The sequence below is a fragment of the Antribacter sp. NEAU-D49 genome (assembly GCF_057158775.1).
Genome location: NZ_JBXTSN010000001.1, coordinates 1 through 57,671, shown reverse-complemented (window position 1 = coordinate 57,671; position 57,671 = coordinate 1). Strand labels below are relative to the sequence as shown.

The following is a 57,671-nucleotide window of genomic DNA, read 5'->3' as shown; positions in this document are numbered from 1 at the left end:
ACGCGCGAACCGGTCGAGCAGGCAACCGAGGAGATCGCCCGGATCGTCGCGCGCCTCCTCGAGGACCTGCCTGCCCGGCGCCAGCCACCGGCCACCGTGCCGCCGCTGCGCCGCGAAGAGGTCAAGGCCCGCATCGCCGCGCGGCAGGCCGCGCGCGAGGAGCACGAACGGATGCACGAGCTCGGCATCGAGCACACGCACTGAACGCGCCGGGTTCAACCGGCCGGGCCCAGCCCTGGAGCACCGTCAGGATCAGTGCGGGATCCGCCGCGCGTCCACCGCGATCAGGCGCGGCATGCCCGCCGGCGCCACGGCGCTCAGCGCCAGGTAGCGGGCCTCGGCCCGGTGGAGGCGGATGTGCTCGTCGAGCGACCAGTCGGGCCCGTTGGTCAGCACCATGCCGCAGGAGCAGTCGATCTCGACCCGGTCGTCGGGCTGGTGCCGCACCTGGCCCACGGTGACGTGCGACGCGCGCGCGTCGGCCTTGGCGCGGTGCATCGCAGCGCTGACGGGGAGGTGCTCCTGACTCACGCGGACAAGGCTACGCGTCGCCCGCCCGCGGGACAGGCGCGGGCCGGCGAGTCCGCCGGCCCTCAGAGCTCGTCGGGGTCGTCCCAGGACACTCCGCTCGACGCGCCCTCGATCGGGTCGAGCTGGTGCTCGGACAGCCGGCGCGGCGCCTTGGTCGCGTCGCCACCGCCCAGCACTGCTCCGCGGGCGCCGTCGGCCCGGGTCACGCGCGGGGGTGCGAGGCGCGCGTAGGAGGCGATCGACTCGTCGACCCGGTCGGTCGGCGGTCGGGTGGTGGTCGTACTCGCGGGGGTGTCCGCTTCTTCGGTGCTCATGTCCTAGATCTACCAGCCCTTCCTGAGGCTCGCCGGTGCATGCCACGCCGATCGCGCCAGGATCGCGTGGCGATCGGGTGAAGGGCTCTCGGCACGCCGCGCCGCCGCCGCGCACCGGGCGCCCACCGATGTGATGATGCACGGCATGCAGACGTGGCCCGGCCGTTCCTACCCGCTCGGTGCGACCTTCGACGGAGCGGGCACCAACTTCGCCCTCTACTCGAGCGTCGCCGAACGCGTCGAGCTGTGCCTCATCGGTGGCGACGGCACCGAGAAGCGCGTCGACCTCGGTGAGACCGACGCGGACGTGTGGCACGTATACCTTCCCGGCGTCGGCCCCGGCACCCGGTACGGCTACCGGGTGCACGGGCCCTACGACCCGGCGTCGGGCCACCGCTGCAACCCGGCCAAGCTCCTGCTCGACCCGTACGCGAAGGCGCTGGACGGCGACATCGACGGTGACGAGTCGCTGTTCTCCTACCGCTTCGACGACCCGTCCGCGGCGACGAAGTCGACCACCCCGAGCGACCTCGACTCCGCGGGGCACACGCTGACGTCCGTGGTGGTCAACCCGTTCTTCGACTGGGGGCACGACCGCCCGCCCGCCACGCCGTACCACGAGTCCGTGATCTACGAGGCGCACGTGAAGGGCATGACGATGCGGCACCCGGGAGTACCGGAGGAGCTGCGCGGCACGTATGCGGGGCTGGGGCACCCCGCTGTCATCGATCACCTGCAGTCGCTCGGCGTGACGGCGCTGGAGCTGATGCCGGTGCACCAGTTCGTCACGGACCCGAGCCTGCTGCCGCGCAACCTGACGAACTACTGGGGCTACAACACGATCGGGTTCTTCGCGCCGCACAACGGCTACGCGGGCTACGGCCGGCGCGGCGAGCAGGTGATGGAGTTCAAGGCGATGGTCAAGGCCCTGCACGAGGCGGGGATCGAGGTCATCCTCGACGTGGTCTACAACCACACCGCCGAGGGCAACCACATGGGCCCGACGCTGAGCTTCCGCGGCATCGACAACGCCGCCTACTACCGGCTCGTGGACGGCGACGAGGCGCACTACTTCGACACCACGGGTACCGGGAACTCGCTCCTCATGCGCTCCCCCGCCGTGCTGCAGCTCATCATGGACTCGCTGCGCTACTGGGTCGAGGAGATGCACGTCGACGGGTTCCGGTTCGACCTCGCGGCCACCCTCGCCCGCCAGTTTCACGAGGTGGACCGCCTGTCGGCGTTCTTCGACATCGTCCACCAGGACCCGGTGGTCTCCCAGGTCAAGCTGATCGCCGAGCCGTGGGACCTCGGCGACGGCGGCTACCAGGTCGGCGGCTTCCCCTCGCTCTGGACCGAGTGGAACGGCCGCTACCGCGACACCGTGCGCGACTTCTGGCGCGGCGAGCCGGCGACCCTGCCGGAGTTCGCCTCCCGGCTCACCGGGTCGAGCGACCTGTACGAGCACTCGGGCCGCAAGCCGATCGCGTCAATCAACTTCGTCACGGCCCACGACGGGTTCACCCTGGCCGACCTCACGTCGTACAACCAGAAGCACAACGACGCCAACGGCGAGGGCAACAAGGACGGCGAGAGCCACAACCGGTCCTGGAACTGCGGCGTGGAGGGCCCCACGGACGACGCGGAGATCAACCGCCTGCGCGCCCGCCAGCGGCGCAACCTCCTCGTCACGCTGCTGCTGTCGCAGGGCGTGCCGATGCTGTCGCACGGCGACGAGCTGGGCCGCACGCAGGAAGGCAACAACAACGCGTACTGCCAGGACAACGAGCTCACGTGGATGGACTGGGACCTGGACGACGAGCGCGCCGCGCTCCTCGACTTCGCCCGCCGGGCGGTGCGGCTGCGCCGCGACCACCCGATCCTGCACCGCCGCCGCTTCTTCGAGGGCCGGGTGGTGTCCGACGGCGGTGGCGCCGGCACTGCGGCCTGCACGCTGCCCGACATCGAGTGGCTGGACCTGACCGGCTCGCGGATGGATGCGACGGACTGGCAGCAGTCGTACGCGCGGACGGTGGCCGTGTTCCTCAACGGGGACGCGATCCCCGAGAAGGACAGCCGCGGCGAGCCCATCGTGGACGACTCGTTCCTCCTCCTGCTCAACGCCCACTCGGAGCACCTGGACTTCACCCTCCCGCCCGAGACGTACGGCGAGCAGTGGACCGTGGTGCTGGACACGGACGGCAACGCGGAGCCCGGTTCCCACCTCGACGCCGGGGCGGTGCTGAGCGTGTGCGGGCGGAGCGTCGTCGTGCTGACTCGCCCTTCCGGCGTTCGCCGCTAGGCTGTCCGGCGTGACCGGACCGAGGAACGGCGCCGGAGGACCCACGAGCGGGGCGGGAACGCGCCCGCGCACGGCCGGGTCGACGCCACCGCCAGTGCCGGGACCCGACATCCCCGTGCCAGGTCCCCGGCCTGTCGTGTGGGCCCCACGGGCCAGGATCATCGAGGTGGTCCTCCCCCAGCCCGACGGCGGCGAGGAGCGGCTCCCCCTGCGCCTCGTCGGCGCCTCCCTGCCCGGCTACTGGGGGGCCGACGGCGAGCTCGCCGCCGGCACCGAGTACGGCTACTCGATCGACGGCGGCGACCTGCTCACCGACCCGCGCGGTGTCTGGCTGCCGGACGGCATCCACGGCCCGACGCGCGTGTTCGACCCGACCTTCGACTGGTCCGACGACGAGTGGATCCCGCCCGACCTCGGCTCCGGCGTGATCCTCCGGCTCGACGTGCCGACCTTCACGCGCGAGGGCACCCTCGACGCGGCGACCCGGCACCTGCGCTCCGTCGCCGACCTGGGCATCCAGGGGGTCGAGCTGTCCCCCGTGTGCGCGTTCGACCCCGACGAGGGCGCCGCCAAGGGTGTGCGCCTGTACTCGGTGCACGAGCCCTACGGCGGGCCGCGCGCCCTGCAGCGGTTCGTCGACACCGCGCACGCCGCGGGCCTCGCCGTCGTCCTCGACGTGCCCTACCGGTGGGCGGTCGCCGAGGGGGCCGGCCTCGACGCGTTCGGCCCGTACGCGGTCGGCTCCCCCGCGCCCGTCCGGTCCCGCTCCCGGGGCGGGACGTACCGCCCGGGCGCGGGACCGGCGTCGGACCGGGTGGCCGCGATGCGGCCCCGTACCGGGCAGATACCACTGGTACGCCCGCGCACCGGGCAGATCCCCGTGGTGAACAGCCGGGGCGCCACCCCGTCCGCCCCGACCTTCCGGACCGACGGCGGGGGCGCCGCCGCACCGCGCTTCAACCTCGACGGCAGCGGCAGCCGCGGCGTGCGCGACTTCCTGCTGGACGACGCCAAGCACTGGTTCCGCGAGTATCACGTGGACGGCCTGGTCCTCGACGTCGAGGCGCTGACCGACCGCGCTCAGGTCCCGTTCCTCGGCGAGCTCGCCGACACGGTGGTGTCCGTGGGCGAAGAACGACGGCGTCGGTTCGCGCTGCTCGTCGACGGCCCCGGCCGGAGCGACCGACTGGCGACGGTGGTGCACCGCATGCTCTCCGCCCCCGGCGACCCGCGCGACGTCGACGACCTCCGCCTGCTCGCCGACCAGGTCCACCCGTCGGTGCGGCGGGCAGTCCGCCAGGCCCCTCCGGCACGCCGGACCCAGCGGAACGACCGCCGGGCGGGGGCCACGGTGGTCGAGAACATCACCCGGCTGCCCGGTGCGACGCACACCACCCCCTGGTTCGACCCGGAGAGCCCCCGGCTCGAGCTGGAGGACCTGGACTCCCGGGCGAGCCTGCTCGCGTGCTCCGTGCTCGCGGGGACGCCGCTGGTGCTCGACACCGTGCACGTGCCGGTCGTGGCCCGCACGGACCGTGACCGGCGCCTGGCCGCCTGGGCCCACCACCTCATCAAGCTGCGCCACGACACGGCCGACGAGATGGACCTGCCCATGGAGATCCGGACGACCCCCGACCACACCGTCGTGGCAGCCCTGCGCGGCAACGGCGCCCTGGTGGTCAACGCCGGTGGCGGGCTCGCCGCCGTCCGCCTGCGCACCCTGCTGCGCCCGGCCGAGAACGACCCGCAGGCCCCGGCCCCTGCCTCGTTCCGCCTGATCGCGGCCTGGGAACCCGGCGCCACCCGGCTCGTGGGCGACACGCTGACGATCCCGCCGCGCATGGCCGCTGTCCTCCGCGCGGACTGAGCCCTCTGTCAGTAGGCTCTCGGTCCATGGCCGACACCGCCGAGGGACTCGCAGAGCACTGGGACACCGCCCCGCAGGACGCCCTGCGCTGGGCGCCCGGCACCTCGCTCGCCGTACTGGACTGCGGCGCCGCGCCGGGGTGGTCCGCCGGCAAGACTGAGGCCAAGGCGCTGGTGTCGGCACGCGCCGACGAGCTCGCGGACCTGCAGGAGCGGCTCTTCGCCCACGGGCGGTCCGGCGGCGACCGGTCGGTGCTGCTCGTGCTGCAGGGGCTGGACACGTCGGGCAAGGGCGGGATCGTGCGCCACGTCGTCGGGCTGGTGGACCCGCAGGGCGTGGAGCACCGAGGCTTCGGCGTGCCGACGGAGGAGGAACGCGCCCACGGCTACCTCTGGCGCATCCGGAACGCGCTGCCCCGTCCCGGCTACCTGGGAGTCTTCGACCGGTCGCACCACGAGCAGGTGCTCGTCGTACGGGTGGACGGCCTTGAGCCGGAAGAGCAGTGGCGCGCCCACTACGACGAGCTCGTCGGCTTCGAGAAGGAGGTCACCGAGCGCGGCACGTCCCTCGTCAAGGTGGCGCTCATGGTGTCGGCCGCCGAGCAGAAGGCACGCCTCACCGAACGGCTGGAACGGCCCGACAAGCACTGGAAGTACAACCCGGGAGACGTGGACGTGCACCGGCGCTACGGCGAGTACATCGCCGCGTACCAGGAGATGCTCGACCGCACCTCCACCGGCGAGGCACCGTGGTACGTGGTGCCCGCCGACAAGAAGTGGTACGCCCGCCTGGCCGTCACCGAGCTCCTGCTCGGTGCCCTGCGCGGCCTGGACCTCGGCTGGCCGCCCGCCGACTTCGACGTGGAGGCGGAGAAGGCGCGCCTCGCGGCGGCGTGACCCGCGGCGGCGTGGCTCGCGGCGGCGTGAGCCCGCGTCTCGCGGCCGTGTGATCAGGCCGGGACGAGCCGGCGACCGTCCTCCGCAAGGGCGCCGAGGCGTGAGAGCGCCCGGTAGTACTTCTTGCGGTAGCCGCCGCGCAGCATCTCGTCCGTGAAGACGCCGGCCGAGCCCTGGCCCGCGAGCAGGACGGGCACGTCCCGGTCGTACAGCCGGTCCACGAGCACCACGAGCCGCAGCGCGACCTCCTGGCGCGTCACTGGGTGCACGTCGGTGAGCGCGACCAGCCCGATGCCGTCGAGCATGGCGCCGTAGCGGCTCGGGTGCACCGTCGCGAGGTGGGCCAGCAGGTCGTCGAACCGGTCGAGGGTGGCGTCAGGGCGAGCGGTCGCCGCCGCGGTGACCGCCTTCTCGTCGAGCGGCTCCGCGTCCGTCACGACGGCCCGGTGCCGGTAGTCCTCGCCGTCCACGCGCATGACCTCGAACCGGTCCGCGAGCGCCGTGATCTCCCGCTGGAAGTCCTGGGCAGCGAAGCGGCCCTCGCCGAGCGCGTCGGGGAGCGTGTTCGAGGTGGCGGCGAGCGCCACGCCGCGGTCCGCGAGCTCGCGCAGGAGCCGCGACATCAGGGTGGTGTCCCCCGCGTCGTCGAGCTCGAACTCGTCGATGCAGACCAGCTTCTTGGCGGCGAGCGCCTCGACGGTGGGGAGGAAGCCGAGCGCGCCCACGAGGTTGGTGTACTCGACGAAGGTGCCGTACGCGGCGGCGTCGGGGCCCAGGCTCGCGCCGACGGCGTGCGCGAGCGAGGTCAGGAGGTGGGTCTTGCCCACGCCGAACCCGCCGTCCAGGTACACGGCGGGGGCCGCCTTGCGCCGCCCGAACAGGCCGCGGCGGGGCGCCGAGATCTCCGCTGCGACCTGCCCCAGCCGCGCGAGGGTGCTCGCCTGGCTCGGGTAGGCGGGGTTCGCCCGGTAGGTGGCGAAGCGCGCGTCGGCGAAGTGGGGCGGCGGGACGAGGTCGGCCACGAGCCGGTCGGCAGGCACGACGGGCCGGACTCCCGCGAGGGTGCGGGTGGCGACGTCGTTCTCAGCGAGGGTCACGGTCACCCAGATTACCGGCGGCCCGGCGCGGGCCGGGCCCTCAGAGAGCAAGGTCACACGTCCGGGCTCAGGAGCCACCCAGGTGCACGACGGCGTCCGCGCCGGGCCGGTCGAGCACGTCGCCGACGGCGTGGGCGACCCGGGCGGGGTCCACCGTCCGTTCGGGCGACTCGTTCCGGTCGTCCTCGGCGACGGCGTCGTCGATGACGAGCTCGTGGAAGCGGACCCCGCGCGCCGTGCCGAGCTCGTCCTGCTCCAGGCGCAGCACGCGCACCAGCATCGAGAGCCCGGCGCCCGTGACGCTGACGGCGCCCGACCCGGCCATCGCCTGGTAGGACGCCGCGCCGTTCAGGACCACGTAGGGCGCGCCGCCGGGCACGTCGGCTGTCGCCAGGAGCGGCACGACGACGCGGGCGGCGTCGAGGTGCGCCGTGAGGTGGCTGGTGAGCGTCTCCCGCCACACCACGGGGTCGAGCTCGAGCAGCGCGGCGCCCTTCTGCCAGCCGCCGATCGAGACGACGGCCGCTCCGGGGAGGTCCGCGCCCGCGCTCGCGCACGTGCGGCGGACAGCCTCGGGCAGGTTCGGCAGCTCGCCGTAGGCGACGTGGTGCACCCGCGGTCCCCGGACGTCGTCCGGCAGCCGGCGCCGGGAGGCCGCCAGGACGACGCGGCCGCTCGCGGCGAGGCCGCGCACCAGGTGGCCGCCGACAAACCCGCCGGCGCCGACGACGAGCACAGGGCCGATGCCCTCAGGTCCAGTAGGGCGGTCTGGCATAGAGGGTTCCACTCTCCCGGTCCTTCACTACAGAGGGAAGCTGAGCCTGGGCGATTCGTGGCAGGTGGATCCCGAACGACGCGGGCATGAGGCGCTTCAGGTCGTTCGAGTGCCGCCCCGGCGGGAACGCGGCAACGGCAAAATAGCCGGGAATTCTCTGCGCCATTGTCACAGCCGGCACCAGGTCACTGTCGGCGCTAATGATCAGCGCGTCCTGACACCGTCCCGCGAGGGCATCAGCCACGGTCTCCGTCGCGATATTGACGTCAGTCTGCTTTTCCTCGTAATGGGGCCGAACGTGTCCGCACGACCGGCACGTGACCATTCGCTTCTGGTAGCGGCCGAGAGTGATGGTGAGAAGCTCGGGGTTCTGCGCCCGAAGCGCATTGAGGTAGTTCTCCTGGCGCGACAGCGCGGCTGGCTGATCCAGGACGTGCGCGGTGAAGTACTTCACCTGGACGAGCCGGCTACGGGGTCGGAGCCGACGCGTGAGGTCCACGACGTCCAACCACAGCTTGCTGCGCCGGGTGACCTCGTGCAGGCCGTGGTAGAGGTTGAAGCCATCGATGTACGCGATGAGGTTCCGGCCGGTCACTCGCCCCACACTCTCGTTCGAGTCCTCGGCGATCAGCCTGTTGGCCAGCCGCCCCGAGCAGGCTATAGGAGGCGCACCCACGCCGCCTGCCCTAGACATCCCGGCCCGCCGCGACTATCGTGGGTGCATACCACCCCAGGGAGTAACGGCCCTGGACCCAGCGGCCTCCTCCGGGAGGCCGCTTTTGTTTGCCGTGTCTCAGCGCGATCCCCCGGACCGCAGCCGTACGGGCATGAGCAGGTTGCGGTCGTCGGGGCGGTCCGGCGGCACCACGGCGAGCGTGCCGCGCACCGCGTCGAGCGACAGCGCCACCTCGTCACCGCCCGCCGCGGCGAGCGCCTGGAGGAGGTAGGTGCGGTCGAACACGACCGCGCCGGGCGTGGCCGGTCGGACGACGTCGACGCCGTGGTCGCTCAGGCGCACCGCCACGAGATGGGCGTCGGGTCCGATTACTCCCCCAGCGAGCCGCTCCTGCAGGTCGGCCGTCGGCGCGCAGGCCCCGTGCTCGCCGCCCGCCTCCAGCAACGCCCGGTAGTCGGGATAGTCCCCGGCGAGCGGCTCGGTCACGACGGGCCGACCCGCCCCGGCCGCCAGGACCAGCCGGTCGATCCGGAGCTCGACGGTGAGGTCGTCCGCGTCATCAGGCAGAGCCTCCAACGCAGCTGGCGGGACGACGACCTGCACCTCCGGGCCGGTCAGCCCCCGCACCGCCACGGACGTCACGGCCAGCCGCGCGCGGTCGCAGGCGACGAGACGGAGCAGGCCGCCGGCGCAGTGCAGCAATACGCCGGAGAGGGCCGGCCACACGGGATCGGCGGCCGCGACCGCGTAGCGCACGGCGCCCACGGCCCGGGCGAGCTCGGCGCGGTCCACCTCGAAGCGGGTCGCCGGCGGATCGGCGAGCAGGCCGTCCGCCGCCTCGATCAGCGCGCTGGACCTCGCGAGCCGCTCCTGCAGGGCGCTGAGGTGCTCGGACAGCACGGCACGCGCGGTCCCCGGACGATGGCGGTTCACCAGGACCTCGATGATGCTCGCGACCGGCAGCTCGGCCTCGCGCAGCAGCACCACGAGGCGCGCCTGCTCCACCTGGTCGCTCGTGTACCACCGGTAGCCCGTCCCAGGGTCCGACCATGCCGGGCGCAGCACCCCGGCGGCGTCGTAGTACCGCAGCGCGCTGACGGGCAGGCCGCTCGCCCGCGCGACTGCACCGATGCCGTACAGGAGCTCAGACATGGACCCGATTCTGCGCCCTCGACCTGGTCGAGGGTCACACCGGTCGTGTCGTCCCCGGCCCGGTCAGGGAGCCCAGGGCCCTCGCCCCCACCGCCGCGCACCCCAGCACGCCCACCAGGCAGACGCTCGCAGCGAACCCGGCGGACGTCGCCGAGGCCAGCACTCCCAGCGCCGCGTTCGTGAGGGTGGCGGCCAGGATCTGGACCAAGGAGACGAGCGCCTGCACGCGGGCGAGATGAGTTCGCGGGGCCCCGCCGAGCACCAAGGGGGCGAGGTGGGCCGAGAAGATGCCCGCCCCCACCCCGACGAGGGCGGCGCCGCCGACGGCGAGCACCGGCGTCCCTCCCACCGCGGAGAAGACCAGTCCCGCCTGGCCGGCCGCCGCGACGACGAGCCCGGCCGACGTCGCCGCGCCTGCCCTCCGTCGTCCGCCGGTCCGCGCGATCACGAGCGTGGTGACGACAGTGCCCGTCGCCTGGGCCCCGGCGACGAGGCCCGTGACCTGCGCAGTCCACCCCGCCTCGCGGGCGAGGAGCGGGAGCAGGAGTGAGACGGTCGGCAGGACGAAGGCAGCGGCGCCCGCGAGGAGCAGCAGCGCCGCGGGCAGGCCTGGCGTGCGCCGCACCACGAGGACGCCGTCCCACGCCGCTCGGCGGAGGCTGTCCGGCCGCTGGCCGGCGCCCGGCGGCGCTGGCTCGTCGGGCCCCGCGCCCGGTCGGACCCGCACCAGCACCACCAGCACGAGGGCGAAGGTCGCGGCATCGAGGGCGGCGACCGGGGCCAGTCCGCCCGCCCCGACGAGGAGACCCGCGAACGGGGCCCCGACAAGGCCGGCCGCCCGGCTCGCGCCCTGGTTCAGCGCCAGCGCCGACGGGAGCTGCCTGTCGGGGACAAGACGGCGTGGCATCGACCCGGCGGCCGGGCGGTAGAACGCGGCCACCGTGCCGCGGACCACGCTCACCGCGAGCAGGAGCCACAACGGCGAACCGACCGCGAGCACGGCAGCCGCGAGGCACGCCGAGACGGCGATCATCGTCGCGTCCCCCAGGATCATGACCCGTCGGGCGCCGAACCGGTCCGCCACAGTGCCACCGAGGAGGAGCAGGACGACGGTCGGCACGCTGCCGGCGGCGAGCGCCAGGCCCGCGGCCGCTCCACCGTACCCGGCAGCAACCCAGCCGATCGCGAAGCCGATGACCACGTCACCGAGCTGGGAGACGGTGGCGGCACCCAGCCACGCGAGGTAGGCCGCCGGGAGACGTTCGCGCGTGCCGGGCGGGCGCGTCCGGCGTCGGGCAGCGAGGAAGGTCGTCATGGGGGCGAGCCTGGAGCCTCGACCCGGTCGAGGGTCCAGCCGGACCGCGCTCGAGAACAACCTTGCGCAGGCAACGTGCCCCCGGAGCGGGCGGAATGTTGTTCTCGCGGCCCGGCCCGGCGTGGCACGCCCGACGGCGGGCCGGTCACCTCACGGGGAGGCGGCCGGCACGCCGTCGGGCAGCGGCGTCAGTGACCCGTCGCCGTGGGTGCCGGGTAGTACTGCGCGTACTTGCGCCGGTAGTTCTGCGTGATGCCCTCGACGATGAGGCGACGCTTGAGCCCGCCGTCACCGTCGTACTTGAGGGGGTTCACCACGCGGCCGTTCGCCTTGAGGTCCTTCAGGCGCTCGCGGAGCTGCGGGTCCAGCACGTACCGCAGCAGCAGGCCGAACGGCACCACCGAGTACAGGACCTCCTGCACGGCGCGCACCGGCAGGATCGGCCGGCCCAGCACCTGGTCCTCCACGAGCACCCGGGCCACGTTGGCCCCGCCCGCGGTGACGTAGTAGTTGTTCCGGCCGATGCGCGGGTTCACCTCGAAGTACACGTGCCGGCCCGTGCGCGGGTCCAGCTTGTAGTCGAAGTTCGCGAAGCCCACGTAGCCCGTCGCGTCGAGGAACCGCGTGGCGGCCTCCATCGCGTCGTCGTACGGCTCCACCAGGATCGCCGCGGGGATGCCGAGCGTGCCCGGCGTGTGCTCCTCGAGCAGCACGCGGCCGGTGGCGAGCAGCGTGACCGTGCCCGTGGTGTCGCGGTACGCGGTCAGGGACCGCATCTGCGTCTCGTCGCCCGGGATGAACTCCTGGACCAGCAGCGTCGAGGGGTAGCCGGCGTCGACCAGGTGGCCCACCAGCTTCTCGAGCTCGGCCCGGCTCTCCACGTGGTGGATCTTCGCCTTGCCCGGGAAGTCGACGTAGTGCCAGGCCGCCGAGTCGGACGGCTTGGCCACGACCGGGAACTCCAGGTCCACCTGCAGCGCGGGGATCGCCGCGCGGCCCCCGGCCGCCACCAGCGTCGGGACGTCCACCACGACGGTGCGCGGCGTCGGGATCCCGAGCTGGTCGCAGACCTGCGCGAAGCCCTCCTTGGTGCTCACCACGTCGAGCACCTCGCGCGACGGGTACGGCGTGAGGTAGCCCGCCGCCTCCAGCCGCTCGCGGTTCTCGACGACGGTCCGTACGAACCAGTCGGCGTTGGTCAGCAGGATCTTGCGGCGCGTCGGGTGCTCGGCAGCCACGCCCTCGAGCGACCGGAGGAACGTCTCCGTGTCGTCGAGGCCCGGGTCCACCAGGTTGGTCACGATGGCCGACTCCTGCATGGCGCGGGTGGCGACCGTCGAGAGGACGACAGCCGGGGCCCCGTACTGCTCGTGGAAGGCACGGCACAGCGCGTACATGCCGATGTCCCCGCCGACCCCCACGACCATCAGGTCGTCGACCCGCCCGGGCTCGTGGCCGTGGCCGGCCCCTCCGCCGCCGGGACCGGCGCCGCCGGGGAGACCCCTCACGCGTCGACCTCCGTGCGGTCGCCCGACCACTGGGTGTGGAACGTGCCGTCGCGGTCCACGCGGCGGTAGGTGTGCGCGCCGAAGAAGTCGCGCTGCGCCTGGATCAGCGCGGCCGGCAGGCGCTCGGCCCGCACACCGTCGTAGTACGCGAGCGACGAGGAGAACGCGGGCGTGGGCACGCCGTTCTGCGCGGCCCCGGCCACGATGCGGCGCCAGGCCGCGAGGCCGTTGCCGACCGCGTCGGTGAAGTACGGGTCGGCGAGGAGCAGCGGCAGGGCCGCGTCACGCTCGTACGCCTCGGTGATGCGGTTGAGGAAGCGGGCGCGGATGATGCAGCCGCCGCGCCAGATGCGGGCCATGGCACCGCGGTCGATGTCCCAGCCGTTCTCGAGCGACGCCGCCGCGATCTGGTCGAAGCCCTGCGAGTACGCCACCACCTTCGAGGCGTAGAGCGCGAGGCGCACGTCCTCGACGAACGCGTCGCGGTCCTTGACCTCCCACGCCTGCGCGTGGGCCGGGAGGGCGGCACGTCCCGCCTCACGCTGCGGCACCGAGCCGGACAGCGCACGGGCGAACGTGGCCTCGGCGATGCCCGTGATCGGCACGCCCAGGTCCAGGCCGTTCTGCACGGTCCAGCGGCCGGTGCCCTTCTGCTCCGCCTGGTCGAGCACGACGTCGACGAACGCCTGGCCCGTCTCGGCGTCGACGTGACGCAGCACGTCGGCGGTGATCTCGATGAGGAACGACTCGAGGTCGCCGGTGTTCCACTGCGCGAAGATCTCGCCGATCTCCGCGGCCGAGGCACCGAGACCCTGCTTGAGCAGGTCGTACGCCTCGGCGATGAGCTGCATGTCGGCGTACTCGATGCCGTTGTGCACCATCTTGACGAAGTGCCCGGCGCCGTCGGGACCCACGTAGGTGCAGCACGGCGTGCCGTCGACCTTCGCGGAGATGTCCTCGAGGATGGGGCCCAGGGACTCGTACGACTCGCGCGTGCCGCCCGGCATGATCGACGGGCCGAGCAGCGCGCCCTCCTCGCCACCGGACACGCCCGTGCCCACGAAGTGGAGGCCGTGCTCCTTGAGCGCCGCCTCGCGGCGGATGGTGTCGGGGAAGTGCGCGTTGCCGGCGTCCACCACGATGTCGCCCTCCTCCAGGAGGGGCACCAGCTCGTCGATCACGGCGTCGGTGGCCGCACCGGCCTTGACCATGATGACGACCTTGCGGGGGCGCTCGAGCGACGCCACGAAGTCGGCCATGGACTCGGACGGCACGAAGTCGCCCTCGTGGCCCGCCTCGGCGATCAGGGACTCGGTCTTCGCGTACGAGCGGTTGTGCACCGCGACCGTGTACCCATGGCGCGCGAAGTTCCGGGCGAGGTTGCGGCCCATGACCGCAAGTCCGGTGACGCCGATCTGTGCGCGTGCTGACATGACTTGCCTGCTCCTTCGGTCGGGACGGGAACCGGGCGCGGCCGCGCCCGTGGCCCGCCGCCAGCCTAGTGCGCAGGACGCACGTCCCGCCCGGGACGTCCAAGGTCAGCGTGCCGGCGGCAGGTCCCGCCCGATCAGGCCGACGACGGCCGCCTCGGTGGCGGCGGCCAGGTCCACGGTGTGCGGCTCGAGCAGCCACTGGACCTGCAGCCCGTCCATGGTGGCGATGATGACCGTCGCGACGGTGCGGCAGTCGAGGTCCGCAGCGACCTCGCCGAGCTCGCGCGCCTCCTCCAGGGCCTCGACCAGGATGGCCCGCAGGCCCTGGTACCGGTCCCGGAAGTAGTCCTGGGCGGGGTGCCCGGCCGTGACGCTCTCCGCGGCGAGGACCGTGTAGAGCCGCACGATGCCCTCGCGGCCGGCGTTGCGCCGCGCCGTCTCGACGAGGTGCCGCAGGAACGCCAGCCCGTGGGGCCGCTCGGTGCCGAGCTCCTCGATGTCCGTGGAGTCCCGGAGGTCGAGCACGCCCGTGAGCAGCCCGGCCTTGGACGGGAAGTAGTGCAGCACCCCCGCCTGCGTGAGCCCCACCCGGTCGGCGATCTCGGCGAGGGAGGCGTTGTGGTAGCCGCGGGTCGCGAACGTCTCCATGGCGATGCGCAGGATCTCGGCCCGCCGCTCCGCCGGTGGCCGCCGCACACGGACCCCGCCACCTTCTGCCTGTCGTGTCATCCGGCCGAGTCTAGAGGCTCGGTACCTACCAAGTACTCGGTAGGTATGGAAGGATCGTCCCTCGACAGCACACCTCCACCGAGGGAGTCGCAATGACGCGTACCACTCGTTCCCTGTCCGTCCGCGCGGCGCTCGCCGCGCTGAGCGTCCTGGCCGCCGGAGCCACCGGGATCGGCCTCGCGGCCGGCCCGGCCGAGGCCGCCCCGACCACCGCCCAGGTCTGGGTCACCACGGCCGACGGCGCCCGCAGGCTCTCCGCGGGCACCGACGTACCGTTCGGGTCCAGCCCCCAGGCCATCGACATCCGGGTCGACCCCGGCCAGACCGCCCAGCGCTACTCGGGCGCGGGCGCCTCCGTCACCGAGGCCTCCGCCTCGCTGATCAGCAGCCTGCCCGCCGCGCAGCGCACCGCCCTGCTGCAGTCGCTCTTCTCGCGCTCCGGCGACGGGATCGGGCTGAGCTACCTGCGACAGCCGCTGGGCAGCAGCGACTTCAACTCCGGCGGCTTCTACACCTACGAGGACACTCCCGGGCAGTTCAGCATCGCCCGCGACCAGCAGCAGATCCTCCCCGTCCTGCGGCAGGCCCTGGCCGTGAACCCCGGCATCCGGTTCATGGGAACGCCGTGGTCGCCGCCCGCGTGGATGAAGACCGGAGGCTCCCTGAACGGCGGCAGCCTCCGCACCGAGAACTACGACGAGTACGCCGACTACCTCGTGCGCACCATCCAGGCGTACGAGCAGCAGGGCGTCCGTCTCAGCGACCTCACGGTCCAGAACGAGCCCCTCTTCGCGACGAGCTACCCGTCCATGAGCATGTCGCCGTCCGAGCAGGCGGCCTTCGTCCGGGTGCTCGACGGCGCCCTGACCCGCGCCGGCCTCGGCACCCAGCTCTTCGCCTACGACCACAACTGGGACCGGCCCGACTACGCCCTCGACGTGTTCGCCGGGACCAGCGGGATCTCCCGCGTCGTCGGCGCGGCGTTCCACTGCTATGGCGGGTCCCCGGAGGCGCAGGCGCAGGTCGTGAGTGCCGGCAAGCGCGTGTACTTCACGGAGTGCTCCGGCACGGACAGCGCGAACCCCGCCGCCACGTTCGGCGACACCCTCGTCTGGCACGCGGAGAACCTCGTGGTGCGCAACATGCGCAACGGCGGCGAGACCGTGCTGACGTGGAACCTCGCGCTCGACCAGAACGGCGGCCCGCACCAGGGTCACTGCGGCACCCGCTGCAACGGGGTGGTCGAGATCGCGGGCAGCACCGTGACGCGCGGAGGCGAGTTCTACGTGCTGGGCCACCTCAGCAAGTTCGTCGACGTCGGCGCCCGGCGCATCGGCTCCACCAGCCAGGGCCCCGGCGGCGTCCAGAACGTCGTCTTCCAGAACCCGGACGGGACCCGGGTCGCGTTCGTCGTGAACGCGTCGTCGGCCGCACAGACCTTCTCGATCACCGACGAGGGCCGGTCCCTGGCGTACTCCCTCCCGGGCCGTGCCGTGGCGACGTTCCGCTGGGACCCGCGGGCGACGTCGGCCGTGGACCCGAACGCCTGGTACCAGGTCTCCCCCGCGGCGAGCGGCAAGTGCCTCGACGCCGCAGACTGGGGCACCGCCGACGGCACCGGGCTGCAGCAGTGGGCGTGCGGCGGCGGCGACCAGGCGAACCAGCGCTGGCGCCTGACCCCCACCGGCGACGGCCACTACCAGGTGCTCAACCAGCACGCCGGCAAGGTCTGGGACGTCTCCGGAGGCACCGGAGCGACGGGCGACGGCACCCGGGTCCACCTCTGGACGTACGTGGGCGGTACCAACCAGCAGTGGCGGCCGGTCGCGTCCGGCGGCGGCCTGACGTTCGTCGCGCGCCACAGCGGCAAGTGCCTCACGCTGGACAGCCCCACCGCCGACGACGGACGCCGGCTCTCCCAGCAGCCCTGCACCGGCAGCGCGGCGCAGGTCTTCCGGCTCACGCGGGTGGGGTGACGGACGGCCGACGGTGCCGGGGTGCACCCGGGTGTGCCCCGGCGCCGTCGGGCGCAAAATCACAATCCGGCGACACCGGCGCGTGGTGTGTCGTCGCGACGCGCCGCACGCGTAAGTTTCTGGACGTGACCAGTGGCCCGCCCACAGGCGTCCCCCCCGACTTCGCAGCCGCGCTCGACGCGCTGCGAGGCCAGGCGCTGCGCCCCGAGGTACACCTCACCGAGATCCCCGCGCCGGTGCGGGTGGCGCCCTGGAGCGTCGCCCTCAGCGCCGACGTGATCCCGGGGGCGCCCCCGGGCACCCACGGCCATGACGACGACGCGCTGGCCACCGGCCGGTTCGTGCTCCTGCACGACCCCGCGGGCCAGGAGGCCTGGCACGGCACCTTCCGCGTGGTCACGCTCGTGCGGGGCACGACCGACCCGGAGATGGCGGCGGACCCGGTCCTCGCGGACGTCGCCTGGTCCTGGGTCCGGGAGAGCCTGTCCGACGCCGGGCTCGAGCCGGGCGTCGACCTGCTGGCCGAAGGGGGCACCATCACGCGGGTGCTCTCGCACTCCTACGGTGCCCTCTCGGGCACCCCGGACGCGGTGGACCTGGAGATCCGCGCCTCGTGGACGCCCACCGACCTGAACCTGGGCCCCCACCTCGCGGCCTGGGGCGCGCTGCTGGCCACCGCCGCGGGGCTGCCGCCCGCCTGGTCGGGCGTCGCGTCCCTGACCAGGCGTTTTACAAGCCGTTCCCCGAGGCACCCTACGGTGGGCCCATGAGCACCACCCCACCCGCCGTGTCCGAGCCCGCCGAGTCCGCGGGCGACGTGGAGGCCGGGACGCTGGGTGACGTCGTCCCGCTGACCGAACCGTCCGAGGGGCTGCCGCCCGTCGTCGACACCCCCGCCGCCTTCCAGAAGGTGGTCGACGCCTTCGCCGCGGGGACCGGTCCCGTCGCGGCCGACGCCGAGCGGGCGTCCGGTTACCGCTACGGCCAGTCCACCTATCTGGTGCAGGTACGCCGGGCGGGTGCGGGCACCGCGCTGATCGACCCGGTGGCGATCCCGGACCTGGCCCCCCTGGGGGAGGCCGTCGGCGACGCCGAGCACGTGCTGCACGCCGCCTCCCAGGACCTGCCCGGGCTCGCCGAGCACGGCCTGCGGCCCGCGCGGGTCTTCGACACGGAGCTCGCGGCCCGGCTGCTCGGCATGGAGCGGGTGGGGCTCGCCGCCGTCGTCGCGGAGGTGCTGGGCCTCGGCCTCGCCAAGGAGCACTCCGCCGTCGACTGGTCCACGCGGCCGCTGCCCGAGGACTGGCTGCGCTACGCGGCGCTCGACGTCGAGGTGCTCGTCGAGCTCCGCGACCGGCTGGCCGAGCGGCTCGAGGCCGCGGGCAAGACGGAGTGGGCCGCGCAGGAGTTCGAGGCGGTCCGCCTCGCCCCCCTGCCCGCGCCGCGCATCGACCCGTGGCGCCGCACCTCGGGCATGCACGTGCTGCGCGAGGCACGCCAGATGGCCGTGGTCCGCAGCCTCTGGCAGGCGCGCGACGCCAACGCCCGCGCGCGGGACGTGTCGCCCGGCCGGGTGCTCCCCGACCGCGCGATCGTCGCCGCGGCGAAGGCGCTCCCCCGGACGGTGCCACAGCTTGTGACGATCCCGGAGTTCGCCGGGAAGGGCACGCGCCGTCGGGCGCCCTACTGGCAGCACGCCATCGACCAGGCGCTCGCCCTGCCCGCCTCCGCGCTGCCGTCGGTCCGGGGGCCGCGCACGGACGGTCCGCCGCCGCCCCGCAGCTGGGGCGACCGCGACCCCCACGCGGCCCGGCGCCTGGTCCTCGCCCGCGAGGTGATCACCGCGCTCTCCGAGGAGCACGCGGTGCCCGCCGAGAACCTGCTCCAGCCGGACGCGCTGCGCCGCCTCTGCTGGACCCCGCCCGAGCCGGCCGACGAGGCGGCCGTGGCGGAGTTCCTCCGCGGCCGCGGGGCGCGCGAGTGGCAGGTGAGCCTCGTCTCGGCCCGCCTCGCGGAGGCGTTCACCCACTCCCGATAGAGTCTTCCCATGTCCGTTCTGCCCCCTGTGCTGCCCTCCGGCCCCCTGGCCGGGCCCCTCACCGTCGACGTGGTGACCGACCCCGCCGCCTGGGACCGTGAGGTCCTCGCGCTGGGTGGGCACCCTCTCCAGCTCTGGGGCTGGGGCGAGGTCAAGGCTGCCGGGGCGTGGCGGGCGCACCGGCTGCGCCTCACGGCCGCCGACGGCCGGGCGGCCGGGCTGGCGCAGGTGCTCGTACGCCCGCTCCCCGCGCAGTTCAAGGCGCTCTCGTACGTGCCGCGCGGCCCGGTCGTCGCCCACCGGCACTCCGACGACACGCGGTCCGTGGTCTACGGGGTGGGCGACGACGAGACGCGGGCGGCCGTGACGCAGGCGGTCACCGAGTGGTGCCGCACCCACGTGGGCGGCGTCGGCCTCACGCTCGAGCCCGACTGGCCGGCCGGGACCCGGATCGACCTGCCGGGCCGCCGGTACGCGCCGAACACGATCCTGTACCCCTCCACGCTGATCCTGGACCTGACGAAGACGCCCGACCAGCTCCAGGCCGCGATGGGCAAGTCCACCCGCTACGACATCCGCAAGGCGGGGCGCAGCGGGCTCGAGGTGCGCCGGGTCACCACGGAGGACGAGGTGCGGGCGGTGCTGGAGGTCTACAAGGAGACCGCCGACCGAGCGGGCTTCGCGCTGCACTCCGACAAGTACTACCTGGACATCCACCGCGAGCTGGGCGAGCACTCGGTGCTCGTCGCCGCGTTCGCCGACGGCGCCCCGTGCGCGTTCGTGTGGTGCGTCTCGTCGGCGTCGACCTCGTTCGAGCTCTACGGGGGCATCAACGACGCCGGGCGCAAGGCGCGCGCCAACGCGCCCGTCAAGTGGCACGCGATCGAGCTGGCCCAGCAGGCGGGTCTGGTCCGCTACGACATGAACGGGCTGCTCAACGACGGGATCAGCGAGTTCAAGAAGAGCTTCGCCCAGCACACGGACGAGCTCGTGGGCTCCATCGACGTGCCGTTCTCGCGGTGGTACACCACCTGGAACAGCGCGCTGCCGACGGCCAAGAAGGTGGTCCGCAAGCTGCGGGGCCGCTGAGCCGCACACCCCTCGCACGGCGTGAGACGGAGTATCTGACGGCGGGACGAATGTCACGAACTCGGTCTCACGTCGTGCGTGCTTTTTACCGGTACTCAGGGTAGCGTGTAACGCGTTCAGAGCGGTGTCGCTCACGACGGACGCCGCCGTCCCGACCCAGGAGCTGCCATGACCGTGGCCACGGAAACCCCTGCGCCCACGCCCCGGGCGCCGAAGCGCCGTACCCTGCGCGACGTCGTCTTCGTCGAGGGCGTCCGCACCCCCTTCGGCAAGGCGCGGCCCGACGGCCTGTACGCCGAGACGCGCGCCGACGACCTGATGGTCAAGGTGGTGCGCGAGCTGCTGCGCCGCCACCCCGAGCTGCCGCCCGAGCGCATCGACGAGGTGGCGATCGCGGCCACCACGCAGCAGCGCGACCAGGGCCTCACGCTCGGCCGCACCGTCGGCGTGCTCGCGGGGCTCCCCCAGTCCGTGCCGGGCTTCGCCATCGACCGCATGTGCGCCGGGGCCATGACCGCCGTGACCACGACCGCCGCGGGCATCGCCACCGGCACCGCCGACGTCACGATCGCGGGCGGCGTGGAGCACATGGGCCGCCACCCGATGGGCTTCGACGCCGACGTGAACCCCCGCTTCGTCTCCGAGCGGCTCGTGGACGCGCAGGCCCTGAACATGGGCGTCACGGCCGAGAACCTCCACGACAAGTTCCCGCACCTGACCAAGGAGCGCGCGGACGCCTACGCCGTGGACTCGCAGGCCAAGTACGCCAAGGCGCTGGCCAACGGTGACATCGGGCCGGAGCTCGTCCCCGTGGCGATCCGCTCCGCCGAGCAGGGCTGGGGCCTGGCCACCGCCGACGAGCTCCCCCGCCCGTCCACCACCGCCGAGGGCATCAAGGACCTCAAGACGCCGTTCCGCCCGGGCGGCCGGGTCACGGCGGGCAACGCCTCGCCGCTGACCGACGGCGCCACCGGCTGCGTGCTCGCGGCGGGCGACGTCGCCGAGGAGCTGGGCCTGCCCGTGCGCATGCGCCTGGTCGCGTCGGCCTTCGCGGGCGTGGCCCCGGAGATCATGGGCTTCGGCCCGGTCCCCGCCACCGACCGCGCGCTGGCCCAGGCCGGGCTCACCATCGACGACATCGGCCTCTTCGAGATCAACGAGGCCTTCGCCGTCCAGGTCCTCTCGTTCCTCGACCACTACGGCATCGCCGACGACGACCCGCGGGTCAACCCCTACGGCGGCGCGATCGCCGTGGGCCACCCGCTGGCGTCGTCGGGCGTGCGCCTCATGACGCAGCTCGCGCGCCAGTTCGAGCAGCACCCCGAGGTGCGCTACGGCATCACCACCATGTGCGTGGGCCTGGGCCAGGGTGGCACCGTCATCTGGGAGAACCCGCACCACGCCGACTACTCCGGCCACACGAGCGCCGACGGGGAGAACTGAACCGTGACCGAGACCTCCGCACGCGCCGAGCGCGTCACCCACGCCCTCGTCCGCGACGTCGTCCTCCCGGGCGGCGGCACGATGGCCCTGATCACCCTGGACAACGGGCTCGACCACACCAAGCCGAACACGCTGGGCCCGCAGGGCATGGCCGAGCTGCTCGCCGCCCTCGAGGGCGTCCGCGAGCGGGCCGCCGCCGGCGAGCTGGCCGCGGTGGCCGTGACCGGCAAGCCGTACTTCCTCGCCGCGGGCGCGGACCTCCTCGGCGTCGCCCAGGTCACCTCCCACGACGAGGCGCTCGAGCTCGGCCGCATGGGCCACCGCGCGTACTCGATCCTGGGCAGCCTGCGCGAGCAGACCGGCGTCCCCACGTTCGCGTTCGTCAACGGCCTCGCCCTGGGCGGCGGCCTGGAGATCGCGCTGAACTGCGACTACCGCACGGTGGCGTCCGACGCCGCGGCGCTCGGCCTCCCCGAGACCGGCCTCGGCCTGGTCCCGGGCTGGGGCGGCGCCTACCTGGTGCCCCGCCTGGTCGGCATCGAGAAGGCCGTCGAGGTGCTCCTCGCCCGCCCGGCCGCGCAGAAGCCGTACAAGCCGGCCGAGGCGCTGGAGCTCGGCCTCGTCGACGCGCTGTTCGAGGCCGCCGACTTCCTGGAGCAATCCATCGCCTGGGCCGCGCGGGTCGTCGCCGGCCAGGTCGAGGTGCCGCGCCGCGAGCTCGACCCGCAGCCGGTGTGGGACGCGGTGGTGGCCGCGACGCGTGAGCGTCTCGACGCCACGATCCACGGCTCGCGCCCGGCGCCGTACCGCGCCCTCGACCTCCTCGCCGCGGCGCGCAACGCCACGCGCGAGGAGGGCTTCGAGGCCGAGGACGTGGCGCTCGCCGACCTGATCATGTCCGACGAGATGCGCGCGAGCGTGTACGCGTTCGGCCTGGTCTCGGGCGGCAAGAAGCCGGCCGGCGCGCCGGACCCCAAGATCGCCCGGCCCGTGACCCGGGTCGGCATCGTGGGCGCCGGGCTCATGGCGGCGCAGATCGCGCTGCTCTTCGCCCAGCGCCTGCAGGTCCCCGTCGTCATGCGTGACCTCGACCAGGAGCGCGTGGACAAGGGTCTCGGCTTCGTCCGGGACACGGTGACCAGGCTGGTGTCCCGCGGCCGCATGTCGCAGGACGTCGCGGCCCGCATCGTGGCCTCGGTGCACGGCACGACCGACATCCAGGACTTCGCGTCCTGCGACTTCGTGATCGAGGCCGTCACCGAGGTCATGGGCCTGAAGAAGAAGGTGTTCGCGGAGCTCGAGGGCATCATCTCCCCGGAGACGATCCTCGCGACCAACACGTCCGCCCTGTCGATCACCGAGATGGCGCGCGACCTGCAGCACCCCGAGCGGGTCGTCGGCATCCACTTCTTCAACCCGGTGGCCCAGATGCCGCTGGTCGAGGTCATCCACGCGGAGAAGACCTCGCCGGAGGCCCTCGCCACGGCCTTCGCCGTGACGAAGAAGCTCCGCAAGACGGCTGTGCTGGCCGCCGACCGCCCGGGCTTCGTGGTGAACCGGCTGCTCATCCTCGTGATGGGCAAGGTGGTCGAGTCCATCGAGAACGGCACGCCGGCCGAGGTCGCCGACACCGCGCTCGCGCCGCTCGGCTTCCCGATGCCCACGTTCGAGCTCTTCGACCTCGTGGGTCCGGCCGTGGGCCTGCACGTCCTCACGTCGCTGCGCGAGGACCTGGGCGACCGCATCCCGGTCTCGAAGGGCCTGGAGAAGATCGTGGCGGAGGGCACCAAGGTGGTCCTCGACGGACCCAAGGGCCTGCCCAAGCCGGTCAACCCCGCCGTGCAGGACGCGTTCGGCCCCGCCCGTCCGGGCGAACCCGGCGTGCTGGACGCCGCGGGCGTGCTGGACTCGGTCCTCACCGCCCTCACCACCGAGATCGGGCTCATGCTCGACGAGGGTGTGGTCGCCGGTCCGGAGCAGATCGACCTGTGCATGATCCTCGGCGCGGGCTGGGGCTTCCACACGGGCGGCATCACGCCGTACCTGGACCGCACGGGCTACTCCGAGCGCGTCCTCGGCCGCCGCTTCCTGCCCGACGGCGTGGCGAACGTCCCGGCAAGCGCGCGCAGCTGATGCCTGCGTGACACCCGCGTGATCGGCAGTTCGGTGCGTGATCGGCAGTTCGAGCTGCCGATCACGCACCGAACTGCCGATCACGTGGGGGGCGACGGGACCCAGCACGCCAGCCTCGGGCCATGACCTGGCCGGTATAGGTACTGTGTCGGGTATGTCGCCCGCCACGGAGCCGTCTCGCCGGCGGTTCGTCGTGCTCGGCGACGGGCCGCTCCCCTACCGCCTCGTGCTGGCCCTGACCACGCGGTACGAGGGCGACGTCGTCGTCATCACCCCGGACCCGGACGCGAAGTACAGCCGCAAGATGGCCCGGCTGCCGCACGTGGTCGACGTGATCCACGCCGAGCGCCCCGGCGAGCGCACGTTTCGCGAGAAGGTCCGCCTGGACCAGGCCGACGCCCTGGCCCTGGTGTCCGACGACGACGCGGGCAACCTCGAGGCCGCCCTCGTCGCCCGCGAGGTGACGCCCGGCATCCGCCTGGTGATCCGGGTGTTCGACAACTGGCTGCGCCGCGGCATCGCGCCGCACCTCGACAACTGCGAGGTGCTGTCGGACGCCAAGCTGGCCGCCCCCGCCCTGGTCGCGACGGCCCTCGGCGAACCGTCCCGCCTGAACCTCCGCGGCCTCGACCTCGTCGCGGGCCACCCGCTCGCGGTCCAGGGCAGGGAGCTCTTCCCTCTGTTCGGCGTGCGCGAGGTGGACGGCCACACCTCGGTCCGCGCCCTGCCCGACTACCCGCCGGGAGCCGGCCGCACCGCCAAGCCCACCCTCGTCCTCGCGACGCGCGACCCCGACCCGCCCACCTCGGACCACCGCGTGCGGCGCCTGGTCGGTGTGGTGCTGCGCGGCATCGGCCCGAGCCTCCTGATCTCGCTCGCGGTCCTCGTCGTGATGGTCGTCGCCGGGGCGCTGCTGATCCCCGTCGTGGACGGCACCGGCTGGGCCGGCTCCCTGTACCAGGCGGTGCTCCTCGCGCTCGGCGGGACCGATGCGGACATGGACAGGACGGACCTGACGGTACGAGCGATGCAGGTGGCCCTCACGCTCGTCAGCGTCGCGGTCATCCCGGCCGTCACCGCCGGCGTCGTCGACTCGATCGTGCGTGCCCGCCTCGAGACCGCCGTGGGCGGCCCGGTCCTGCCCGTCACGGACCACGTCGTGGTGGTCGGCCTGGGCGAGCTCGGCACCCGGGTCCTCCGCGAGCTGCACGACCGCGGGATCGAGGTGGTAGCGGTCGACCACGCCCGCGACGCCCGTGGGGTCGGCACCGCGCGTGACCTGCACGTGCCCGTGGTGATCGGCGACGGGCGCCGCCTCACCACGCTGGACCAGGCCCGCGTCAGCCATGCGCGGGCGGTGCTGGCCCTCACGGGCGACGACCTCGTCAACATCGCCTCCGCCGCCAGCGCCCGCCAGCTGCTGCCCGACCCCGTGGAAGAGCCCGGCAACTTTCGCGGTCGCGTGGTGATGCGCCTGTTCGAGGACGACTTCGCGCGCCGGATGGAGCAGTTCATCCCCGCGTCGCGGTCACGGAGCGCCACGTTCCACGCGGCGCCGGCGTTCGCAGCGGCGATGCTCGGGCCGTGGGTGATCGACGCCGTCCACTACGGCGACCGGGTGCTCCTCGTCGCCGAGCTGCCCGTACGCGCGGGCTCGGAGGCGGTGGGGCAGCCGCTCGGCGCCCTCCACCAGCTCCGCTACGTCCGCGTGCTGGGACTGCGCCGCCGGCCTCAGCCGCTCGGCGAGCAGGACCTCGACGCGCCGCTGCTCCCGGCCGGCGACGATCATGAGATGGCCGCCGGCGACCGCCTGGTGGTGGTGAGCACCCGCCAGGGCCTGGAGCGGCTCCAGGAGCTGACGGCTCCGCCGACCCTGCGCCTGTAATCGCTCTCAGCAACTACTTTGCCTGCCGTTGACCCAGCGGAGCGGCGACGCTATAACTGTGCCTGAGAGCGTTCTCACGCTTTGCAACGACGCAGCTCCCCCACTGGAAGTGAGAACCAGATGAGAAAGCGACTCAGGACCCTCGCGGCTGTGGTCGGCGCGCTCGCCGCCGCCACCGTCCCCCTCGCCGCCGTCACCACGCAGGCGGCCGTCCCACCCCCGCCGTCGGGCTGGACCCACGTCTGGAGCGACGACTTCAACGGCGCGGCAGGCACCGGGGTGAACACGGCGAACTGGATCTACGACATCGGCCACTCGTACCCCGGCGGCGCCGCCAACTGGGGCACCGGCGAGATCGCCTACCACACCAACAGCACGCAGAACGTGTACCAGGACGGCGCCGGCAACCTCGCCATCAAGCCGATCCGCGACGCGGCCGGCAACTGGACGTCCGGCCGCATCGAGACCCAGCGCACCGACTTCCAGCCGCCCGCGGGCGGCGTCCTGCGCGTGGAGTCCCGCCTGCAGATGCCGAACGTCACGGGCGCCGCCGCCCAGGGCTACTGGCCCGCGTTCTGGATGCTCGGCGCACCGTTCCGGGGCAACTACTGGAACTGGCCGGGCGTCGGCGAGATCGACATCATGGAGAACGTGAACGGCGCCGCGCAGGTGTGGTCCACCCTGCACTGCGGCACCAGCCCGGGCGGTCCGTGCAACGAGACCACCGGGATCGGCGGATCCACCGCGTGCAACGGCTGCCAGACCGGGTTCCGCACGTACCGCATGGAGTGGGACCGCAGCGTCACGCCGAACCAGATGCGCTTCTATCTCGACGGCACCCTGTTCCACACGGTGCGGCAGGACCAGGTCGACGCGACCACCTGGAACAACGCCACCAACCACGGCTACTTCATCATCCTGAACGTGGCGATCGGCGGCGGCTGGCCGGGCAGCCCGACGGCCCAGACCGTCTCGGGCGTGCCGATGCTCGTCGACTACGTCGCCGTCTGGCAGCGGGGCGGCGGGACGACGACGCCTCCGCCGACCTCCCCGCCGCCGACCGGCAGCCGGGACGCCTACTCGACCATCCAGGCCGAGTCCTACAACGCGCAGTCCGGCGTGGCCACCGAGACCACCACCGACGCGGGTGGCGGCCAGAACATCGGCTGGATCGCCAACGGGGACTGGGTGCGGTTCGACGGGGTGAACTTCGGGACGACGCCGGCCACGGGCTTCGCCGCCCGGGTCGCGTCCGGCGCACCCACCGGGGTGAGCGGGCTCGTCGAGGTGCGGCTCGACAACGTCAACAACCCGCCGGTCGGCAGCTTCGCCGTCGGGAACACCGGTGGCTGGCAGAGCTGGCGCACCGTCCCGGCCAACATGGCGCAGGTCACGGGCACCCACACCGTGTTCCTGCGCTTCACGAGCGGCCAGCCGGCCGACTTCCTCAACGTCAACTGGCTGACGTTCACGCGCTGACCCCACGCTGTGGGTATGGCTGTGGCGTTAATTCCGGCCGGGATACACGCCACAGCCATACCCACAGCGAACGATGCAGCGAGGCCGGCGTCGGGCGGGCGCACTACCCCGGTGCCCGGGCCGCGACGCAGGGAGAGCGCTCTACTGCGCTACGCTGCGTCACAACCGGCGGCAGCCGCGCCGCCCCGAACGACGGAGTCCTGATGCGCGACCTCCAGGCCGGTGTGCGGCCGACGCTGGAGACGGTGGCCCGGCTCGCAGGGGTCTCGCGCGCGACGGTGTCCCGCGTGGTGAACGGCTCCCCGTCGGTCACCCCCGAGGTGCGCGACGTCGTGGTCCGCGCCGTGCAGCAGCTCGGCTACGTACCCAACCCGGCCGCCCGCAGCCTCGTCACACAGCGCACCGACTCCGTGGCGCTCGTGGTCCCCGAGCCCGCCACCCGCGTCTTCTCCGACGACGCCTTCTTCTCCAGCGTGCTGCGCGGCGTCGGCGAGGAGCTCGAGGCCGCCGACAAGCAGCTCGTCCTCCTCCTGGCCTCCACCCCGTCGAGCCACGACCGGATCATGCGGTACGTCCACGGCCGCACGGTCGACGGCGTCATCCTCGCCTCCCTGCACGGCGCCGACCCGCTCCCCCTCGACCTCGCACGCAGCGGCATCCCCGTCGTCGCGAGCGGTCGCCCGCTCGGCCGCTCCGCCGTGCCGTACATCGACGTGGACCACGCCGGCGGGGTGCGCGCCGCCGTGGAGCACCTCATCGCCCGCGGCCGGCGGCGCATCGCCACCATCACCGGCCCCGCCGACATGGTGGCCGGGATCGAGCGGCTCACCGGATACCAGGAGGCCCTGGAGGGCACCGGCCTCCGGTCGCTCGTCGCCGTCGGCGACTTCACGCGCGAGTCCGGCCTCGCGGCCATGACGCGCCTGCTGGACGACGACCCCGAGCTGGACGCGGTCTTCGTCGCCTCGGACCTCATGGCCGACGGCGCGCTGCGGGCGCTGCGCCAGGCCGGCCGCCGCGTGCCCGACGACGTGGCCGTGGTCGGCTTCGACGACGTCGAGCTCGCCCGGTACACCGAGCCCCCGCTGACGACCGTGCGCCAGCCGATCCTCGAGATCGGCCGGCAGCTCGCCCGCCAGGTGCTGCGGCTCGCGGCCGGGGAGCCGGTCGAGCCGGCCCTCGTGCTGCCCACAGAGCTGATCGTCCGCGAATCATCCTGACGTTTCAGCCGTCCATCTGGGACCCTTGGGGCGTGACGGAAGCCGGGCACGCGCACGCCGGAGCTGCCCGGCACCCCCAGCGGAGGACGAGCATGACCAGCACCGACGACGACGCGGCCAACCAGAACCCCGGGCCCGGCGACAGCCCGGTCGTCGAGCCGGTGGTCTTCGCCCCGCCCTCCGGCGCCACGGCGACCCCCACGCCGCCCGCACCAGCCGTGGCACCAGACCCGGCACCGGCACCGGCCCCGGCCCCGGCCCCGGCCCCGGCGGCTGCCGCCCCCGTCGCGCCGCCGGCCGCCGGGTCGGCGGCCGAGAACGCCGCGCCGTCGGCTCCCGTCGCGGCCGAGAACCCCGTGCCGTCGGGCACCGGCCCGGCCACGGCACCGCCGTCGGACCCCTACGGGGTGAGCGTCCCGGCGCTGCCCGAGCCCGAGCTGCTCCCCGTGCCCCCGGCGCGGGAGGACCGCACGGCGCTCGCCGCCGCCCTGCTCAACCTGAGCGGTCTGGGCCTGGGCTACGCGCTGCTCCGGAGCTGGGGCCGGCTCGCGGCGGCGCTCGTGGTCGCGGTCGTGTTCCTGGTCATCGTGCTGCCCGTCACGTGGGAGGGCACGAGCCCGGCGTGGCTCGTCGTGCTCTGCTTGCTGCTGGCCGGGTTCGCGGCCGACGCGTGGTTCCTCTCCCGCCGCCGCGAGCGGCGCGGCCTCCCGCCGCTGGCGCTCCCCGAGCGGGCGGTGCGGGTGGCGGCGTGGCCGCTGCTCGCCGTGGTGCCGGTGGGCGCCGTCGTGTACGCGCTGGTGCAGGCGGAGGAGTTCGAGCAGCACCTCGAGGAGGTGGTCGCGTCGGCGGCGGCCGACGTCGAGGGTGCGGCCTCCGTGCCGTTCTTCGAGGCCGAGGACGTCTATGACGAGGCCTACCGCACCCTGGTCGAGGTCCGCGCCGACCACCCGGACAGCCGGGCGGCCGAGACCGTACCTGGCCACCTCGACGACCTCTATGCCCGGGCCACCGGAGGCGTCACGTGCGACGCCCTGGACGCCAACCTGTACTTCGAGGCCACGGACCTCGGCTCGCCGGAGTCGGCGGCGATCCAGGAGCAGGCTGCGGCCGCTGTCCCCACGGGCCTGCACGGCTGCGCGATGGACCGGCTCGAGGAGCCCGCGTACGAGCTGGCCGCGCTGGTCATGGACCAGCTCGTCACACAGCACGCCGACACGGAGCCCGCGAAGGCGCTGCCCGCCGACGTGACCGTCTGGCGTGACGGCATCCTGGCGGGCATCGCCGGGGCCGACCCCTGCGCCGCGCTCGACCAGACCCGCGCCGCGGGCACCCTGTTCGAAGCCCTGACCACCCCCGACCTCAAGGCCCTCGGCGCCGACGCCGCGGCGCAGGTGCCCGAGGGCATCTACCGCTGCGGCCTGACCCTCTTCGACACCGGTGACTTCGCCGGGGCGAGCGCCACGCTCGCCGAGCTCGTCACCGACCACCCGGCCGACGCACGCGTCACCTACGCGAAGAAGGTGATGATCGCGGCGGACATCGCGACCGTGTACGCCGCGGCCGGCGCCCAGCGCCCGGGCGAGAGCGCCGCGGTCACGCTCCACACGGACCTCACCCTGTACAACTACGGGCCGAGCGCCGTCGAGTGGCTCTACACCGGTGCCGACACGGGCTCCGTCCGCCTGGAGGGCTGCGCCTTCTGCACGGCCGCCCCGTCGCGGGACGCCACCCCCGAGTGCACGGAGGACTCGCCGGGGCACCCCAGCACCGTGGTCTCCCTCCCGGCGGGCACGTACTACTTCGCGCTCAAGAGCGACGACGGGACGCTCAACGAGCCCGAGGAGGGCGAGGCGCCGCAGGCGGAGATCGACCCTGACTACTACTACTGGAACTGCGCCTTCGAGTACGTCGAGACGGGGTTCTGAGCCGCTGATGTCAGAGCCTGCCGATACGCTCCCGGTCATGCCCACCGAGCGGTCGACCGGACGACGGCACTTCGTCGTCTGCGGTGACAACCCCCTGGCGTACCGCGTGTCGTACGCGCTCTCCACGCGGTACGAGGGGACCGTCGCCGTCGTCCTGCCGGACGTCGCCGGCCGGTACGCCACCCTCATGGCGGGCCTGCCGGGCGTGGAGCTGGTCCCCGCCCCGGCGCCCGACGCCGCGGCGCTCGAGCGGGCGGGCGCCGGGCGGGCCGAGGCGGTGGCCCTCCTCGACCAGGACGACGGCGCCAACGTGGACACGGCGCTCCTGGTCGACGAGCACTGGCCCGAGGTGCGGCAGGTGGTCCGGATCTTCGACGACGACCTGGGCGCCTCCCTGGAGCAGCACGTGGAGCGGGGCCAGGCGATGTCGTCGTCGGCCTTCGCGGCGCCGGAGCTCGTCGCCGCCGCCCTGGGCGAGCCGACGCGGCTCCACGTGCCCGACCGCAACCTCGTGGTCGCGGAGCCGGGCACCGACCTGCCGGTCCTCCAGGTCCTGTTCGCCGGGCACGACGACGAGCCGGTCCGCCCGCTGCCGCCCGGCCGGCCGGAGGAGAACGAGGACGTGGTCCGCGTGCTGGCGTCGGCCCCGCCGCCCCCGCCGCGCGTGGCGACCAAGCGCCGTCCGCCCCGCACCACGCTGCGGACCATCGGGATGGTCGCGGGGCGGAACCTCCGCATCGCGCTCCTCGTGGTGGTGGGCCTCATCGCGGTCGCCACGGCGACGATCGTCGCCACCACGTCGCACGACCTGGCCACCGCCCTGTACATGTCGGTGGTCACCGCCCTCGGCGGGGGTGACCCGGACGTGGACCTCGGCGCGGCCGAGCGCGCCACCCGGGTGGTGCTGACGATCGTCAGCGTCGGCGTGATCCCGCTGGTCACAGCCGCGCTGGTCGACGGCGTGGTGCGTACCCGCCTCCTGCTCGACCGCGGGGTGCTCATCGAGCCCATGTCCGGCCACGTGGTCGTCGTGGGCCTCGGTGACCTCGGGACCCGCGTGGTCAAGACCCTCGTGGACCGGGGCGTCGACGTGGTGGCGGTGGACCGTGACGAGCAGGCCCGCGGCGTCGCCGTGGCCCGCGAGCTGCACGTACCCGTGGTGATCGGCGACGCCCGCCAGGCCGCGACCCTGCGCACCGCGCAGACCGGCAGCGCGCGGGCCGTCGTCGTGGTGACGAGCGGCACGGCGACGACCGTCGGGATCGGCTTCGCCGCAGACGCCGTCGAGCGCGACGCCGGGACCGACGACCTCCGGGTGGTGCTGCGCATCTTCGACGAAGGTCTCCGCGAGCGCCTGGAGGCCAAGGTGCCGCACTTCTCGTGCGCCAGCGCCTCCCACCTGGCGGCGCCGCGGTTCGCTGCCGCGACGATGGGCCAGGAGGTCATCGACACCGTGGCCTACCGGGACCGGGTCCTGCTCGTGGCGGGGATCGAGGTCAAGCCGGGCAGCGCGCTCGCCGAGCGCGCCGCCCGCGACCTCGACGAGGCCGGCCGGCTGCGGGTCCTGGCCCTGCACACCGCCGCGCTCGACGGCGGCGGCGGCGACAAGACGATCGACCCCGGGCAGAGCATGCGGCCCCTCCGGCGTGGCGACCGCGTGTACGTGGTCGCTACCGCCGACGGGCTGCGCCGCATCCAGGAGCAGGCGCGCCCGGGGAGTGCCGAGGTCGGCCGCGTGTCCGCCCCGAGAACGTCATGAGGTGCCGTCCGGCTGCCTGAGGCCGTACCTCAGGACGTTCTCGAAGCGGACCGGCTCCGGGTCTAGGCTCGGGCGGCCACGGTCCAGGCCCCGGTGTCCGCCGCCCGCGCGGCGTACTCGTCGAAGGAGCGCGGCCCGCGGCCGAGGGCGCGCCGCACGCCGTCCTGCGGCTCGACGTTCCGGCCGTCGAGGGTGATCGCGAAGATGCCGGCGAGGCCCTCCGCGTCGTCCGCGGGCATCCCGGCCGCGACCGCTCCCGCGACGAACTCGTCGACGGAGGTCGGCACGTACTCCACCGGCCGGCCGATGGCGGCGCCGAGCACGGCAGCAGCCTCCCGGAACGTCAGGGCCGACGGCCCGGTCAGCTCGTAGACCTGCCCGCCGTGCCCGTCCTCGGTGAGGGCGGCCACCGCGACGTCCGCGATGTCGTCGGCGTCCACGAAGGGTTCCGCGACCTCGCCGGCGGGCAGCGCCAGGACGCCGTCGAGCACCAGCGGGAGGAGGAAGGTCTCGCTGAAGTTCTGGGCGAACCAGGCGCAGCGCACCACGGTCCAGGTGGCGCCTGCCGCGTCGGCCACCTCGGCGACCGCCGCCTCGGCGCGCTGCGCCTCGGGCTCGCCGCGTCCGGACAACAGGACGAGGCGCCCGACGCCGGCGTCGACGGCCACCTGGGCGAACGCCCGGACCGTCTCGAGCGCGCCGGGGAAGGCGAGGTCGGGCGTGTACACGAGGTAGGCGGCGCGGGCTCCTGCCACGACGGCGGGCCAGGTGCCGGGGTCGGCCCACTCGAAGGCCGGGTCGGCCCGGCGGGAGCCGATGCGGACGTCATGGCCCGCACGGGCGAGGCGGTCGGCGACGCGGCGGCCGGTGGTGCCGGTGCCGCCGAGGACGAGGATGGGTGCGTTCGGTGTCATGCCCCTATCAAGCCAGCCGGAAGCAAGACGCTCCATAGTGCGAACGCTCAGATCCATGTGAATTCGTCTACGCTCGGGGCATGGACGTCGTCTCCGCCTTCCTCGAGGGCCCGCGCGCCCGCAGCGCGTTCGTGCTGCGCTCGCTGCTCGACCCGCCGTGGTGCCTGCGCGTCCAGGACGAAGCGCCGCTGACCGTGGTCGCCGTGGTCCGAGGCACCGGCTGGGTGACCTTCGACGACGGCGAGCAGGTAGCGCTCGGACCCGGCGACGTCGGGATCTTCCGCGGACCCGACCCGTACGTCGTCGCGGACGATCCCGGCACCGCCCCGCAGGTCCTCATCCAGCCCGGCGGCTTCTGCACGGACCTGACGGGCGAGAGCCTCATGGAGTCCGGCGCGCTCGGCGTCCGCACCTGGGGGAACAGCCCCGACGGCACCTCGGTGCTGCTCTGCGGCACCTACCAGACCGACAGCGAGGTCAGCCGGCGCCTCCTCAGCACGCTGCCGCGTCTGGCCGTCGCCCGGGCCGAGACGCTGCGGAGCCCCTTGGTCGCCCTGCTCGCCGCCGAGATCCAGCACGACGACCCCGGCCAGCAGGTGGTCCTCGACCGGCTGCTCGACCTGCTCCTCGTCAGCGCGCTCCGCGCCTGGGCCGCCCGGCCCGGCGGCGAGCCGCCCACGTGGTTCCGGGCCGACGCCGACCCCGTAGTCGGCCAGGCGCTGCGCCTCCTGCACGGTGACCCAGCACGACCCTGGACCGTCGACGAGCTCGCACGGTCCGTCGGCGTCTCCCGCGCGCTGCTCTCCCGACGCTTCCACGAGCTGGCCGGCGAGCCGCCCATGACCTATCTGACGAGCTGGCGCATGGCGCTCGCCGCCGACCAGCTGCTCGACCCCGACGCCACCGTGGGCGCCGTGGCCCGGGCGGTGGGCTACGAGAGCCCGTTCACCTTCAGCACGGCGTTCAAGCGGGTGTACGGGGTGAGCCCGACGGCCTACCGGTCGACGCCGGCCAGGCCCTGCCCGGCGGCTCTCGAGCCCGTGCCCATGCCCGTCTGAGCGGAATGGCCTGAACAACTCGTCACGGATCGGACCGTTCACCGGTCCACCGGGTGCCTACCGTCGTCACCATGACCAACGGCATCACCGTGCCCCAGGGCGCGGCCCTCACCGTCGGCGGCCTGCTCGGCACCGGCGTCATCTCGCTCCCCGCCCTCGCCGCGCATGCCGCAGGGCCCGCCTCGCTCCTCGCCTGGGCGAGCCTCGTCGCGCTCTCGATCCCGCTCGCGACCACCTTCGCGGCGCTCGGCGCCCGCCACCCCGACGGCGGCGGCATCGCCACGTACGCGCGCCTCGCGTTCGGCCGGCGCGCGTCCACGATGGTGGGCTGGGCGTTCTACTTCACGATCCCCGTCGGGGCGCCCGCGGCAGCGGGGTTCGCCGCCGCGTACGTCGCGGACGCCACCGGCGGCGGCCCGACGGCGGCGCTCCTCACCACCGTGGGGATCATCGCCGCGTGCGCCACGATGAGCTGGTTCGACCTGCGCGTGTCCGGGACCGCCCAGCTCGTCATCGCCGGTACCATCGCGCTGCTACTCACCGTCGCGGTCGTGGTGGCTCTCCCCCACGCCCAGCCCGACCACCTCGCACCGTTCGCGCCGCACGGCTGGGGCGCCGTCGGGCAGGCCGCCGCGCTGCTCGTCTGGGCGTTCGCCGGGTGGGAGGTGATGGGGTCGCTGTCCGCGGAGTACCGCAACCCCGCGCGGGACATCCCCCGGGCCACCGCGGTCGCCGTCGCCGTCGTCGGCGTGCTCTACCTCGGCGTCGCGTTCGCCACCGTCGCGGTGCTCGGCAGCGCGCCCGGGCCGGCGCCGCTCTCGGACCTCCTCGTGCTCGGCTTCGGCGAAGCAGCCCGGCCCGTGACGGCGGTGGTGGCCGTCCTCCTCACGATGGGCGCCATCAACGTCTACTTCGCGGGCGGAAGCCGCATGGGCGCCTCGCTCGCCCGCGACGGCGCCCTGCCGTCCTGGCTCGCCCGCGGCTCCGGAGCGGGCCAGGTGCCGCGCCGCTCGCTGGCGGTCATCATCGCCCTGGCCCTCGGCACGACGGCGGCGCTCGCCCTCCTGCGCCAGCCCACGGACGCGGTGGTCCTCATGGCGACCGGCACGTTCTCCCTGCTCTACGTGATCGGCACCGCCGCCGCGCTCCGGCTCCTCCCCGGCCGCGGCCCAGCCTGGTGGTGCGCCGGGGTGTCGCTCGTCGCCTCGGTCGCGCTGCTGGTCATGACCGGGGCGCACATGCTCGGGCCCGTCCTGCTCGCGCTGGCCGGTCTCGCGTGGACCGCGTGGCGGTCGCGGCGCTTCACCCCTCCAGCAGCCGTCCCAGCACCTCGATCCCCGGTCTGATCGACGCCGTCCCGGCCGCGCCGATGCCGAGCACCACCGCGTCGCGGTGGTGACCCACCGTGAAGGTGCCGAGGGACTCGAGGGCGACCGACCGGCGTCGGGCACGGGTCACCAGCGACCGCGAGCCGCCCTCGGGGGGCGGGTCCGCCGCGAGGTAGGCGGTGACGTGCAGGCCGGCCGCGGACGGCACGGGCTCGACCGGCAGGCCGGCCAGGGCGTCCAGCAGGATCTGGTGCCGCTCGGCGTACCGGGCGGTGGCCCGGCGCACGTGCCGGGCCAGCAGGCCGTCGTCGATGAAGCGGGCCAGGGCCGCCTGCACGTGGACCGCACCGTGGCCGTCGGTGAGCTGCTTCGCGGCGAGGAGGGCGTCGCGCAGCGACGGCGGCGCGACGAGATACCCCACCCGCAGGCCCGGGAGCAGCGACTTCGAGAACGTGCCCACGTAGATGACCCGCCCGTCGCGGTCCAGCGCGTGCAGCGACTCGAGCGGCCGGCGGCCGTGCCGGAACTCGCTGTCGTAGTCGTCCTCGACCACCGCGGCACCGTGCCGGGAGGCGTGCGCGAGGAGCGCGCGGCGACGCGCCAGCGAGAGCGGCATCCCGAGCGGGAACTGGTGCGACGGCGTGGTGTAGACCAAGCGGGCCTGCGGCGGGATCGCATCCACCACCAGCCCTTCCGCGTCGACCGGCACGGGCACGACCCGGGCGCCGTGCAGCGCGAACAGGTCCCGGGCCTCGGGGTAGCCCGGGTCCTCCACCGCGACGACGTCGCCCGGCTCGAGGAGCACCCGGGCCACGAGGTCGAGGGCCTGCTGGGCGCCGGAGGTGGCCACGACGTCGTCGGCCCCCGCCCGGACGCCGCGCGCGTGGGCCGTGTACCGGGCGACCGCCTCCCGGAACCGCGGGAGACCCGCCGGGCCGGCATAGGCACCGGGAGCGTGGCCGCCCAGGCGCGACTCGGCCGCGAGCACGCGGCGCCAGGCGTCGAACGGGAAGAGGCTCGCGTCAGGGATGCCCACGCGGAAGTCGTGCGCGGGCACGGGCGCGTCGCCGCTCACGGGGTGCGGGGTCCAGCGCCAGCCGGGACGGGGGCGGAGCGCGCCGGACCGGAGCGGGCCGGGGCGCGACTGGGCGGCGCCGGGGCGGAACGGGCCGGGGCGCGACTGGGCGCCGGGGGTCCGCGCGCCAGGGGTCCGGGCGGCGGGTGCGTGGGCGGCGGGTGCGTGAGCGGCGCGGCGCGCCGGTTCCCCGCTCGCGCGCCGGTCCCACGCCCCGGGGGCGTCCCGCGCGTCCGCGGTGGCGAAGGTCCCGGCGCCCACCCTCGACTCGAGGAACCCCTCCGCGACGAGCCGCTCATAGGCCGTGGCGACGGTGGCGCGCGAGACGCGAAGGTCGGCGGCGAGCGCGCGCGTGGACGGGAGCCGCTCCCCCGCGGTCACGCGGCCCTGCGCCAGGGCGTCGCGCAGCGCCCGGTACACGGCGTCGGTGCGGCCGGCGCGCTGCGAGAGGTCGACGACGAGATCCACGGGCTGATCATCGCCCGCCGGCGCCGCCACCGCTACGGTGCCGGAGCGTAGCCCGGCGGGCAGCGCAGATGATCGGCAGCTCGGTGCGTGATCGGCAGCTCGAGCTGCCGATCACGCACCGAGCTGCCGATCACGTGGCCAGGGGGGTGCGCCCGGCCGCAGCGGCACGGTCAGGCCGCGACGAAGGCCAGCAGCGCCTTGTTCACCTCGGCCGCGTGCGTCCACAGGAGACCGTGCGGGGCACCCTCGACCTCGACGTACTCGGCCTCCGGGAAGGACGCGTGGAACACGCGGGCCGTGGCGTCGACCGGCAGGATGCGGTCGCCCGTGCCGTGCAGGATCAGCGACGGCTTGCCCGCGGCGCGGACCGCCTCGACGTCGGCCCGGAAGTCCTCGATCCACGCCGGGACCACGGCGTACGCGGCCACCGGGGCGCTCCGCGTCGCCGTGTTCCAGCTGGCGGTCACGACCTCCTGGCTGATCCGCGAGCCCAGGTTCTCGTCCAGGTTGTAGAAGTCGTTGTAGAACTGCGTGAACCAGGAGTAGCGGTCGGCACGGGCGGTCTCGGCGATCCCGTCGAAGACGGACTGCGGCACGCCGGTCGGGTTGTCGTCGGTCTGGACGAGGAAGGGCTCGAGCGAGGCGAGGAACGCGAGCTTGGCGACGCGCTCGTGCCCGTGGTTCTTCACGTAGCGGGCGAGCTCGCCGGTGCCCATCGAGAAGCCGACGAGGATGACGTCGCGCAGGTCGAGCGTCTCCAGGACCGTGTTCAGGTCGGCGGCGAACGTGTCGTAGTCGTAGCCGGTGCCGACCTTGCTCGACCCGCCGAACCCGCGGCGGTCGTAGGTGATCACGCGGTAGCCGGCGTCGACCAGCTCGCGGGACTGGAGCTCCCAGCTGTTGCCGTCCAGCGGGTAGCCGTGGATGAGGACGACCGGCTGACCCGACCCGTGGTCCTCGTAGTGCAGCTCGATGCTCGTGCTGTTCTCGGTGCCGACAGTGATGAAGCCCATGGTTCTGTCCCTTCAGTCCGGGAGAACGGTCGTTCTCACCTGGTATCCGCTACAGTAGAGAACGAACGTTCTCCGCGCAAGCCCGACGCGCGGACCGGTGGGAGGAACCTGGTGATCGACAACGAGACAGCCCGGGAGCGCGTGGTGCGGACCGCCGACGAGCTCTTCTACACGCGTGGCGTGCAGGCGGTGGGGATGGACGCCGTGCGCACAGCCGCCGGGGTGCCGCTCAAGCGGATCTACGCGATGTTCGCGTCCAAGGACGAGCTGATCGCCGCGGTCCTGCGGCACCGCATGTCCGTCTGGGACGCGGGCCTCGCCGGCGCGACCGAGGGCGCCGCGACCGCCCGCGAGCGGCTCCTCGCCATCTTCGACTTCCTCGACGCCTGGTTCCGCGAGCCCGACTTTCGCGGCTGCGGCTTCGTCAACGCGTTCGGCGAGCTCGGGGCGGCGTCACCCCGGGTCACCGAGGCGGTCCGGGAGCAGAAGGCCACGTTCCAGGAGTACGTGTCCCGGCTCGTCGAGGAGGCGGGAGCACCGGCGCACGTGGCCCCCCAGATCGCGATCCTCGCGGAGGGTGCGCAGACGACGGCAGCGATCTCGGGCAGCCCGGAGGCGGCTCGCCAGGCACGGGCGGCGGCCGAGACTCTGCTCGACGCGGCGGCGGCAGCGGACTGAGGCGCGCTGCGGGCAGCGGGTCCGGCAACGAGGCCACGTCACGACACTGGACGCGGCCCGCGGTAGCGCCGCCCGCCGGCGGCCTGCCCGGCGCAGGGTGCGCCGGGCCCTCAGCATGGTCGCGACGGCGCGCCACGCTGGTGCTGCAAGGTCAGACGGCTACGAGCTCCTCCGCGTCCCGGTGCTCGCGGCCGGCCTTGTACGCGGCGACGTCGGCCACGTCGAAACGGAGGTCGGAGCCGACCCAGTGGAAGTCGAGCTCGCCGGCCTCCAGGAGGTCGATCACGTGCAGCTTGGAGACCCCGAGGATCCGGGCCGCTTCGAGGGCGGTCAGGTCGTCGTGGTCACTGGCGGGGTCTTGAACTGTGAAGTCAGTCACAAGATAAGTGTGGTGCGTATCACCCCGTGAAGTCCAGTCGAAACGCTGCGATTTCGCAGAATGAGACAAGGTAATTTGGCACTCAGGAATGGCGCTGAACGGAAATCCTGTGCCTTACCCGTTCCTTCCGAGAATGCCTGATACTGCACCACACAGCCGATTCATCGATGCCCCGGCCATGAACGTCTCATGACGATCGTTCGGCTGCCTCCGCGCGCACCTCGGCGGCCGCCTCGAAGTCGGCGAGCTGGTGGTGGGCCAGCGCGAGCGTCTGCAGGGCCTCGGCAAGACGCGCCCGGTGGCGCCGGGGGTCGGCCGCCACGAGCTCGCGCAGGATCGAGGCCGCCTCCGCGGCAGCGGGAAGGGCCTCCTCCGCCATGCCCACGTCGAGGAGGATCGCCGCCAGGCTGGCCAGCGAGTCCGCGAGCGCCGCCCGCTCGCGCCGGTCCGTGGCGGCGAGCTCCTGGTGGACGCGGATCGCCTCGCGCTCCGCGTTGATCGCGGCCTGGTGGTCGCCGAAGCTGCGGTGGCTCAGCGCGAGCTGGTGCAGGGCCATCGCCAGCTGCGGGCGGAACCGTCCGGGGTTGTCCGCGGCCTCCCGCCGGTAGAGCATGACCGCCTCACGCGCCGCGTCCAGCGCCCGCCCGGGCTCCTCGCCCGACCGCCCCAGCGACCCGAGCCGCATGAGCGCGTACGCGAGCTCCATGCCGTACCAGCCGGCGTTCTCCTCCGCGAGCCGGCGCTGGACCTGCACCGCCGTGGTGAAGCACGCCACGGCCTCCGCCACGCGGCCCGCCTCGGCGAGCCGGTCGCCCAGGTGCTCGAGGGAGTCGGCGAACCCCGGCAGGTGCTCGTCCGGCGCACGGCTCGCGAGGGCGCGGCGCAGCTCCGTCGCCTCCTCGGTGGGCGGCAGCGCGTCGTCGGCGCGTCCCAGCTCCGCGTAACGGGTACCGAGGTTCGTGAGGGAGCGGGCGAGCGCCCCCTCCCAGCGGCCGGGCGTCGTCGCGACGAGCCCGCGCCAGAGCGTCACCGCCTCCACGCTGGGCCCGAGCGCGTCCCCCGGCCGGTCCAGCTCCCCGAGCGACACCGCCAGGTTGGACACCGCCTTGGCGAGGTCCACGGTGGCGCGGCCGGGGTTCTCCTGCTCGACGGCCCGCCAGAGCCGCACCGCCTCCTCCTCGGCAGCGAGCGCCGCCTCGGGCCGGCCCACCTCCGAGCACGATGCGCCCATGTGGACCAGCTCGGCGGCGAGGCGGACGCGATACCGGGACGGGTCGCCGTCGGCCAGCGCACGCCAGGCGGCGACAGCGGCGCGGTCGGCGCTGAGCGCCTCCTCGGCCCGGCCCGTCTCGGCGAGGGCCACGCCGAGGTCGCAGAGGGTCGCGGCGCGGAGCTCCGCGGGTTCCGGCCCGACCACCCGGACCGCCCGCTCCACGACCTCCAGGCGGGTGACCGCGAGCGCCATCGACGGGTGGGGCAGGGCACCCGAGAGCGTGGTGAGCAGGCGGGCGTCGTCGGGCAGGGCGCCGAGCGCGTCGCCGAGGAGGTCGAGCGCCGCGGCGAGCTCGTCGGGGTCGCCGTCGAGGCGCTCGTCGACCGCCCGGACCACCTCGCGGACGACGTCGGCCGTCACGTCGCCCACCTCCGGGAGCGGGCGGGGTGCACGCCGCGAGCCGGGCAAGGGGGTGAGGTCGCCGTCGTCGACGGCGCCGGCGAGCAGCCGCTCGACCACCGGGCACGTCCACCGGAGCCGGTCCCACCACCAGCCCGTCCGGCGGGCGACCAGGAGGACGCGCACCACACCCTCGCGGGCCGAGGCGTCGGCGAGCAGCGTGGCCAGGTCGGGGTGCCACTCGGCGTCGTCGACGACGAGCAGCACCTTGCCGCCGCGTGGCTCCCTCGTGGTCGTGGGGACGTCGGCGCCCACGACGCCGTCGGCCCCCACCCGCTCGCACGTCCAGCCCTCGGCATCGAGCCGGTCGGCGAGCGCGTTCGCCAGCCAGGTCTTGCCCGCCCGGGCGGGCCCTGTGAGGAGCCGGGCGGACGCCCTCTCCGCACCGGTGGCCCAGGTCAGCAGCCTGGCGATCTCGGGCTCCCGGCCGTGGACGTTCCCGGCCCCCGCTCCGTCGGTACGTCGCGCAGGGGTCATGTCGCGATTCAACAGCACGCCGGCAGCGGGTGGCGAATCCCCGCCCGCCCCGCTGTGGGTACGCGTATGGTCACCCTCCGGGCTCGGAGGGTGACCCTACGCGTACCCACAGCGACCGGACGGAGGGGTCAGCCCAGCTCTGCCCGCACCTTCCGGGCGGCCTCGACGAGGTTGCGCAGCGCGGGCTCGGCCTCCTCGTAGCGGCGGGTCTTCAGCCCGCAGTCCGGGTTGACCCACACGAGACGCGGGTCCACGGCGCCGACGGCGAGCCGCAGCAGCTCGGCCATCTCGTCCACGGAGGGGACGCGCGGCGAGTGGATGTCGTACACCCCGGGGCCGACGCCGCGGTCGTAGCCCGCCTCGGCCAGCTCGGGCACCACCTCCATCCGCGAGCGCGCCGCCTCGAGCGACGTCACGTCCGCGTCGAGCCCGTCGATCGCGTCGATCACGTCGCCGAACTCCGAGTAGCAGAGGTGGGTGTGCACCTGCGTCGCGGGCGCGGCGCCCGCCGTCGCCAGCCGGAAGGAGCGCACGGACCAGTTCAGGTAGGCCGCGTGGTCGGCGGCGCGCAGGGGCAGCAGCTCCCGCAGGGCGGGCTCGTCCACCTGCACGACGGCGATCCCCGCCTCCTCCAGGTCGCGCACCTCGTCGCGGAGCGCCAGGGCGACCTGGGCCGCCGTGTCGCCGAGCGGCTGGTCGTCGCGGACGAACGACCAGGCGAGGATCGTCACCGGTCCCGTCAGCATGCCCTTGACGGGGAGGTCCGTCAGAGACTGGGCGTACGTGGCCCACTCGACGGTCATGGGCACCGGCCGGGACACGTCGCCCCAGAGGATCGGCGGGCGCACGCAGCGCGAGCCGTACGACTGGACCCAGCCGTGGACCGTCGTCGCGAAGCCGTCGAGCTGCTCCGCGAAGTACTGCACCATGTCGTTGCGCTCAGGCTCGCCGTGCACCAGCACGTCCAGGCCGAGCTCCTCCTGAAGACGCACCACACGCGCCACCTCGTCGCGCATGGCCGCCGTGTAGGCGTCGTCGGACAGCTCGCCCTTCCGGGCCGCCGCCCGGGCCGCCCGGATCTCCGCGGTCTGGGGGAACGAGCCGATCGTCGTGGTGGGCAGCGCCGGCAGTGCGAGCCGCGCCTCCTGCGCGGCGGCGCGCTCCGCGTACGGCGCCCGGGTCGCGTCGGCCGGGCCCAGCCCGGCCACGCGCTCGCGCACGGACGGGACGACGACGCCCGGGGCCGCCTGCCGCGACGCGACGGCCGCGGCCGACGTCGCGAGCGCGGCCCCGGCCGCGGCGCGCCCCTCCGGGCCGGACAGTGCCGCTGCCAGCGTCACGACCTCGCCCACCTTCTGGTCGGCGAACGCCAGCCAGGACCGCAGGTCGGCCGGGAGGGAGGGCTCGTCCTCGACGTCGTGCGGCACGTGCAGCAGCGACGTGGACGTGGCGGGGACGACGGCCGCCGCGCCGAGGCCGGCGGCCTGCTCGAGGAGCCCCAGCTTCGCGGTGAGGTCACCGCGCCAGACCCCGTGACCGTCGACCACGCCCGCCACCAGGACGGTCGATCCGAGACCCGCCACGGGACCGTCCGGGAGCCCGCCGCGGACCAGGTCGATCGCGATGCCCTCGACCCCTGTGCCCGCCAGCAGCGGCAGGCCGTCTCCGTCCGGCCCGCGCAGGTCGCCGTACGGGGCGGCGACGAGGATCGCGGGCCGGGCGGCGCCGTCGGGCCCCGCCACCGGCGCTGCGGTGAGCTGCCCGTACGCGGCCCGCACCGCCTCCGAGACCTCGGCGAACGGCACGCCGAGGTTGTCGGTGACGAGCGCGGGCTCGTCGAGCTGCACCCACGGCGCGCCCGCGTCGGCGAGCCGCCGCAGCACCTCCGCGTAGACGGCCGTCACCTCGGCGAGGCGGTCCAGGGGGCGGAAGCCGGGACCGGCCCCGTCGGCCGCCTTGCTCAGCAGGAGGAACGTCACCGGGCCCACGAGGACCGGGCGCGTGACGATCCCCGCGTCGCGGGCCTCGGCGAACTCTCGCACCACCCGGTCGTCGGCGAGGCTCACGGGCGTGGCGGGACCGATCTCCGGCACCAGGTAGTGGTAGTTGGTGTCGAACCACTTGGTCATCTCCAGCGGCGGCTCGTCGCCCGAGCCGCGCGCCAGCGTGAAGTACTCGTCCAGCGCGGACCGGGCGCCCGGCTGACCGGACCCGGCGCCCGGGCCGCGGAAGCGCGACGGGACGGCGCCGAGCAGCGAGACCACGTCCAGGACCTGGTCGTAGAGGCTGAACGAGCCCGGGACGGCGCCGGAGGTGGCGTCCAGGCCCAGGTCCACGAGCCGCCGGGCCGCGGCGAGCCGCAGGTCGCGGGCCGTGGCCTCCAGCTCGGCCGCGGTGGTGCGGCCGGCCCAGTGCGCCTCCAGCGCGCGCTTGAGCTCCCGGCGGCGGCCGATACGCGGGTAGCCGAGGACGGTCCCGGTGGAAAAGGGGTCGGCAGAGAGAGTGTTCGTCATGAGCATTCCTCGGGTGGGTCCCCCGGGCACGCCGGAGGGACAGTGGTGGGAACGACTCACGACCAGCGGCCCTCCGGCCAGGTCGGGCGTGCGCGGCACCCGCGTCGACGCCCGCCGCCGAGGTAAGCACCCTCGGACGGGTCATGGTGAATCAGCCCGAGACTAGGCCGGTGCGACGTCGGGCGCCAGGTCCGCGCCGCGATGTGAGACGGCGCCCACCTCGGCACGGGCGAGGACGGCCGCCGCGCAGTCCCCCAGCTCCTCGTGCACGATCGCGAGGACCGTGAGCGACCGGTGCAGGTCGGACGCGTACTGGTGCGGGCTGGTCCGGGCGAGCTCCCGGCGGATGCGGACGGCCTCTAGCGCCGGCTCGAGCGCCCCGCGCGCGTCTCCGGAGTCGGCCCGCTGGGCCGCGAGGTTGGACAGGGCGCTCGCCAGGTCCGGCTGGTGGCGCACCGGGTTGTGCACCACGAGGTCACGGCGGATCCGCACCGCCTCCCGGGTCGGGACCACGGCGTCGCCCGGGCGGCCGAGGTCCGCGTACGTGGCGCCCAGGTTCACCAGAGCCGCCGCCAGGTCCGCCCGGGCCCGGTGCGCGCCGCCCTCGGCGAGGTCACGGCGGATCCGGACCGCCTCCTGGGCGGTCCGGACCGCGTCCTCGGGCCGGCCCAGCTCGGAGAGCCGGACGCCCAGGTTCGACAGCGAGTCGCCCAGGTCGGCGAGGTACAGCGCCGGGTTGCGCCGCGCCAGGTCCCGGCGCAGGTCGGCGGCCTCCTGGTCGAGCGGCAGGGCCTCGGCCGGACGTCCGAGGCCCGAGTACGTGACCCCGAGGTTCGACAGCGAGCCCGCCAGGTCCGCGACGAGGGAGTCCCACCGGTCGTGCTCCGCCAGCGTGCGCCGGATCGCGACCGCCTCCCGCTGCACCGGCAGGGCCTGCTGGGGACGGCGCAGCTCCGAGTACACGGCCCCCAGCCGCGACAGCGCCTGGCCCAGCTCCGGCAGGTAACGGTCGCCCGCGTGGTCGCGTACCAGGCCGCGCCGCAGGTTCACCGCCTCCAGGGCCGGGGGCAGGGCGTCGGCCGGCCTCCCCAGCTCCACGTAGCGGGCCGCGAGCTCGGCGAGCACCCGGGCGAGCCCGGGCACCTCGCGCTCGGAGTGGGTGCGCGCGAGCACGCGGAACGCGTCGCAGGCCTGCGTCGTCACGACGAGCGCCACGGCCGTGCGACCCTGCGCCGCGAGCGTGCCCGCGAGCCGCTCCAGGGCGACGGCGAGCCCGCGCAGGTGGCCGTCGGGGTCGCGCGACGCGAGCGCCCGCCGCAGCCGCACCCCCTCCTCCTGCGCGACCAGCGACCCCGCGTCGTCCCCGGCCGCCGCCCGCACGGCGGCGGCCAGGTCGACGGCCCGCACCGTCCCGGGCTGGAACCGGCCGGGCCGAGCCTCCGCCGGGGACCTCCACAGCCCCAGCGACTCGTCGGCGCAGGCCTGCGCCTGGGCGATCTCGCCCAGGTCGAGGTGGGCGAGACCGAGGTCGACGAGCGCGGCGGCAAGATCGGGCAGGCGGCGGTCGCCGCCGTCGGCCACGAGCGCCCTGACCACGCCGACCGCCTCCTGCTGGGCCGCCAGGGCCGCGTCCCGCCGCCCCAGGTCGGCGAGGGCCACGCCGAGCTCGCGGAGCGTCGTCGCCAGCGCGGTGCGGTCGCGCCGGTCGCCGGTGGCGAGGACACGTTCGAGGAGCTCCGCGCGCAGCCCGGCCAGCGCGGGCGAGGCGTGGGGCAGGGCGCCGACGACGGACGCGAGCAGGCCGCCCTCGTCGGGCAGGCGGTCCACCAGCTCCTCCAGCAGCCCCGCCACCGGCACGACGGCGTCCGAGTCGTCGGGGAGCTCGTGCAGCGCGCGGGCCAGGATCGTCGCGAGGTGGAAGGCGTCGCGCTCGTCGAGCATCGTCAGGCGGGCGCGGGCCGCGCGCGGGGCGGCCACGACCTCGTCGACCACGCGGCGCCCCGTGATCCGGTCGGGTCCCGACGGGCCCGCCCCGGGATCGGACGCGGCACGGGCCCGGCGCTCCAGCGCGAGCAGGTCGGTGAGCGCGCCCGACACGTCGACGACGATCTCGTCGTCGGGGTCGTCGGCCTCCGCGTCCCGCTCCTGGGCGGCGTCGGCGTGCGGTGACCCGGCGGGGGCCTCGTCGTCGGGCCGCTGTGCCGTGAGGACCGCAACCAGCGCAGCGGCGTGGAGGTCCAGCACCCGCGGGACGGGACCGCGCACGACGACCCGGACGGGCGGCACCCGGACGTCCAGCGCGGCGGCGAACGCCCGGACCGCGGCCTCCGCCACCGCGGCGTGGTCCTGGCCCGGTGCGAGCCGCGGGCCCAGGTCGGTGGTCACCGCGTCCTCGACGAGGGCGCGCACCGCCGGGCTGTCGGCCTCGCGCCGCGACCACCACGGCCCGTCCTCGCAGGCGACCAGCAGCACGCGCACGTGCGTCTCGCGGACAGCGGCCAGCGCGGCCAGGAGGGTGCCGAGACCGCGACGGGTCTCGCCCCGGTCGAGGACGAGGAGGACCCGGCGGGCACCGGGGTCGGACCGCAGGTAGCGCTCGGCAGCGGCGGCCTCCTCGCCGTCGGGCACGTCCACGCACAGCCAGCCGTCCGACGACAGGCGCCGGGCCAGCTCCGCCGCGAGCCGCGTCTTGCCCACGCCACCGGGGCCCAGCAGCAGGCGCACGCGACCTGCGCGGCCCGCCCAGCACCAGGTCGTGAGTTCGTCGAGCTCCGCGGACCGGCCCCAGAAGGGCACCACCGCCCGGGCGGGAGAGAGCAGGGCCGCAGGGCCTCTGCCCTGCTCGGCCGGGTCGGGTGTCTCACGCCGGGCGGCCCGGCGCCGCAGCCCGCCGACGACGTCCAGCCGGGCCCGGGCGCCGCGCACCGCACCCCGCAGGGCGCGGCCGGAAGAGCGCGTGCGCGCCGACCACCCCGTGCCGTCCATGACGGACAAGTCAACGCCACCCGGGCGCCGCGTGCTACCTGGACACGCCGCCCGCGGAAGACACGCCGGACGAACCTGTCCGGTCCGCGGCTGGTCACGCCGGGCGGGCGAGCGCCGCGTGGACCAGGCGCAGCACGTGCAGCGAGCGGTCGAGGTCGGGCGCGAACCGCTGCGGGTCACGGTCGGCGAGGTGCTCCCGGATGAGGACCGCCTCGCGGGCCGGCGGCAGCGCCTCCGCGTGCTCCCCGAGCTCGGTGAGCATGGCCGCGAGATTCGTCAGGGACTGGGCGAGGTCGGGCAGGTGGCGGTCGGGGCGCGCCTCGGCGAGCTCCCGCCGCAGCCGGACCGCCTCCGCGGCGGGCTCCACCGCGTCGGCCGGGCGGTCCAGGTCCAGGAGGGTGGCGCCCAGGTTCGTGAGGCAGGCGGCGAGGTCGGGGACGTACCGCTCGGGGTTGCCGACCACGAGCCGGCGCAGGATCGCGACGGCCTCCTGCGTGGGGCCCAGCGCGTCGGCGGGCCTGCCCAGCTCCGAGAACCGCACGCCGAGGTTGGTCAGCGAGCCGGCCAAGGCCGGCTCGTGCACGTCGGGGTTCTCCGCGACGAGCGCCCGCCGCAGCTCGACGGCCTCCTGCTCCAGGGGCAGCGCGTCGACCACCCGCTCCAGCCGGGACAGCGTCACGCCGAGGTTCGACAGCGACGCGGCCAGGTCGGGCAGGTAGCGAGCCCGGCTCTCGTCCACGAGCCGACGGCGCAGCTCCACCGCCTCCCGCTCGACGGGCAGCGCGTCGTGCAGTCGTCCCACCCGGGAGTAGAGCGCGCCGAGGTTCGACAGCGACAGGGCCACGTACTGCAGGTACGCGGTGGCGTCGTCCACGAAGCCGCGCCGGATCGCCAGCGACTCCTCGCTCACGGTGATCGCCTCGTCCGTACGGCCGAGCTCGGCGAGGCGGGCACCGAGGTGCGAGAGCGCGCTCGCCAGGTCCGGCGCGTAGAGCTCGGGGTTCTCCGCCGCCAGGGCTCGCCAGTGCGCCGCAGCCTCGTCCGTGCAGCGGTATGCCTCGTCCGCGCGGCCGAGCTCCGCGTACCGGCGGCCCAGGTTCCAGAGAGCCTTCGCCAGGCGCGCCCGGTGCTTGCCGGGGTCGGCGCACTCCAGCTCCCGGAACATCGCCACGGCCTCCGTGGCAGGCTCGACGGCCTCCGCCGGCCGGCCCAGCGCACCGAGGCTGACCCCGGCGTTCTGCAGGGTCCGCGCGAGGAGCGGGCGGAACCGCTCCGGGCGGTCCGCTGCCAGCCTCCGGTAGATCTCGACCGCCTCGGGCTCGGCCGCCACCGAGCCCTCGGCGTCACCCACCTGCCACGCGGCGACGCCGTACGACACGAGGGTCTCGGCGAGCCCGGGCAGGTACCGGTCCGGCCGGTCGGCCGCGAGCTCCCGCCACAGCCGCAGCGCCTCCTCGACGTGGACGAGCGACTCGCCCGCCCGCCCGCTCTGCTCCAGGGCGTCGGCCAGCACGTCGTGCGCGGCGGCGAGCGCCGCGGCCCCGGCGTCCGGGGCCTCGGGGTCCGCGGCATCGGGGTCCGCGGCATCGCGGTCCGCGGCGGCATCGGGGGCGGCGGCCGCCGCGGCGGCGACCAGGTCGAGCGCGCGCCGGGCGAGGCCGGCGCGCACCGCGGACACGGGGGCTGACGGCATCGCGAGGGCGGCGGTCAGCGGCTGCAGCACCCGGACGTCGTCGGGCGCGAGCCCTGCCACACGCTCGAGCAGGGCGACGACGCCCTCCACCATGCCTGGAGCCCCGTCAGGGCACGTCACCCGCGGCCGGTCGGCCACGGTGTGCGCGAGGAACATCACCGCCCGGGCCGCCTGGGTGCCCGAGACCTGCGCGCCGGGCGGCAGGAGCCGGTCCACGGCCGGCCGGTCGCGCGCGTGATCGGCAGTCCGTCGGATGATCGGCAGCCCGGGCTGCCGATCGTCCGACAGATTGCCGGTCAGGGCTGATCCGGGCCCCGACGCGGACGCGGACCCGGACGCGGGACCGGGCCCCGGCCGCGCACCCGCCAGCACCTCGGCCAGGTGCAGCTGGGCGAGCCGGTCGGGCAGCAGGCCGGTGAACGGCCGCGGGTCGCCCGGCCCGGGCGGGAACACGACGGCGAGCAGCGCGCACAGGGTCTCCACCTCCTCGTCGGGCGCGTCGGTGAGGACGGCCCGCAGGAGGCCGCGGGCCTCGGCGTCGTCGGCCGCACCCAACAGCGTCGCGACGGCGACCGCGCGCGACACCCGCTCGGGGTCCGGCGCCGGGACACCGAGCCCCAGGGCTGTGAGCCCGGCGGCGCGGGCCCAGGCGCGGCGCTCGTGCCGCAGCAGGTCCGCCAGCCCGGTGGACGGCCGCACGGCCGCCAGCCGCAGCCCTGCCCGGCCCGGCCGCCGGCTGCCGGCCGGCGCACCCGCCGCGGCCCGCACCTCGTCGAGGACGGCGGCGAGGGCCGCGGCGTGCAGGTCCAGCATGCGCTCGTTCCCGGCGTCCGACGGCGCCACGTGGAGCGCCGGGGTCGCGACGCCGAGCACCTCCGCGAACGCCGCCGCCGCGTCCACGACCACGCTCGGGTCCGACTGCGCGGGGCGCGTCGCCACGGGGAGGTCGGTGCCCCGGTAGGCCCGGTCGGCCAACGGCGCCGCCGGCCCGGCGAGGAGGCGTGTCCACCACTCGCCGGCTGCACGCGCGAGGAGCAGCACGCGGACGGTACGCGCTCCGGAGCCGGCCACCGTGGTGAGCAGGTCGCTCAGCGCGGGGCGGCGTCCGCCTCGTCGACGACCAGGAGCGTCCGGCCGGGTCCGAGCGCGGCGGCGGCCAGCGGCTCCTCGCCCTCCGGGACCGGCACCACGACCCAGCCGGACCGGCCGAGCCGCTCGGCCAGCTCCACCGCGAGCCGCGTCTTGCCGACCCCGCCGGCCCCGGTGACGAGCCGCACCGCGACGCGCTCGCGGGACCGGGCCCAGGCCTCCAGGTCGGCCAGCTCACCGGTTCGGCCCGTGAACGGAACCACACGCCGCTCGGGTGCGAGCAGGCCGGCCGGGCTGTGCCCCTCCGGGGCAGGCAGCCACGCCGGGCACTCCGCCGGGTCTCCCCCGCGGCTCTGCCGGAGCCTCGCGAGGAAGCCGGGAATGTCCACGAGCGACAAGTGAAGCGTACGCAGGACCAGCCCACCAGCGGTCCCGTCATACGGGCCGTGAAAACTCTTTACCCGGCGTCCGCGCAGGTCATGTCGTCGAGGGTGCCGCCACGACGGCCTGGCGGGCCAGCCGTTCCTGCTCCTGCGCCAGGATGGTCCGGGCCAGCTCGGGCTCCCCGACGTCGACCGCGGCGGGCGCCGAGTCGGTGATCTCCGACTGCCGCGCGAACTCCTCGAAGAGGGCGGCCTTGGAGCCGAGGATCTCCATCATCCGCTGGTCCACCGAGTCCTCGACCAGGAGCCGGTGCACCTGCACCGTGCGCGTCTGCCCCATGCGGTGGGCCCGCGCCACGGCCTGTGCCTCGATGGTCGGCTTGACCTGCGGCTCGCAGAAGATCACCACGGAGGCCGCCTGCACGTTGAGCCCTACCCCGCCGGCGGTGATCTGGCTGACCAGGACCCGGGGCCCGTCCGGCCGCGCGAGGGCGTCCACCATGTCCTGCCGCTCCGTGACCGGAACCGCTCCGGTGAGCGGGCCGACCGCCAGGTCGCCGAGCATCGAGGACACCTGCTGGAGCACGTCCAGGAAGTACGAGAACACGATGGTGCGCCGCCCGTTGGCGACCGCCTCGTCCACGAGCTCGCGCAGGCGGCGCAGCTTGGCGGAGTCCTCGGGATGGTCCACGTCGAACGCCGCCCGGCGCATCGCCATGAAGTTGCCCGCCTCGACGGCAGCCCGGTAGGCCGCGCCGTCGTGCTCGCCGAACCGGTCCCACTCCTCGACCTGCACCAGGCCGGGAAGCTCGGTCAGCACGTCCTCCTGGTTGCGCCGCAGGTACGCCGGAGCCACGATCCGCCGGAACGCCTTGGCGCCCGACAGGCCCGCCTGCGGGTCGAGCTGGCGGGCCACCTCGGGCTGCAGGTAGCCCACCATGTGGCGGAACTCGGCCACCTTGTTCTCCATCGGCGTGCCCGACAGGAACAGCACCCGGTCGGCGCGGTCGGCCCAGGCCCGCACGGTGCGCCCCCGGATCGTGGCCGGGTTCTTCACGTAGTGTGCCTCGTCGACCACGAGGAGCGCGGGGCGCAACGTGTCGTCCACCGGGAGGCGCCCGAGCACCTCGAAGGTGGTGATCCCCACGCCGCCCTCCTCCGCCCAGCGGGCCGCGGCCGCGTCGCGGTCGTTCCCGTGTAGGACCGTCGCGGTGAGCGCGGAGTGCCCGACGACCTCGCGCTCCCAGTTGGTCACCACGCTGGCCGGGCACACCACGAGGTGGTGCACCGGGCCGGGCGCCGCGGTGGCGGTGAGGTGCGCCATCACGGCGATGGACTGCATCGTCTTGCCCAGCCCCATCTCGTCGCCCAGGATCGTGCGGCGCTGCACCAGCGCGTACCGGGCACCGAACGCCTGGTAGCCGCGCAGGGAGGCGCGCAGCAGGGACCGGTCGAGGGGCTGGTCCTCCACGCGGCGCACCACGTCCGCGGGGAGGAACCCCTCGGCGGCCTCGTGGTCGTCGCCCAGGTCGGCGACCTGGCTCAGCAGCCCGTAGTACTCGGCGGAGCGCCGCTCGAAGTCGGCCCAGACGGCGGCGGCCTCCAGCGGCTGCCCGACGGCGGCGCGCACCTCCCCCGCGGCCACGGCCAGTCCCGTGACGCCCGAGGACTGCGACGTGGCGGTCGGCGGGACCCGCCGCACCCCGTCGGCGGGGAGCGCCAGGAGGTCCGCGAGCTCCGTGACCGCCGCGAACGAGGCGGCCCGGACCGGGGCGGGCGCGAAGATCCGGCGGAACCGGCTGGCCGCGAGCCGCCCGGGTTCGACGAGGGGCGCCGCCTCGACCGTGAGGCGCTTGGCGGTGTCGGTGTGCCGGTGGCGGGCGTCGGTGGCGAGCCCGAAGGCGTGCAGGGCCTGCACCAGGACGGTGGCGTACGGGTCGTCCGGGTCCACGTCGATGCGGAACCGAAGCCCGGCGTCGACCTCGTCGGCGAGCTCGCGCGCCGCCGCGACGGCGAGCCGGGCGGTGCCCGCGCCGATGCCCGCCTCGACGAGCCGGTCGGTACCGGCCACGAGGACCTGGGTCACGTGCCGGTACCCGGCCTTCTCGAGGACGGCGACCTTGAGCTTCTTGCGCAGGTCCTCCAACGCCGTCACGGGGACGGTGCGCAGCTCGGTGTGCACGCGCACCTCACGGACGGCCGCGTAGGCGGAGCGGACGTGCTCGCGCAGGTCGGCGTCGGCGGTCAGGACGAGGCGGGCGTCGTCGAGCCGGGAGTGCGCGTCGTCGAGGACACGACGGGCGGGGCCGGGCTTCCAGGTCTGGTCGGTCATCGGCCGGTCACTGTACCGGGATGGGGTGACATTCCGGTTTTCTCCGGTCAACGGCCACCCTCGACGCGCACTACGGGCCCGCGTACGCGGAGACGATCTACGGCTGAGCCGGCCGGCGGGCCAGCGCCCACCAGACGATGCCGCCCGCCAGCATGGCCACCCCGACCACCCCGCCGCCGACGGCCACGAACCAGGCGGCGATCGTCGCCGTCAGCCCCGAGAAGAACTCGCCGAAACCGGTCCCGGCGGTGACGACGAACGTCGACCCCGCGGGGGCGTCAGCCGTCAGGACGGTGACGGTGTAGTCCCCCGGCGCGGCGACCACGAGGTCGGCGCCGGCGACCGCCTCGAACCCGCCGCGCGACACGTTCTGGGAGACGGCGGGGAAGCGCACGGCGACGTCGTCCGCGGGGGCGACCGTGACGTCGTCGGGCCCCAGGAACTCGTCCTCCGCGCCCGACACCTGCCACACGGTGTACCGGCCGGGCTCGGTGACCTCGAGGGTCGCCGTGCCGCCGACGGAGCCGGAGGCCAGCACGGCCGGCCCGGGCTCGCCGTCGGCCGTGACGATGCCCGTAGGGATCGCCCGCACGAAGAGCAGCACGCCCGCCACGGCCGCGGCCAGCGCCACGACGAGCACCGCGGCGCCCGCGAACGTGAGGACCTTGGCCCCGCGCGGGCTGCGGGGCGCGGGCACGGGGGCAGGCAGCGGGGCGGGGTACGTCACCGCCCCATCCTGTCAGTAGGTGGTGAGCCCGTGGGCGCGGAACTGGTCGCGAACCCGCTCGGTGAGCTCCGCCGACGGCGGCTTGCTGTGCTCCAGCGCGTAGGGGCGCCCCAGCGCCGCCCACTTGTCCCGGCCCAGCTGGTGGAACGGGAGCACCTCGACGCGGGACACCACCCCGGGCCGGACCTCGTTCAGGGACGCCGCGTACTCGGCCACCCGGTCGACGTTCCCCAGGTCGTCGGTCAGCCCGGGCACCAGGACGAACCGCACCCACACCTCGGGCCCGGCCGGGGTGGCGGCGAGCCGCCGGCCGAACGCCAGGGTCGGCTCGAGCGCGCGCCCGGTCACCCAGCGGTACACGTCGGGGTCGCCGCTCTTGACGTCGAGGAGCACCAGGTCGGTGTCGGCGAGCATCGCGTCCGTGAGGTTGGCGCCGAGGAAGCCGGACGTGTCGATCGTGGTGTGCACGCCCATCGCCTTGGCGCCCCGCAGGATCCTCGCGGCGAACGCGGGCTGCATCAGCACCTCGCCGCCCGACAGCGTCAGGCCGCCGCCCGTGGCCCGGAACACGGGCAGGTAGCGCCGGACCCGGGCGAGGACGTCGTCGGCCGTGACCAGCTGGCCGTCCCGCATCCGGAGCGTGTCCGGGTTGTGGCAGTAGAGGCACCGCAGCGGGCACCCGGCCAGGAACACCGTGAGGCGCGTGCCCGGGCCGTCCACGGCCGTCACCAGCTCCCACGAGTGGACCGAGCCGAGCTCCCCGGTCCGCATCCGGGCCAGGGAGTCCGACCGGGTGAGGGTGGCGGGCATCAGATCGACCCGTGGAAGGTGCGGCTGAGCACGTCGAGCTGCTGCTCGCGCGTGAGGCGCACGAAGTTGACCGCGTACCCGGAGACCCGGATGGTCAGCTGCGGGTACTTCTCGGGGTGCTCCATGGCGTCCAGGAGCGTCTCCCGGTTCAGCACGTTCACGTTGAGGTGGTAGCCGTCGCCGCCCACGGACGCGTCGAGCAGCCCGGCCAGGTTCGCCACCTGCTCCTCGCGCGTGCGGCCCAGGCCCGACGGCACCACGGTGCTGGTCAGCGAGATCCCGTCCTGCGCCTCGCGGTACGGCAGCTTGGCCACCGACAGGGCCGACGTGAGCATGCCGTGCGTGTCGCGGCCGTTCATCGGGTTGGCACCCGGGGAGAACGGCTCGCCGGCGCGGCGACCGTCCGGGGTGTTGCCCGTCGCCTTGCCGTAGACCACGTTCGACGTGATCGTCAGCACGGACTGGGTGGGCAGCGCGTCGCGGTACGTGCGGTGCCGGCGGATCTTCGCCATGAAGGACTCGACGAGCTCGACGGCGAGGGCGTCGGCCCGGTCGTCGTCGTTCCCGTAGGTGGGGAACGCGCCCTCGGTGACGTAGTCGACGACGACGCCGCGCTCGTCGTGCACCGGCGTGACCGTCGCGTACCGGATGGCCGACAGGGAGTCCGCCGTGACGGACAGGCCGGCGATGCCGCAGGCCATCGTCCGAAGCACGTCGCGGTCGTGCAGGGCCATCTCGAGCCGCTCGTACGAGTACTTGTCGTGCATGTAGTGGATGACGTTGAGCGCCTCCACGTAGGTGGCGGCGAGCCAGTCCATCGTGCTGTCGAGGCGGGCGCGGACGTCGTCGTAGTCGAGCGGGCGCCCCGCCGGGACCGGCGGGAACGCGGGCGAGACCTGCTTGCCCGACACCTCGTCCCGTCCGCCGTTGATCGCGTACAGGAGCGCCTTCGCGAGGTTCACGCGCGCGCCGAAGAACTGCATCTGCTTGCCCACCGCCATCGGGGACACGCAGCAGGCGATCGCGGCGTCGTCGCCCCAGGCGGCCCGGATCTGCGCGTCGGACTCGTACTGCACGGCCGAGGTGTCGATCGACACCTGGGCGCAGAAGTCCTTGAACCCGCGCGGCAGGTCCGGGCTCCAGAACACCGTCAGGTTCGGCTCGGGGGCCGGGCCCAGGTTGTAGAGCGTCTGCAGGTACCGGAACGACGTCCGGGTGACGAGGGTGCGGCCGTCGTCGCCCATGCCGCCGATGGTCTCGGTGACCCAGGTGGGGTCGCCGCTGAACAGGGCGTCGTACTCGGGCGTGCGCAGGAAGCGCACGATCCGCAGCTTGATGACGAAGTCGTCGATGAGCTCCTGGGCCTGCTCCTCCGTGAGGCGGCCCGCCGCCAGGTCCCGCTGCAGGTACACGTCGAGGAAGGTGGACGTGCGGCCCAGCGACATGGCGGCGCCGTTCTGCTCCTTCACCGCGCCCAGGTAGGCGAAGTAGAGCCACTGCACGGCCTCGCGGGCCGTGACGGCGGGCCGGGAGATGTCGTAGCCGTAGGACGCCGCCATCTCCTTGAGCTCGCTCAGCGCGCGGAGCTGCTCCGCGTGCTCCTCGCGGGCGCGGACCACCTCCTCGCTGAACGGCCGGGTGTCGAGGCTCAGCTTGTCGAGCTTCTTGGCCTCGATGAGCGCGTCGACGCCGTACAGCGCCACGCGGCGGTAGTCGCCGATGATGCGGCCGCGGCCGTAGGCGTCCGGCAGGCCGGTGATGAGGTGGCTGCTGCGGGCGGCGCGGACGGCCGGCGGGTAGGCGTCGAACACGCCCTGGTTGTGGGTCTTGCGGTGCGTGGTGAACGTCTCCCGCAGGCCGGGGTCCACCTCGTAGCCGTAGGTCTCCAGCGAGGTCTCGACCATGCGCCAGCCGCCGTTCGGCATGATCGCGCGCTTCAGCGGGGCATCGGTCTGCAGGCCGACGATGAGCTCGGCGTCCTTGTCGATGTACCCCGGCGCGTGCGCGGTGATGCCCGCGGGGGTGTGCGGGTCGACGTCGTAGACGCCCTTCGCGCGCTCCTCCGGGAACATCGCCGACAGGGTCTCCCACACGTGGGTGGTGCGCGCCGTGGGGCCCGCCAGGAAGGCGGCGTCACCCTCGTACGGGGTGTAGTTGCGCTGGATGAAGTCCCGCACGTCGACGTGGTCCTGCCACGGGCCCGTGACGAAGCCGTCCCAGGCCGGGTGCAGGGCGTCGCCGCCCGACGCCGGCCGGTCGCCCTGGGTGCGCGGGTCCTGGGTGCGCGAGTCCTGCGTGCGCGAGGTCCCGCCGGTCCGGGTCGTCTCCGTGGTCATGGTTGCCGCTCCTTCTCGCTGAATCGCTTCCCCTCTAAGGTAAGACCACACGGGTTGTGAGGCCAGACCACGGGTTGTCTCGTCGCTCACACGGGTGCGGCGCGCGGTGGGCGGCGGGCGGCGCAGCAGGTCGCGTGATCGGCAATCCGTCGGATGATCGGCAGCTCGAGTTGCCGATCATCCGACGGATTGCCGGTCACGTGCCTGCCGCCGGTGACGCGCCCCGGCTGCGGCCGTTCACCCGGCCCCGCGACGCGTCACGCCGCCAGCAGGCGCGCGACCTCCTCGGCCGTGGCCCGGCTCGACTGCGGGTTCTGCCCGGTCACGAGCGTCCCGTCCACCACCACGTGGTTGGACCACGAGGCTCCCGCCTCGACCACGGCCCCGCGCTCGCGCAGCCGCGACTCGACGAGCCACGGGGCACCGTCGCCGAGCCCGCCCTCGCGCTCCTCCGCGTCGGTGAACCCGGTGAGACGCCGGCCGGAGAAGACGAAGGAGCCGTCGTCGGCCGTCGCGCTCAGCAGGCCCGCCACCCCGTGGCAGAGGGCCGCCACGACGGAGCCCGCCGCGTCGGCGTCGCGCAGGAGGTGGCCCAGGACGGCGTCGTCGGCGAGGTCCGCCATGGGGGCGTGGCCGCCGGGCAGGTAGACCGCGTCGTAGTCCTCGGCGCGCACCGCGGTGAGGTCGAGCGGCGCGTCCAGGCCCGGCAGCACGTCGAGCGCGGCGCGCAGCTCGCGCCCGGTCTCCGCCGAGACCCCGCCGCGCTCGTCCAGGCTGATCGGGTCGACGACGGGCCGCGCGCCGCCCGGCGTCGCCACGTCCACCTGGAGGCCGGCCGCGGCCAGCACCGCGTACGACGCCGCCACCTCCTCCGCCCAGTAGCCCGTCGGGTGGGCGGTGCCGTCCGCCAGCACCAGCGTGTCGGCCGCGGACAGGACCATCAGGACCTTCGACATCTCTTGCTCCCCTCCTGCGGGGCTCCTCGTGAACCCCGTCCTGATCGGTCAACAGCAGCGGCCATCGAGTAGTTTCAGAACTGTCCCTGTCCGCCATAAGAACTCTGATACCCGGGAGGTTGCGTGCCGAGCCTCGACCTGCTGGCCACGTTCCTGGAGATCTACCGCGCCGGGTCGGTGTCGGGCGCCGCCCAGCGGCTCGGTCTCACGCAGCCCGCGGTGAGCGGGCAGCTCGCCCGGCTCGAGGCCGCCGTCGGGGTCCCGCTGTTCACCCGGTCGAGCGCCGGCGTGTCCCCCACGCCGCGGGCCGTCGCGCTCGCAGCCCGCGTGAGCGCACACGTCGACGCCCTCCGCGGCGCCGCCACGGCCGACGACGGCGAGCCGCCCCTCTCCGGCGTGGTGCGCCTCGGCGGGGCGGCCGAGCTGATGACCCTGCGCGCGCTGCCCGCCCTCGCTCCGCTGACCGGCCGCGGCCTGCGGCTCGACGTCACGCTCGGGCTCGCGCAGGACCTCCTGGCGCAGCTGGCCGAGGGCCGGCTCGACGTCGTCCTCTCTGCCGTCCGGCCGCCTGGTTCGGCCGCGCGGACGGCCGGCATGGGTGCGTATGCCGCCGGATCGACGGCCGGCGAGCCGAGCACCGGGCCGACGACCGGCACCGCGGACGGGCCGACGACCGCATCCGCCGCCGGGGCGATCCCGGCCCGCGGCACCCGGCGCGCCGGGATCGTCGCGACACCCCTCGTGGACGAGGAGTTCGTGCTGGTCGCGGCGCCCGCCCTCGCCCGCACCGTGGACCCGGTCCGCCTCCGTGACGACCCGGCGCGCGCGCTCGCGCACCTCCCGCTCGTCACGTACGCCCCGGACCTGCCGATCGTGCGGCGGTACTGGCGCAGCGAGCTGGGACGCCGGCCCGCGAACCCGGTGGCCGTCGTCGTGCCGGACCTGCGGGCGGTGCTCGCCGCCGTCGTCGCCGGGGCGGGGGCCTCGGCGCTGCCGCGCTACGTCGCGGAGCCGGCGCTCGCCGTGGGCGACGTGGAGCTGCTGCACCAGCCCGAGGCCGCGCCGCTCAACACCGTGTACCTGGCGACGCGCCGCGGGGCGGAGTCCCCGGCCGTGGCGGCGGTGCGCGAGACCCTCCTGGCCGCGGCGCGCGGGTGGGGCACCCTGTAGGGCGCTGCCCCCTCGCCCGCCGGCGGCGGCGGCGGTGGTGGCCGCGGCCGGCGGTGGCCACGTCATCGGCAGT

43 protein-coding genes (1 of these 43 running past the window's edge) are annotated in these 57,671 nt (G+C 74.5%); 19 read left to right on the top strand and 24 right to left on the bottom strand.

Going from position 1 to position 57,671, the window contains the following annotated elements; genetic code table 11:
• Positions 1 to 204, top strand: the 3' portion of a protein-coding gene (locus AC060K_RS00215) for a DUF2277 domain-containing protein (protein WP_483763432.1). The gene continues 120 nt to the left of window position 1, outside the view; 204 of the gene's 324 nt are visible here — the last part of the coding sequence; its start codon lies beyond the left edge, outside the window; its stop codon occupies positions 202 to 204.
• A gap of 48 nt (positions 205 to 252) precedes the next feature.
• Here AC060K_RS00215 and AC060K_RS00210 read toward each other — a convergent pair whose 3' ends face one another.
• Both AC060K_RS00210 and AC060K_RS00205 read right to left on the bottom strand, forming a co-directional pair.
• Positions 253 to 498 (bottom strand): hypothetical protein, encoded by a 246-nt coding sequence (locus AC060K_RS00210; protein WP_483763718.1) that lies wholly within the window; start codon positions 496 to 498, stop codon positions 253 to 255.
• A gap of 95 nt (positions 499 to 593) precedes the next feature.
• A complete protein-coding gene (locus AC060K_RS00205) occupies positions 594 to 845 on the bottom strand; it encodes a hypothetical protein (RefSeq protein WP_483763431.1) in 252 nt (83 codons plus the stop codon).
• A 145-nt stretch (positions 846 to 990) separates the two neighbouring features.
• On the opposite strand from AC060K_RS00205, the gene glgX reads away from it, so the two are divergent.
• The 3 genes from glgX to AC060K_RS00190 all read left to right on the top strand — a co-directional run bounded on the left by glgX (position 991) and on the right by AC060K_RS00190 (position 5,910).
• The gene (gene glgX / locus AC060K_RS00200) at positions 991 to 3,147 is read left to right on the top strand and encodes a glycogen debranching protein GlgX (RefSeq protein WP_483763430.1); all 2,157 of its coding nucleotides are present in this window, start codon (positions 991 to 993) and stop codon (positions 3,145 to 3,147) included.
• 166 nt (positions 3,148 to 3,313) lie between these two features.
• A complete protein-coding gene (locus AC060K_RS00195; RefSeq protein ID WP_483763429.1) occupies positions 3,314 to 5,014 on the top strand; it encodes an alpha-amylase family protein in 1,701 nt (566 codons plus the stop codon).
• 26 nt (positions 5,015 to 5,040) lie between these two features.
• Positions 5,041 to 5,910: a PPK2 family polyphosphate kinase gene (locus AC060K_RS00190; RefSeq protein ID WP_483763428.1), complete on the top strand. Its 870-nt coding sequence runs from the start codon at positions 5,041 to 5,043 to the stop codon at positions 5,908 to 5,910.
• A gap of 53 nt (positions 5,911 to 5,963) precedes the next feature.
• Here AC060K_RS00190 and zapE read toward each other — a convergent pair whose 3' ends face one another.
• The 8 genes from zapE to AC060K_RS00150 all read right to left on the bottom strand — a co-directional run bounded on the left by zapE (position 5,964) and on the right by AC060K_RS00150 (position 14,595).
• Positions 5,964 to 7,007 carry a cell division protein ZapE gene (zapE, locus tag AC060K_RS00185; RefSeq protein ID WP_483763427.1) on the bottom strand — a complete coding sequence of 348 codons (1,044 nt, stop codon included), beginning with the start codon at positions 7,005 to 7,007 and terminating at the stop codon, positions 5,964 to 5,966.
• Between the two features lie 67 nt (positions 7,008 to 7,074).
• Positions 7,075 to 7,782, bottom strand: a complete 708-nt coding sequence (locus tag AC060K_RS00180; protein WP_483763426.1) for an SDR family oxidoreductase — start codon at positions 7,780 to 7,782, stop codon at positions 7,075 to 7,077.
• Entirely contained in the window at positions 7,757 to 8,458 is a 702-nt protein-coding gene (locus AC060K_RS00175) for an NYN domain-containing protein (protein ID WP_483763425.1), read from the bottom strand. The genes AC060K_RS00180 and AC060K_RS00175 overlap by 26 nt, the downstream gene beginning before the upstream one ends.
• 117 nt (positions 8,459 to 8,575) lie before the next feature.
• Positions 8,576 to 9,610, bottom strand: coding sequence for a DNA polymerase III subunit beta family protein (locus AC060K_RS00170; protein ID WP_483763424.1), 1,035 nt, complete (start codon positions 9,608 to 9,610; stop codon positions 8,576 to 8,578).
• Between the two features lie 34 nt (positions 9,611 to 9,644).
• Positions 9,645 to 10,925 carry an MFS transporter gene (locus AC060K_RS00165; protein ID WP_483763423.1) on the bottom strand — a complete coding sequence of 427 codons (1,281 nt, stop codon included), beginning with the start codon at positions 10,923 to 10,925 and terminating at the stop codon, positions 9,645 to 9,647.
• Between the two features lie 188 nt (positions 10,926 to 11,113).
• Entirely contained in the window at positions 11,114 to 12,433 is a 1,320-nt protein-coding gene (locus AC060K_RS00160; protein WP_483763422.1) for a carboxylate--amine ligase, read from the bottom strand.
• Positions 12,430 to 13,866, bottom strand: coding sequence for an NADP-dependent phosphogluconate dehydrogenase (gene gndA / locus AC060K_RS00155; protein WP_483763421.1), 1,437 nt, complete (start codon positions 13,864 to 13,866; stop codon positions 12,430 to 12,432). Before gndA ends, AC060K_RS00160 begins: the two co-directional genes overlap by 4 nt.
• A 105-nt stretch (positions 13,867 to 13,971) precedes the next feature.
• The gene (locus AC060K_RS00150; RefSeq protein WP_483763420.1) at positions 13,972 to 14,595 is read right to left on the bottom strand and encodes a TetR/AcrR family transcriptional regulator; all 624 of its coding nucleotides are present in this window, start codon (positions 14,593 to 14,595) and stop codon (positions 13,972 to 13,974) included.
• Positions 14,596 to 14,687: 92 nt separating this feature from the next.
• Between AC060K_RS00150 and AC060K_RS00145 the strand changes: the two genes are divergently transcribed.
• The 11 genes from AC060K_RS00145 to AC060K_RS00095 all read left to right on the top strand — a co-directional run bounded on the left by AC060K_RS00145 (position 14,688) and on the right by AC060K_RS00095 (position 31,542).
• The gene (locus tag AC060K_RS00145; RefSeq protein ID WP_483763419.1) at positions 14,688 to 16,571 is read left to right on the top strand and encodes an RICIN domain-containing protein; all 1,884 of its coding nucleotides are present in this window, start codon (positions 14,688 to 14,690) and stop codon (positions 16,569 to 16,571) included.
• Positions 16,572 to 16,696: 125 nt separating this feature from the next.
• Complete coding sequence (locus AC060K_RS00140) at positions 16,697 to 17,341, top strand: DUF3000 domain-containing protein (RefSeq protein ID WP_483763418.1); 645 nt, start codon at positions 16,697 to 16,699, stop codon at positions 17,339 to 17,341.
• A complete protein-coding gene (locus tag AC060K_RS00135; protein ID WP_483763417.1) occupies positions 17,338 to 18,609 on the top strand; it encodes an HRDC domain-containing protein in 1,272 nt (423 codons plus the stop codon). Before AC060K_RS00140 ends, AC060K_RS00135 begins: the two co-directional genes overlap by 4 nt.
• 9 nt (positions 18,610 to 18,618) lie before the next feature.
• On the top strand, positions 18,619 to 19,698 hold the full coding sequence (locus tag AC060K_RS00130; RefSeq protein WP_483763416.1) for a lipid II:glycine glycyltransferase FemX: 1,080 nt from the start codon (positions 18,619 to 18,621) through the stop codon (positions 19,696 to 19,698).
• A gap of 168 nt (positions 19,699 to 19,866) precedes the next feature.
• Positions 19,867 to 21,141 carry a thiolase family protein gene (locus AC060K_RS00125; protein WP_483763415.1) on the top strand — a complete coding sequence of 425 codons (1,275 nt, stop codon included), beginning with the start codon at positions 19,867 to 19,869 and terminating at the stop codon, positions 21,139 to 21,141.
• Positions 21,142 to 21,222: 81 nt separating this feature from the next.
• Positions 21,223 to 23,274, top strand: coding sequence for a 3-hydroxyacyl-CoA dehydrogenase NAD-binding domain-containing protein (locus AC060K_RS00120; protein WP_483763717.1), 2,052 nt, complete (start codon positions 21,223 to 21,225; stop codon positions 23,272 to 23,274).
• Positions 23,275 to 23,428: 154 nt separating this feature from the next.
• Positions 23,429 to 25,159 carry an NAD-binding protein gene (locus AC060K_RS00115; RefSeq protein ID WP_483763414.1) on the top strand — a complete coding sequence of 577 codons (1,731 nt, stop codon included), beginning with the start codon at positions 23,429 to 23,431 and terminating at the stop codon, positions 25,157 to 25,159.
• A 120-nt stretch (positions 25,160 to 25,279) separates the two neighbouring features.
• Positions 25,280 to 26,638, top strand: a complete 1,359-nt coding sequence (locus AC060K_RS00110) for a glycoside hydrolase family 16 protein (protein ID WP_483763413.1) — start codon at positions 25,280 to 25,282, stop codon at positions 26,636 to 26,638.
• A gap of 203 nt (positions 26,639 to 26,841) precedes the next feature.
• Positions 26,842 to 27,858, top strand: a complete 1,017-nt coding sequence (locus AC060K_RS00105) for a LacI family DNA-binding transcriptional regulator (protein ID WP_483763412.1) — start codon at positions 26,842 to 26,844, stop codon at positions 27,856 to 27,858.
• Positions 27,859 to 27,950: 92 nt separating this feature from the next.
• Positions 27,951 to 29,783 carry a hypothetical protein gene (locus tag AC060K_RS00100; protein WP_483763411.1) on the top strand — a complete coding sequence of 611 codons (1,833 nt, stop codon included), beginning with the start codon at positions 27,951 to 27,953 and terminating at the stop codon, positions 29,781 to 29,783.
• Positions 29,784 to 29,820: 37 nt separating this feature from the next.
• Positions 29,821 to 31,542 (top strand): potassium channel family protein, encoded by a 1,722-nt coding sequence (locus AC060K_RS00095; RefSeq protein WP_483763410.1) that lies wholly within the window; start codon positions 29,821 to 29,823, stop codon positions 31,540 to 31,542.
• A gap of 62 nt (positions 31,543 to 31,604) precedes the next feature.
• On the opposite strand, the gene AC060K_RS00090 is transcribed toward AC060K_RS00095, so the two are convergent.
• Positions 31,605 to 32,456 carry a Rossmann-fold NAD(P)-binding domain-containing protein gene (locus AC060K_RS00090; RefSeq protein WP_483763409.1) on the bottom strand — a complete coding sequence of 284 codons (852 nt, stop codon included), beginning with the start codon at positions 32,454 to 32,456 and terminating at the stop codon, positions 31,605 to 31,607.
• A gap of 80 nt (positions 32,457 to 32,536) precedes the next feature.
• Between AC060K_RS00090 and AC060K_RS00085 the strand changes: the two genes are divergently transcribed.
• Positions 32,537 to 33,514 (top strand): AraC family transcriptional regulator, encoded by a 978-nt coding sequence (locus AC060K_RS00085; RefSeq protein WP_483763408.1) that lies wholly within the window; start codon positions 32,537 to 32,539, stop codon positions 33,512 to 33,514.
• 71 nt (positions 33,515 to 33,585) lie between these two features.
• A complete protein-coding gene (locus tag AC060K_RS00080) occupies positions 33,586 to 34,860 on the top strand; it encodes an APC family permease (protein ID WP_483763407.1) in 1,275 nt (424 codons plus the stop codon).
• Here the strand turns inward: AC060K_RS00080 and AC060K_RS00075 are convergent.
• Positions 34,817 to 36,385, bottom strand: a complete 1,569-nt coding sequence (locus tag AC060K_RS00075) for an aminotransferase-like domain-containing protein (protein WP_483763406.1) — start codon at positions 36,383 to 36,385, stop codon at positions 34,817 to 34,819. The genes AC060K_RS00080 and AC060K_RS00075 overlap by 44 nt on opposite strands.
• A 170-nt stretch (positions 36,386 to 36,555) precedes the next feature.
• A complete protein-coding gene (locus AC060K_RS00070) occupies positions 36,556 to 37,398 on the bottom strand; it encodes an alpha/beta fold hydrolase (protein ID WP_483763405.1) in 843 nt (280 codons plus the stop codon).
• A gap of 114 nt (positions 37,399 to 37,512) precedes the next feature.
• Here AC060K_RS00070 and AC060K_RS00065 point away from each other — a divergent pair, with 114 nt between their 5' ends.
• Positions 37,513 to 38,076: a TetR/AcrR family transcriptional regulator gene (locus AC060K_RS00065; protein WP_483763716.1), complete on the top strand. Its 564-nt coding sequence runs from the start codon at positions 37,513 to 37,515 to the stop codon at positions 38,074 to 38,076.
• A gap of 151 nt (positions 38,077 to 38,227) precedes the next feature.
• On the opposite strand, the gene AC060K_RS00060 is transcribed toward AC060K_RS00065, so the two are convergent.
• The 11 genes from AC060K_RS00060 to AC060K_RS00010 all read right to left on the bottom strand — a co-directional run bounded on the left by AC060K_RS00060 (position 38,228) and on the right by AC060K_RS00010 (position 56,428).
• On the bottom strand, positions 38,228 to 38,455 hold the full coding sequence (locus tag AC060K_RS00060; RefSeq protein ID WP_483763404.1) for a helix-turn-helix domain-containing protein: 228 nt from the start codon (positions 38,453 to 38,455) through the stop codon (positions 38,228 to 38,230).
• 187 nt (positions 38,456 to 38,642) lie between these two features.
• Positions 38,643 to 40,604, bottom strand: a complete 1,962-nt coding sequence (locus tag AC060K_RS00055) for a tetratricopeptide repeat protein (RefSeq protein ID WP_483763403.1) — start codon at positions 40,602 to 40,604, stop codon at positions 38,643 to 38,645.
• A 128-nt stretch (positions 40,605 to 40,732) separates the two neighbouring features.
• Positions 40,733 to 43,117: a 5-methyltetrahydropteroyltriglutamate--homocysteine S-methyltransferase gene (metE, locus tag AC060K_RS00050; RefSeq protein ID WP_483763402.1), complete on the bottom strand. Its 2,385-nt coding sequence runs from the start codon at positions 43,115 to 43,117 to the stop codon at positions 40,733 to 40,735.
• Positions 43,118 to 43,279: 162 nt separating this feature from the next.
• Entirely contained in the window at positions 43,280 to 46,102 is a 2,823-nt protein-coding gene (locus tag AC060K_RS00045; protein ID WP_483763401.1) for a tetratricopeptide repeat protein, read from the bottom strand.
• Between the two features lie 94 nt (positions 46,103 to 46,196).
• Positions 46,197 to 48,836, bottom strand: a complete 2,640-nt coding sequence (locus AC060K_RS00040) for a tetratricopeptide repeat protein (protein ID WP_483763400.1) — start codon at positions 48,834 to 48,836, stop codon at positions 46,197 to 46,199.
• A 47-nt stretch (positions 48,837 to 48,883) separates the two neighbouring features.
• On the bottom strand, positions 48,884 to 49,273 hold the full coding sequence (locus AC060K_RS00035) for a hypothetical protein (RefSeq protein WP_483763399.1): 390 nt from the start codon (positions 49,271 to 49,273) through the stop codon (positions 48,884 to 48,886).
• Positions 49,274 to 49,361: 88 nt separating this feature from the next.
• Positions 49,362 to 51,599, bottom strand: a complete 2,238-nt coding sequence (locus AC060K_RS00030; RefSeq protein WP_483763398.1) for a DEAD/DEAH box helicase — start codon at positions 51,597 to 51,599, stop codon at positions 49,362 to 49,364.
• Positions 51,600 to 51,696: 97 nt separating this feature from the next.
• Positions 51,697 to 52,326: a hypothetical protein gene (locus AC060K_RS00025; RefSeq protein WP_483763397.1), complete on the bottom strand. Its 630-nt coding sequence runs from the start codon at positions 52,324 to 52,326 to the stop codon at positions 51,697 to 51,699.
• A 12-nt stretch (positions 52,327 to 52,338) separates the two neighbouring features.
• Positions 52,339 to 53,136 carry a pyruvate formate-lyase-activating protein gene (pflA, locus tag AC060K_RS00020; protein WP_483763396.1) on the bottom strand — a complete coding sequence of 266 codons (798 nt, stop codon included), beginning with the start codon at positions 53,134 to 53,136 and terminating at the stop codon, positions 52,339 to 52,341.
• Positions 53,136 to 55,472: a formate C-acetyltransferase gene (pflB, locus tag AC060K_RS00015; protein WP_483763395.1), complete on the bottom strand. Its 2,337-nt coding sequence runs from the start codon at positions 55,470 to 55,472 to the stop codon at positions 53,136 to 53,138. Before pflB ends, pflA begins: the two co-directional genes overlap by 1 nt.
• 257 nt (positions 55,473 to 55,729) lie before the next feature.
• A complete protein-coding gene (locus AC060K_RS00010; RefSeq protein WP_483763394.1) occupies positions 55,730 to 56,428 on the bottom strand; it encodes a type 1 glutamine amidotransferase domain-containing protein in 699 nt (232 codons plus the stop codon).
• Between the two features lie 123 nt (positions 56,429 to 56,551).
• Here AC060K_RS00010 and AC060K_RS00005 point away from each other — a divergent pair, with 123 nt between their 5' ends.
• On the top strand, positions 56,552 to 57,598 hold the full coding sequence (locus tag AC060K_RS00005) for a LysR family transcriptional regulator (protein ID WP_483763393.1): 1,047 nt from the start codon (positions 56,552 to 56,554) through the stop codon (positions 57,596 to 57,598).
• The last annotated feature ends 73 nt before the right edge of the window (positions 57,599 to 57,671 follow it).

Excerpts from the sequence above, each read along its gene's own strand:
- pflA (WP_483763396.1), bottom strand. The coding sequence starts at position 53,136 with ATGCCCGCCACCCTCACCCGGTCGGACTCCCTGGCCCGGATGCGGACC.
- AC060K_RS00105 (WP_483763412.1), top strand. The coding sequence starts at position 26,842 with ATGCGCGACCTCCAGGCCGGTGTGCGGCCGACGCTGGAGACGGTGGCC.
- AC060K_RS00145 (WP_483763419.1), top strand. The coding sequence starts at position 14,688 with ATGACGCGTACCACTCGTTCCCTGTCCGTCCGCGCGGCGCTCGCCGCG.
- AC060K_RS00110 (WP_483763413.1), top strand. The coding sequence starts at position 25,280 with ATGAGAAAGCGACTCAGGACCCTCGCGGCTGTGGTCGGCGCGCTCGCC.
- AC060K_RS00170 (WP_483763424.1), bottom strand. The coding sequence starts at position 9,610 with ATGTCTGAGCTCCTGTACGGCATCGGTGCAGTCGCGCGGGCGAGCGGC.
- AC060K_RS00150 (WP_483763420.1), bottom strand. The coding sequence starts at position 14,595 with ATGACACGACAGGCAGAAGGTGGCGGGGTCCGTGTGCGGCGGCCACCG.
- AC060K_RS00135 (WP_483763417.1), top strand. The coding sequence starts at position 17,338 with ATGAGCACCACCCCACCCGCCGTGTCCGAGCCCGCCGAGTCCGCGGGC.
- AC060K_RS00165 (WP_483763423.1), bottom strand. The coding sequence starts at position 10,925 with ATGACGACCTTCCTCGCTGCCCGACGCCGGACGCGCCCGCCCGGCACG.
- AC060K_RS00205 (WP_483763431.1), bottom strand. The coding sequence starts at position 845 with ATGAGCACCGAAGAAGCGGACACCCCCGCGAGTACGACCACCACCCGA.
- metE (WP_483763402.1), bottom strand. The coding sequence starts at position 43,117 with ATGACGAACACTCTCTCTGCCGACCCCTTTTCCACCGGGACCGTCCTC.
- AC060K_RS00055 (WP_483763403.1), bottom strand. The coding sequence starts at position 40,604 with ATGACCCCTGCGCGACGTACCGACGGAGCGGGGGCCGGGAACGTCCAC.
- AC060K_RS00045 (WP_483763401.1), bottom strand. The coding sequence starts at position 46,102 with ATGGACGGCACGGGGTGGTCGGCGCGCACGCGCTCTTCCGGCCGCGCC.
- AC060K_RS00095 (WP_483763410.1), top strand. The coding sequence starts at position 29,821 with ATGCCCACCGAGCGGTCGACCGGACGACGGCACTTCGTCGTCTGCGGT.
- AC060K_RS00115 (WP_483763414.1), top strand. The coding sequence starts at position 23,429 with ATGTCGCCCGCCACGGAGCCGTCTCGCCGGCGGTTCGTCGTGCTCGGC.
- AC060K_RS00130 (WP_483763416.1), top strand. The coding sequence starts at position 18,619 with ATGTCCGTTCTGCCCCCTGTGCTGCCCTCCGGCCCCCTGGCCGGGCCC.
- AC060K_RS00100 (WP_483763411.1), top strand. The coding sequence starts at position 27,951 with ATGACCAGCACCGACGACGACGCGGCCAACCAGAACCCCGGGCCCGGC.
- pflB (WP_483763395.1), bottom strand. The coding sequence starts at position 55,472 with ATGACCACGGAGACGACCCGGACCGGCGGGACCTCGCGCACGCAGGAC.
- glgX (WP_483763430.1), top strand. The coding sequence starts at position 991 with ATGCAGACGTGGCCCGGCCGTTCCTACCCGCTCGGTGCGACCTTCGAC.
- AC060K_RS00210 (WP_483763718.1), bottom strand. The coding sequence starts at position 498 with ATGCACCGCGCCAAGGCCGACGCGCGCGCGTCGCACGTCACCGTGGGC.
- AC060K_RS00085 (WP_483763408.1), top strand. The coding sequence starts at position 32,537 with ATGGACGTCGTCTCCGCCTTCCTCGAGGGCCCGCGCGCCCGCAGCGCG.
- AC060K_RS00030 (WP_483763398.1), bottom strand. The coding sequence starts at position 51,599 with ATGACCGACCAGACCTGGAAGCCCGGCCCCGCCCGTCGTGTCCTCGAC.
- AC060K_RS00180 (WP_483763426.1), bottom strand. The coding sequence starts at position 7,782 with ATGCCAGACCGCCCTACTGGACCTGAGGGCATCGGCCCTGTGCTCGTC.
- AC060K_RS00120 (WP_483763717.1), top strand. The coding sequence starts at position 21,223 with ATGGCCCTGATCACCCTGGACAACGGGCTCGACCACACCAAGCCGAAC.
- AC060K_RS00125 (WP_483763415.1), top strand. The coding sequence starts at position 19,867 with ATGACCGTGGCCACGGAAACCCCTGCGCCCACGCCCCGGGCGCCGAAG.
- AC060K_RS00070 (WP_483763405.1), bottom strand. The coding sequence starts at position 37,398 with ATGGGCTTCATCACTGTCGGCACCGAGAACAGCACGAGCATCGAGCTG.
- gndA (WP_483763421.1), bottom strand. The coding sequence starts at position 13,866 with ATGTCAGCACGCGCACAGATCGGCGTCACCGGACTTGCGGTCATGGGC.
- AC060K_RS00080 (WP_483763407.1), top strand. The coding sequence starts at position 33,586 with ATGACCAACGGCATCACCGTGCCCCAGGGCGCGGCCCTCACCGTCGGC.
- AC060K_RS00090 (WP_483763409.1), bottom strand. The coding sequence starts at position 32,456 with ATGACACCGAACGCACCCATCCTCGTCCTCGGCGGCACCGGCACCACC.
- AC060K_RS00190 (WP_483763428.1), top strand. The coding sequence starts at position 5,041 with ATGGCCGACACCGCCGAGGGACTCGCAGAGCACTGGGACACCGCCCCG.
- AC060K_RS00010 (WP_483763394.1), bottom strand. The coding sequence starts at position 56,428 with ATGTCGAAGGTCCTGATGGTCCTGTCCGCGGCCGACACGCTGGTGCTG.